We start from the raw sequence: 46,919 nt of genomic DNA, 5'->3' as shown, positions 1-46,919 counted from the left end.
TCGATGAAGTAGTCGATGACTACACAAACAAAATAGATAGTTCTGACGATGTGAGTGAGCGTAAAAGATTGCGTAGCGAACGCAAAACACCAAAAGAAATGGTAAAGCAGATCTATGACTGGATTACGCGTAAGCAGAAGTATGAAAAGGATTTTGCGATTTTTGGCACGCGTAACAGCTATTCGAAGACAGACCAAGATGCGACATTTATGCGCATGAAAGACGACTATATGCAAAACGGGCAATTAAAAGCGGGCTATAACGTACAAGTAGCCACGGAAGGTCAATACACGTTGGCTTACGGTGTATTCGCCAACCCAACGGATACGAAAACACTCCTGCCATTCCTAGATCAAATAGAAGAACAGTACTTTGAATTACCGGAACATATCGTTGCGGATGCCGGCTATGGCAGTGAACAAAATTACGATGATATTTTAACGAAGCGCAAACGCACACCACTCATTACGTACAACCATTATTTGAACGAACAAAAGAAGAAGTATAAAAACAACCCGTTCCAAACAAGCAATTGGGCATACGATGAGGAAAAGGATAGCTATACTTGTCCAAATGAGAAGCAACTGACATTCCGACACAACGCTACACGTACCGATAAAACAGGATTCCAACGCCAATTCAAAATGTATGAATGTGAAGACTGTACAGGTTGTCCACTGCGAGCGTTATGTACAAAGGCGCAAGAAGATACGAACCGTAAGCTCATGGTCAATGAGAAATGGGAGCAACAAAAAGAATATGTACGAACACAGCTTTCAGAAGAAAAAACAGGTGCCATTTACCGTCAACGTAAAATAGACGTGGAACCAGTTTTTGGATTCTTGAAGGCTAATTTAGGTTTTACACGATTTTCTGTTCGTGGAAAATCTAAGGTCGAACACGAAATCGGCCTTGCATTAATGGCCGTGAATATCCGAAAATATACGGCAAGAGTATAAGCTCTTGTTCGTATAATCTTAAAATAAAATGAAAAAAGTGAAATCGCGCGTGCGATTTCACTTTTTTCATTGATTGAGACTACTTCTGTCCCAGCCTCTTTATATTAGTCTTTCTTAGTTGTATACAAATCTGATGCTTCATCGAAATAAAAACGACGTTTACCTTTACTAAATAGGACCAATAAAGCATGAATGAGAAGTACAATCGTTAAAACAAAATAGATAACCCAAGCACCCAGTGACAAAAATACAGTTGCTTTATAATAATCGGAGTCCATTGTAAGTGCTGAATTATTCAAGATTCTTGCTAAACCTGTTATAAAGTACATAGCGTAAATTGCACCAAAGCGTTTAAACAATCGTTTGTTTGTTTCCGCTTTAGAAAATTTACTTTCATAGCGAAACCGCATTACCTTCGTCCCAAAAGTATTTCCCTTCCAAAACAGTGGTACGACAAAAAATACTACAAATAACACAACTGTATTTACAATAAAGACACTAACCTCGTTGGCATAGGACATACTAATAATTATAGTACTGATCACTTTATTAATGAATAAATCAATAATAAATGCCAATAACACAGACATCGTCTTTACATCATCATGAGCTAATAGTCCATTTGCTTTTTCATTAACCTTCTGCTTAGACGGAAATAATGCTAACACAGCTGGAGCAATAAAGAATCCGAGTAGTCCTCCTGTTGTATTTAACAGTAGATCATCTACATCAAAAATTCGATAAGCACAATTATAAATCCCATAAATTCCTGTTACTTGAGTTACTTCGTAAAATAGCGTTAGGAGAAAGGTTATGACCAAAGCTCGTTTCCAAAACTTTTTCTTTGGGAAGAAATAACGCAGATAAACTCCAAATGGCAACAATAGCAGGAAGTTGAAAAGTGCTTGAAAAAATGAAGGCTGTTTAAATAGCTGCATATAAGTACTAGGTCGTGACAAGACAATACCACTATTGTCAAAGGTATTCACAACAAATTGAAATGGTATTAGAGAAAAATGCTGTGTATCGGGTTTTTGTATGGAACAAGTATCACGTACTTCTGGCAGTGGCAGTAATACTAGAAACAGAGCTGCTAGAAAATAAAAAATAAATGAAAATGTAATTACTGTAATAGAAAGGGGCAAATAATTATATTTTCTATACGTATAAACAAGCCAAGGAACAAATAATAACCACGCTAGTATAACAAAAACAATCGCTGCCACATAAATCGGCTGTGTATAGGTTGACAATTTCTCTCCCTCTTTTCTAGAAAAAATTTATGCCATTCATCATAACATGTGTTTTTCTATGAAATATAATCCTCTACCGACTTTTAAGGTTTTTGTAAGGTTGCTATCAATGTAATGTAAGGTTCGGAAATTATACTATCCTTTAAGCAATGTCATATAAAACTTAAAAGGAGAATTATAATGAATCAGTCTATCTCACAAAAAGAAAGAATTATTTCATTAGACATTATTCGCGGACTTGCCCTTCTTGGTATACTGCTAATTAATGTCGGAGCATATAAAATTATTATCGAAGGACAAGCTCAACCAGATTATAGTGGGATTAATGGGGTTATCAGCACATTAATAGCAATTATTGTGGAAAAGAAATTCTTTTCTATCTTTTCTTTTCTATTTGGGGCAGGTCTATATATTTTCGCTTCAAGAGCGGAAACACGTGGAGACAATCCTAAAAAAAGAATGGTAAGACGATTACTTACTCTCTTGCTTCTTGGAATCATACACTTTTTTATATTTTGGGGAACAATTCTACCTGTATACGCTATTGTTGGGGTGTTTTTAATTCCTTTTTATCGTACAAAAGTTGGGACAATTAAAAAATGGCTTATTGGTATGACTACCATCCATCTAGTTTCCTTAATACTAAAAAATTTCATGCCTTTTCCCAAACCATTCCTTCCTGTCTTGAATTTCTTTTCTAATGATTTAGTACTAATCTTCATTATGTTTTTGGCTGGTTTTTTAACTGCAAAAACAGGTTGGCTTACACAAATACAGGAATTATCTAAAAAGATTAGATGGATACAGACGGGGACATTTCTTTTGTTTATCTCTTTCTCTTTGTGGATTTGGAATGCTTCTCAAGGTGGAGACAATGATGTGGATATACTTATTGCATTGGGGACAATACCAACGACCTTGTTTTACTTATCAACATTATTTTTACTATTAGAAAATAAATATGTCTTGAAATTATTGAACCCAATTTCATCTGTCGGACAAATGGCTTTTACTAATTATATAGCTCAAAGCATTATAGGAACACTTATCATTTCACTTATTGGTCTTGATGTCGTTTCACCAAAGGATATTATCTATATTACAATCCTGATCTATGTTATTCAAATCATATATAGTGTAATTTGGTTCAAATTCTTTCCTATGGGGCCATTGGAAAAAGTGTGGCGCTTTATGGTATATGGAAAGAAAAAAGAGATAAAACAATAGGTAGTTTACTAACAAGGTTTAACAGTTACTTTTTAGTTGCTTGAAAGGCTCATTTGTATATAAAAATATAAATGAGTCTTTACATATTCTTTGCGTTTCTTATTGAAGATTTCAAAACAGAATTGAACGTAACAAAAGGAAGAAATTACAGTATAAATGAGGAAATTCTTGTTCAATTTATTGCTGCGGCTTACATTTGGTTAATGAATTGACCCACTAGAAAGTAAGTAAATAATTGTCACTCAATATTAAAGCATAAAGATGTATAATATCACAGTTATTCTCTAAATTGATTTCCAGATGTCTTAAACATTTTAAGTATATCCTTGCCAATATGCTAAAGATATACTTGAAGTTGCAAAAATGTATTTAGACGATAGTTATTATATGTCGAGTCAGCGGGAGTCTAACTGCTGTATCCATTAAAAAAAGATTATTTGTATAAGCGTTTAAATAACTTGCCTGGCTAAGTTTATCGTATGAATTGTTTATTCTAAAATTTACTATCGACCAAATTTTAAATCTCATTATTAATATCTCTACACTTAATAAGATAATTGAAAATAAACGAATCCTTTCTAAAAGCCATTTGTACAGCCATACCTGGAAATATTTCACAGTTCCATAGAGAAGTAAAATCAAAAACTAATGCAAAAAAGTATGGAAATAAATACGGGTTCTCGTTACCATTTGGATTGCTAGTTCAATATTCTTTTCATATTTTAAAGCTGTTAAATTCTTTATTAAATTTACCGAGTTGTAGCTACACTTTATTTGTCCTAACCCTAAATAATAGAATTTATGTTTTTTATTTTTCAAAATTTCACTGTAATGATTATCATTATTACTCTCTATTGTCCCGTATTCAAAATATTACCAACCAATTTAATCATATATTATTCACTTAAGAAATTTAAGGAAACCATTATGGTTCACAATGGTTTCCTTATCTTGTGTTTTAGTAAAAAGTTGCTTCAAAAACATTCGTTTTCCTTTTAACACCCTTTATTCAACTAGTCGCGTAGAAGAGACCCCTCTAGTTAATACTCCTTTCACAATCTAAATTCAAGGATCTTTTCAACAAAATTTCCTATAAGGATGGAGGGCAATCTCTACTCTAAAATTACGTTAAGCTTTTTAAATAAAGATGGTTATGGATAACCTACTTATATTAAAGCAAAACATTCCATTAATATTGTCTCAATTTACTTTCCATCTTCCGAACTATCTTCAATTCGTTCTTGAATCTCTTTCTTTTCTTCGTTCCACCATAATGCTTCTTCTGGTTCTTCTAAAATCTCTTTTATTTCAGCTTTCTCTTCAACCGCCGGCGGTGAACCTCGAAGTGCTTTTCCTGAAGTATCTATTAGAAAGATGGTTACCACAACAATACCGACAATAGATGCAAGTATCACATAGTAGGCAGGTACCATTTCATTTCCCGTTTTGCTAATTAACCAAGATACAAGTAAAGGTGTCGTACCACCGAACAACGATGCGGAAATATTAAATGTAATCGCTAATGCCCCATTCCGAACATTCGTAAAAAATAGAGAAGGTAATAGTGCTGGCATGGTCCCCTGGAAAGAAGCAGAAAATATTCCAAGAATCATCAATCCGAAAAATACAAGAAGGGTATTTCCACTACCGATTAAATTAAAGGCAGGTATACTCAAAAGAATCAACCCGATTAAACCGCCTTGAATTACCTTCTTTGCTCCAATACGATCACTAAAATAGCCCATTAATAGAACAATCGGAATCATAATAACCATTACAATAACAATTAACAAAAGTCCTTCTGATTCTCCATAACCAAGAACAGCAGTTAAATGAGATGGCATATAAGATAAAACAATATAGTTTACAACAATATAAAAGAAAACAACAAACATACCAATAAGTATTGCTCTCCAATGGTACTGTATTATATGTTTTACAGATTCCTCATTATCATCTTCAGTTTTACTTTCCTGCATTGCCTCAAATGCAGGTGTTTCTTCTAAATTATTTCGCAAATAAAAGCCAATTAAACCGATAGGGGCCGATAAGAAAAAAGGAATACGCCAACCCCATTCTAACATTGTTTCCTCCCCTAAAATATAGGTAAGTGCAGTAACAAGACCAGCTCCGGCGATATAGCCAACTAAAGTACCAACCTCAAGACCACTAGACATAAAACCTCTTTTTTTATCAGGTGTGGATTCAGCAATAAACGTCATAGCACCCGAATATTCTCCACCCGCTGAAAAACCTTGAACTAGACGAGCAATAAGTAAAAGCACGGTGGCAGTATAGCCTATAGACGCATGGGCTGGAATCAAGCCAATACTTAATGTGGCCAGAGCCATCATGATCAAGGTAATAGCTAAGACTTTTTTTCGACCTAAACGGTCTCCAAGCATCCCAAAGAAAATTCCCCCAAGAGGTCGAGCAATAAAGGCAACTGCGAATGTTGCAAAAGCAAATACTAATTGCATGGGTCCACTTACTTCAGGAAAAAATACTTGCCCAATTGTAACAGCTAGATACGAGTAAATTCCAAAATCAAACCATTCCATTCCATTACCAACAGCAGTTGCAAAAACAGCTTTGCGTGCGATATTCGTATCAACAATAGTAATTTCTTCTTCTTTCAACTTTAGTTTAGATTTTCTTTTCAATTTTGGTCTATTATGATTTTTATTATCATCCAATCGAGAAGCCTCCTTGTTGATTAATTGATACTATTCTTAAGCTACCCAAGATGTAATTTATTTATTAATTTATCTCTTCTTAATAATTTTCACCAAATTAAGTCAATTTATATCCTAAGTCCTTCTCTTATCCTCATCACCAGTCCTCCGCCATTTCCTTTGTTGTAGTTAAGTTGTTTGGAAAGAATATATAAGTAGAAGATTTTTTAAGACATACGTGAAAATTTCCGGATTCTTAAAGGCTAATTTGTGTTTCACTCAATTTTCCGTACGAGGAAAATCAAAAGTTGACAACGAAATGTGTATCGCTCTAATGGCTGTAAATCTAAGTAAATTCACAATCAAAAACTAATAAATGCAAGGCTAACCGCTTAATATAGAAAAAAGAGAAATTGAGTGGACTCAATTTCTCTTTTTTCTATATCTGAAACTATTTATTTCCCAGACTCTTCCTAATTTATTCATGATACGGCTTACAGTAAAGCTTCCGATTTTACAACTAACTCTGCTGCTTCCCTTTCAAAGCTAAAAATGAATCGTTCATTTTTTCTCCATTAAATACACTTCTACCTTCAAATTGTTTGATATTCCTTTTGTTTGTATTGCACTGGAGTAAGCTCTTTTGGAATTAGGGCTGTATAAGTTTCTCCATCCAATCTTTCTGCTAACTCTTTCTTAGCATTTTCGAGTAACTCCGGTTTTTGGAGGGCTGTAATAGCCGTACATGCAATTGCTTTTCCAGCTAATAACATGGCATCATGGGCATATTCTGTTTTACCCTGTGCCACAGCCTGCCAAGTATGAAACGGGGTTCCAAATGCCCATGTAGAAGTTACACATTGCGCGGTAGGAACATTCCAGCTAACATCTGCTACATCCGTTGAACCTCCCATAAATGTTTCTTTCTCTGATAAAGGAACAACAAAATCAGCAATTGGTCGTTCCGCTAATTGTACAGCCATCTTTTTACCACTCTGCAATGCAGCAGTATGCTTTTCCTCCTCAGTCAATGTTTCATAAATAGCTTGTGTAAATTCTATATCGTTTTCACTCACATCGGGAAAACCTAATTGCTGCATATGTTCGTGCATCACTTTCTCAAGCGTCAAGTTAGGAATCAAATTATGGCAGGAACCTTGAATTTCAAAATCTAATTTTGTTTGCGTCATAAGTGCTGCACCACGAGCACAATCTGCTACTCGATTATACAAATCCCTTACTTGATCCGGTTTAGGTGCTCGGATTAAATAGGTCACTTCAGCATCTGCTTGAACTACGTTTGGAGCCATTCCACCTGTATTTGTTACTGCATAATGAACGCGTGCCTCATCCACAATGTGCTCTCTCATATAATTCACTCCAACATTCATTAGCTCGACAGCATCTAAAGCACTTCTACCCAAATGGGGAGCTGCAGCAGCGTGTGCACTTCTTCCTTTAAATTTGAAGTGTGCGTGGATGACGGCATTCGCAGTGGAGTGCATGACAGCATTCATTGTCGAAGGATGCCATGAGAATGCAACATCAACGTCTTTAAAATAGCCATCTCTTGCCATAAATGCTTTCCCGTATCCACTTTCTTCTGCGGGACAGCCAAAATATTGTACAGTTCCAGCAAGCTTATGTTCCTTCATATACTCCTTAACTGCAATTGCCGCTGCTAAGGAGCCTACCCCTAGCAAATTATGTCCGCAGCCATGGCCATTTCCATTTTTAACAATGGGTTCAAACTTTACGCTATGTGCTTGTTGGCTTAGTCCCGCCAATGCGTCATATTCACCGAGTATAGCAATAATCGGATGACCAGATCCATAGGATGCGATGAAGCCTGTTTCAAGACCAGCTACTCCCCTACTCACGGTAAATGCTTCTTTTTCTAATGCTTCGCAAAGCAGATCAGCTGAACGGAATTCCTCAAATCTGGTTTCTGCAAACTCCCATATTTGATCACTTAGCTGTGTAAATAAAGTACGCTTCTTGTCTATTAAATTTGAAATTTCTTCTGATAGATTAGTCACTTATTACATCTCCTAACTTACAAGATTTTCGAAAGAAGGAACCTCTTTCTTTGGGCGAATTAAAAATAATGATCCTGCACACAATAATGCAAACATAATAAGCATAATAAAAGCTACTGTATAAGAACCGTCAAAAGCTTCTACTAAAAATCCTATTAACATCGGAGTAAGGACACCAGCGAATTGCGCACCAGTATTAATGAACCCATTTGCAGTTCCTACAACCTCTTCTGATAACATTTTTAAAGGTGCAGAAATAATTAAAATTATATTAAACGACATGAATACGGTAACAAGACTTTGATAGATAGCAAACATCATTATGTTTGGCGCATATGCCATTAAATATAGAAAAACAGCAATTAATACTGCAAATAAGGCTGCAATCACCTTATCTTTCCCTTTAGGTAATTTATCTAAAACATAGCCGCTTGCAAGCATTGCAATAATCCCTGCAACCGCTGGAATAGCTGAAATATACCCAACAGAAGTTAAGTCAAGATGCCGCACCTCAACTAAATAAGTAGGCATCCATGCCATTAGTCCCCATTGGACTGCATAAATGGCGAAGTAGGCAATAAACAGATTCCATATAATTGGAGTTTTTAAAACGTCTTTCAAAGATACTTTACCTTTGGAAGGGTTTTCATTGCTTGTTACAGCTGAACCTTTCCCCTCTTTTAAGAAAAAGAAGTACAACAAGGTAAATATAATACCAATGGCACCAGCAATATAAAAAATCGTTCTCCAACCGATTTCTTGCATGGACTGTGTACCAATTATTGGTGTTATTACCCCCATAATAGTTCCTGAAGTAAGCATAAATGACATGGCACGACTTCGTTCGTTTTGTGGAAACCAACTAGCTATACCTTTTGAAGCTGCTGGAAAAAAGCTGCCTTCTCCAAGTCCAAAAAGAAATCGAATAAGGATTAAGGACATAAAGGACCATGCCATTCCCGACAAAATCGTGAAAACGGACCAAGCAAAAACAGCCATAATAATGATCTTCCGGAAACCAAAACGATCGGCCAGCCACCCACCTGGAATTTGCATTAAGGCATAGCCTGCAAAAAAGCTACTTAAAACAATCCCTGTCTGGGAAGTGCTCAATTGGAGATCCTTTGAAATATCTAAAATCGCATAGTTCATAAAAAAGCGATCAAAGTTTCCAATTGACCATCCTAAAAAAAGTAAGATGATAATGACATACTTCCAGTTCTTTAATAACTTGGACTCCATTTCGTCCCTCCTTACGAAATTTATTGAATACTATTTGAGTATAAAAAATTCGTACTATTCAAACAATGTGTAATCCTATATAATAATCACATAAATTATGTTGAATTTTACATAGTACTAATGGAGGTTGTAAAAAAGTGGACACCTTGTTGAAAATTAAACAATTTTTAATCGATGACTGTTGCCTTTCACATTTTCAATTGTGGGAAGGTATAAAAGGATTGGATTTTTCTCTTGTTCTATCTCATCATTTTGACAAAGATACTCCTACACCAAGGAAATTTTTCAATCATAAAATACATAGCTATGAAAATTATACGGATATTTACTATCATTATCCCAATCATACATCTTTTGTCATCAGACTTAGCGAGTCTTCGGTATTAAAGAAGGAAAGCAGGCGAAAACTTGAAATGATAATTGATTTACATTACTTGCAAGTAATGCTAGATAGAGAAAAATATATTAGGAATAAAGTGATGGAAAGCATACGTGATATATCCATACTGGAAGATTTAGATGACTTATTAAAAAAAATATTAGAAAATGCTTTGTCTGTTATTACTGTAGCGGATATGGGAGTACTTTGGATGTATGAACCAAACCTAGATGCCCTATTTCCTAAAGCATGGACAGGTGGTCCTAGTGAAGAAATCAAAAAAATGAGGATGAAGGTGGGAGAAGGAATCATTGGTAAAACCTTTAAGGATAACAAGTCCTTTATACTTACAAACATAGAGGACGTCCTTTCGGAATCATCTAATATTTCACCAGATAACCTTTTTTATCTGTATAATTCTGTCCAATTTAAAGATTTACAGACCATTATTTCAGTTCCTATAAGGGTTGAGAATCGTACTTTGTGTGTTCTAATTGTCTATCAGAGTGGTCCTTCTCCTCTTCTAACTAAAGATGATCAACAATTGTTGGAAAGTTTTTCTGATCAAGTTTCTATTGCATTAAGAAACTCGAGGCTTTATCAAACTCTAAAAAAACATAATGATCTTTTACTTCAACGAGATATAATACACAATAACCTAATAAAAATGTCTCTTCAAAGTAAAGGTTTAAAGAAAATCGCACATGAAATAGGAAATATGATAAACCGCCCGTTAATGATAATAGACTTAACCGATAATCAAATCTATTCAAATCCGACAACGTGGAAATCGGAAACTCCTATTGAGTTGATAAAAATAAAAACAAAATTACAATCAGAACCTTCTTTTACCAAAATGGAATCTTTAAACGACAAATCATTATATATCTATCCTATTATTGCTATTGATGTTCCCATTGGAATAATGATAGTAGAAATGGAGCAAGATGATCTTTTTCCATTAAATAAGATGATTATTGAACAGGCAAGCTCAGTGATTGCGTTAGAGATTATTAGAAGACAATCACTAGTAGATTCATATTATCAAAAAACCAATGATTTATTTAATGATTTTATTCAGTGCCGAGAATATAATCTGATACGCAGTAAGGCCAATGAGCTTGGTATTGCGCCTCATTCTTATTACATGTCCATAATTATTCATTTACATCCACATTCAGATTTTCACTTTTTGAATATGCAAATGCACAATCTAATTACACAAATAACAAAATATTTAGGAATATACGTATCAATCGTTTTTGGTTATGGAAATAAAGTGACGATAGTTAGCCAATTCAATAATATTGCTGATGAAGACTATGTAAAAAACAAACTAAAACTTATTCATACCAACTGGTTTCAAGTGCATGATGAATTGCTTAACATAGGAGTCGGTTCTTGCTATCCAAGTATGGATAATATAGCAAAAGGTTACTCCGAAGCGGAGAAAGCACTCTCTTTTCTTATTTCAAGGCAACTTAAAACCATTATAAATTATCGAGATATTGGGATTAATCGTTTATTTATTCAACAACCGATCGATGACTTGAACTCCTTTATTAATGAAGTTTTTAATCCCCTTCAAACTGATAGGGATAATACTTTGGATTTGGAACAAACCTTGGTTACCTATATAGAAAACAATCGTCAAGCTACACAAACAGCCAAACTTTTGCATATCCATGTTAATACTTTATATCAAAGGTTAAAAAGGATCGAAGAAAAGCTTCAAATTTCCTTTTCAAATACAGAAGACATTTTGAAACTTCAGCTTGCATGTTATTTAAGATTTTCAATATCACGCTAACTTAATGTTTTAAAATAGAGCCTTTCTATTAATTATGTGTAATGATAAATTTCTCAACAGGATTTTACTTCGAGTAAGTGAGCGAACAATTGTTAACTTACTCGCTTTTTCCAATAAGAGCTTTTCATAAAGATTTTCTATTCCAATGCTAAGAACAAAAGCGATAAAGCGCACTTACTCACATCACACCCTGAGTCTCTCTCTTTACTCGATCTCTATTTTTTGTATATTGTTCTACCACAAAAAGGACATCTCGACTTTTTCTCCTTTAAGCAAGTCAACTTGATTTAGTTTCACCAGCTCTTTGTCTTTTTCCATTGATGGTCTTGGAATGGATAATCAGACTACAAATTGTATTTTCAATAAATTTCCCTCATGGAATTCCTCCCATTTCAAAGTAGGAAATGGTCTTGGACTTCCACTTGTAAAATGTATAGTGAAACTTTGCGGTGACGATGCAATCGTGCATTGTAAGATAGGTAAAGGTAGTAATTTTATCGTTATACTTCCGATTGTAAACTAATCTTCGAATAAACTATGTGCATCATTAGATATTTATGCAGTTTCAGGAATTCATAAGCATTTCAGACTTAGTATAAAATTCTATTTTTCAAGAGGGACTGATTAAGATCAGTATTAAAGTTTTATTGGTTGTGTTTATTATGAATGGAAAAGCAGTGGAATTTATCCATCTGCTTTTTGTTTTATTATTTTTGACCTTATTACTTTAACAATATGTAATTGTTTAGGTCTAATAACAAACACTCTGACTAAATTAGATTGTTGTTCCGTTCTAGTTTTCTTTTAGGAGTATTTTAGCACTGCACCATACAAAAAAAGATAGCTACCAAAGGCAACTCTCTTAAGATTAGAATAAGGATTGTGAGTAGAATATCTATCATGCTTGTACCTATCCACTTACCAAATACCATTCTTTAATTTCTAAATGAAAAGAATTTGGTTCCTTTGTATCTATGCCTTTTGAGAACCAGTCACTGCTTCACTTTCTTTTTGCTTTTTGAAAACAGTAGCCAATATAACAATCATGCTCGTTATTCCGATTACCTGGATAGAAATCATATTCCATGACAATTCGGTATTAAAGAAGAAAATTTTTCGTAAACCTACAATCATAAACCGCATTGGCAGCCAAGGATATACCCAATCTTGGTATATTCATGTTAAATTCAATCGCTGTATCTTGATAAAAAACACCTGTTTGTTTCATAAAGTGTAATACATTAAGTTTGAATTGAACAGAATAAACCTGTTTCGTTTGTTTTCTACGTATGCCAGTTTCGCCAAATTCTTTTAAAGGGCATACCCATCTTATGATTAGGGATTCGCTTGATATATCATGTTTCTTAGCTAATGCACGGTAAGAAAGGTCTCCATTTATAAATTAAAACACAATTTTTAAGTTCAATTGGTTGTTATATTTCGCCATAAAAAAACACCTCAAAAGTTAGATTTCTCACTCTAACTTTTGGGGTGCAGCACCTAATTCAGAATCAATGCGCCTATTTATTTCATCAATTTTCTCGAAACTTTATTAGATTCAAATGGTTCAAAACCAATTTATTCTTCATTTACTTCTTCTTTTTGCTCGATTTCATTCGTTTTTATGTTAATCCTTCTTATAACTATGCCCTCATTAGTTCGGCAGCTATCAGATAAATTCTAATGTATCAAAGAAGGTTTACATTAGTTTTAACTCTAGTCTCATAGTATACCGATAAATTCATCTTTAGGATTATTTCTCTAATTCTTCTTTCAAAGCATTAATACCATGGATTAATTCATTAAGATTTGCCTCGTTATTCATTTCATTTCGAGCGTAAAGAAGTGCTGGTCTTACCGATTCTACAGAACGCCCAAAGCGGTGCATCCATTCATATCGGGGTACCATCCAAGTATGAAAATGATGAGTGGTATCTTCGTTGTAAAAATAATAAATATGTTCGATACCTAAAACTTCTCGTTGTGCTTTTCTAATCTTTGTTAGTATTTGTATATACTCGATTTTTTCTTCATCCGTCATTTCATCCAAACACTTGAAATGACGCTTCGATGCCAATATGACTAACCCTTTAATAGGATAGGCAACATCTTGGTGCGCGTGGAAGTGTTCTGTTTCCACTATTACACCACCATCAGGCTCAATATGTCCTCCTGTTAAGGCACAACTTAAACAAGCTACTTCTATCGTTTTTCCATTTGCTAAAGTGATCTTTCTCATCTTTGTCCTCCCTATCTTCTTAATTAGTACGCTCAAAAAAACAGCGAAGCATATGTATATGCCTTCGCTGTTTTATATTTGTATTAAACTTCTTCACAATGTTCTTCAAATAATCCTTGAAGATGCGTGATAACGGACGTTGGAGCGTGTCCTTCGATTTCATGACGACCGATTTCAGCGACTGTTTGACCATCTTTTAATAATACAAAAGAAGGAGAAGATGGTAAATGGTCATCTCCAAAAATATTACGTGCTTGTTGTGTTGCTAATTTATCTTGTCCAGCAAATACTGTTACAAGATGATCTGGACGTTTATCGTAATGCACTGCGTTAGCTGCTGCTGGACGAGCGATTCCGCCTGCACACCCACAAACAGAGTTTACCATTACTAGTGTAGTACCTGGACGAGATAAAGCGGCATCTACTTCTTCTGGAGTAGTTAATTGTTCGTAACCGCTTGTCTCCATTTCTCCTCTAGCTTGCATTACCATATCATTCATCAATAAATTAAAATCCATATTCATTGTTCAACACTCCTTTTCAAACTAGATTCATTTTAGCAGATTACTATTTAGAATTCGAGGAAAATAACTCATCAACTGCCTGTGAAACAGTGATTTGTTCACCTCTTACTAATTGCTCTAAATCCTTCATCGATTGTTTCTTTTCACTAGAAGAGAAAAAGTCATCATATAAGCGGTCAATGATCATCGTTTTATACCAATCAACCGTCTGCCCTTTTCTCCTCTGTACCCAAACGCCATTTTCTTGCATACTTTTTTGGAAAGTCACGATTGTGTTCCACACGACATCGAGTCCTTTTTTGTATAGCGATGAGACTGCCAAAGCTGGTGTTATCCAGTTAGGAGTAGAAGGTGCTAAAAAGTGAAGAATTTGTTTATATTCTGCCACTGTCTTTTTAGCAAGCTTTTCATTCGTCCCATCTGCTTTATTCACCACAATCGCATCGGCAAGTTCCATAATTCCTTTTTTCATTCCTTGTAATTCGTCCCCGGCCCCAGTTAGTGCTAAAAGCAAGAAGAAATCAACCATTCCCCTAACAATTGTTTCACTTTGTCCTACGCCGACAGTTTCCACTAAAATGACATCGTATCCAGCCGCTTCACATAAAAGCATCGTTTCACGAGATTTTTTGTGAACACCACCAAGCGTACCTGCAGAAGGAGATGGTCTAATAAATGCGTTTGAGTTCTTTGCTAGCTCTTCCATCCGCGTTTTATCCCCAAGAATACTGCCACCAGTTAAAGACGAACTAGGATCAATCGCAAGTACCGCTACTTTATAGCCTTGGTCACAGAGCATTTTTCCAAATGCTTCGATAAATGTACTTTTCCCAGCTCCTGGGACACCAGTAATTCCAATCCGAATACTGTTACCTGTGTGTGGCAGAAGTTGTTTTAATAACTGCTGCCCAATTGCTTGCTGATCACTTACAGTACTTTCAATAAAGGTAATCGCTTTTGCTAAGTGTAATCTAGAGCCGCTACGGATTTCACGAATATAATCGTCTTCATCAATAACAAGCGTTTTCTTTTTCGTAAATTTTTTTACAATAGCTTTCCCCATACCATCATGCTGCGATTTAATCCCACTCATGACATGCATCGAAGTTTCCTTATTTTTTCTCGATTCAGCCATTAGCCTTCTACTTCCTCATAACCCAATCGTTTATAAACTTCTTCGATGACTTTTTGAGCTGCAACGGGGATAACTGTACCTGGTCCGAAAATAGCCGAAGCTCCATTTTCACGTAAAAACGCATAATCTTGCGCAGGAATTACTCCACCAACCACAATTAAAATATCTTCTCGACCTAGTTTTTCTAACTCTTCCCGTAAGGCAGGAACGAGCGTCATATGACCTGCCGCTAATGAACTTACCCCGACTACATGGACATCATTTTCTACTGCTTGTTGTGCCGTTTCAGCAGGTGTTTGGAATAAGGGGCTAATATCGACATCGAATCCTAAATCTGCAAATGCGGTTGCAATGACTTTGGCACCTCTGTCATGTCCATCTTGTCCCATTTTGGCGATAAGAATACGAGGGCGTCTTCCTTCATTGTCACGAAAATCTTCCGCCATTTGTTTGACTGCTTCTATTTCTTCTGCATCAGAAAAGTTTGCACTGTATACTCCGCTCACCGAACGAATCACCGCCTTATGTCTTCCAGCAACATATTCAATGGCATCGGAAATTTCTCCGATCGTTGCACGTTTTCTAGCAGCATCTACCGCAGCAGCTAGTAGGTTTACTTCTCCTGTTTTGGCTGCGTCAGTTAATGCCAGAAGTGCTTCTTGTACTGCTTCTTCATCACGATTTGCTTTTACTTCTGCTAATCGTTCCATTTGTTTTTGGCGGACTACTGTATTATCGATATTCAAAATATCAATAGCATCTTCTTGTTCTAAACGATATTTATTGACCCCGATAATGATTTCTTTGGAAGAGTCAATTTGTGCTTGTTTTTTCGCAGCTGCTTCTTCAATTTTCATCTTCGGCAGTCCAGTTTCGATTGCTTTAGCCATGCCGCCAAGCTCTTCGATTTCTTCGATTAGTGCCCAAGCTTTTTCCATCAGTTCGTTTGTCAGTGTTTCCACATAATACGAACCGCCCCATGGATCAATTACTTTTGTCATATTTGTTTCTTCTTGCAAAAATAGCTGCGTATTTCGTGCAATTCGAGCAGAAAAGTCCGTTGGAAGTGCGATTGCTTCATCTAGGGCATTCGTATGAAGTGATTGTGTATGACCCATTGCAGCGGCGTTTGCTTCTACTAAAGTTCTCGTTACGTTATTAAATGGATCTTGCTCCGTTAAACTCCAACCGGATGTTTGCGAATGCGTACGTAGCGCCAATGTTTTTGGATTTTTTGGGTCAAAACTAGCCATCATTTGTGCCCAAATTCTACGCGCAGCGCGCATTTTTGCTACTTCCATAAAATAGTTCATACCGATTGCCCAGAAGAATGATAGTCTCGGTGCAAATGAATCTATTTCAATGCCTGCTTTCAAACCTGTTCGTACATATTCCAGACCGTCCGCTAATGTATAGGCAAGCTCAATATCCGCTGTAGCTCCCGCTTCTTGCATATGATAACCAGAAATTGAAATGGAGTTGAACTTCGGCATATACTTTGCAGTGTATGCAAAAATATCGGCAATTATTTTCATCGACATATCCGGTGTGTAAATATACGTATTTCGAACCATATATTCTTTTAAAATATCATTTTGAATGGTTCCTGCAAGCTGCTCTGGAGTTACGCCTTGCTCTTCTGCAGTCACAATATAAAAGGCTAAAATCGGTAAAACAGCACCATTCATCGTCATGGAAACAGACATTTGGTCAAGTGGAATACCACTAAAAAGAATTTTCATATCTTCTACCGAATCGATGGCAACTCCCGCTTTTCCAACGTCCCCTGTCACTCGTTCGTGATCGGAATCGTAACCTCGATGAGTAGGTAAGTCGAATGCTACCGATAAACCTTTTTGTCCCATTGCTAAGTTTCTTCTATAGAAAGCATTACTTTCTTCCGCAGTGGAAAATCCTGCATATTGGCGTACTGTCCATGGTTTTGCTACATACATCGTTGGATATGGTCCACGTGTATTTGGTGCGATTCCTGGTAAATCGTTTAAATGTTGCACCTTGCTTCGGTCAGATTCTTCATATACTTTTTTTAGCTCGATTCCTTCATTTGTTAAAAAGGAATCTGCTTGTTGTTGACTATTCGTTGATTTTTCTATTAGATTTTCAATAGAAACAGCTGAATAATTAGGCGTTGACATTGGAATCCTCCTTTTGCGCAAGTGCTAACAATTGTTGTCCCTTTTCAAGTAGTGATTGTCCAGCATAAATACGTCCAGACAGTCCTGCTTCTAACCAGTCTTCATACTCCTCGAATTTGCCTGCTACATCCATTGGAACTGTCAATCGCTCATTCAATAATGCAGGAACTAAACCTGCTGTTTGCTCATCATTTCCTACAAAAATGACATAGTCAATTCCTTGTTCATTAATCCATTTTAGTAAATCGAACGGTTTCAAGTTTTCTGGTGCAATAACTGGAGAAATCCCTAATGCGATTAAATAACCACTAACGAAATCCATACGGGCTTTATATTCTTTTAATAAACCATATGGAATAATAGCTGTATTCAAAGGACTTTGTTGAAATGCTTGTCGTAGCTGTTCGAATGGCTCGGCAAGACGTTTATAATCAACTTGGTTAATAACCTTAGGTAATACATCAGTTGGATTTGCATAAACATTCGTTCCGATAAGCGATTTTTTACGAGTAGAAAGTGCTGCAAGTTGCTGCTCCCACTTTTCATTTGTACGTGCTAAAAGCTTTGCTTCTCTCTCTTCTATCGTTTCTTCTTTCATGAGTTCTAAAAAATATGTCCAGGCTTTTTCTACTAGTTCCTTCGTTAAACTCTCCACATAGTAAGATCCACCAGCCGCATCGATCACTCGCTGAATATGGGTTTCTTCTTTTAACACGAGCTGCATATTACGCGCAATCCGCTTCGATGTTGGACTAACTCCTGTTAAATAATCATGTGGGTAAGTCGTCACGCTATCTGCTCCACCAAGTACTGCAGCAAGCGCACTATTTCCTGCGCGAAGAATATTAACATGTGCATCTAAAACGGAAAATGAACGCAAAGAAGTTTCTGCGTGCACAGGAATTGCTTCTATATGCGGATGTCCAAACCCTTCACCAAAAGCTTGCCAAAGGACACGGAAAGCGCGGATTTTCGCTATTTCCATAAAGAAATTCGTATCTACCGAGAACTGAACAAATGCTTTTGAAACAAGTTCCCCTAAGCTTGTTTCACGAGCAATTGTATCTGCTTGTACAAGAATGCTCGCCAGTTCACTAACAGCGTCTCCTCCTGCTTGATGACTGCTCGATCCATTTAAAAAGTACGTTCTTGCATGTAATATAGCAGCATTTTTTGCTCCCTTCACTAAACCTTTTAGTTCCGTAAAGCGGTCTAAAAAAGATGGATTGTTCGTTACGTCTATAATAGACTTATGTTCTGCTAATAGTACTTTCCATTCTTCTATTTGCTCTTCATTCCATATATGTTCTTTTTCCACTTTAAAGTGAATGACATTATTCCCTTTACCAAGTGATTCTTTTATATCTTTTAAAACTTCCTCGCTTGTAGCACCTTCCGCAAGTTGAGCAATGGACCATTCCGAAGAATTTTTGGCTTGTCGCACAATGCCCGTTTGTGAAGTAGGTATATATGCTGCATCAGTTAATGAATAAAGCGGTTTCAAAATGATTTCCTCTAATGTTTTTGTAGAAAGAGAGTCTAGTGTCTTCCCTTTGAGTGATTTAAGTGCTACTTGTTCCCAATCATCCAATGTTGCTTTATTAAATGTTGTTTGTTTCATTTTATCTATTGTCATATGAACGCTCTCGCTTCCCCCCTATGTAAATAAAACTAACTTAATTATATATTAACGGACTATGATTACATTAGAAAGGGAAACTTCCTAATAAGTCTGAAGAAACGAAAAATCCCCTTACTTCATCGAAAGAGGATTTGTCATTTTTTATTCAATTGCTCCCGTACCCTTGAGTTCTACTTTTACGCTCACGTCAATCGGTAAATTAGGATATACTTTCTCCCATTCAGAAACCGTGTTTTTATTATAGAGCACCATCGTTCGATATCTTAATCCAAAACCAATCGGATCAAAATTTTCTTCTTGAACTTTAGTAAGAAAATCTTTAATCTTTTTTTCCACTGTCTCTGCTGCTATTTGATCATACTCGTTTAATTTTGTTAAAGATAGGTTTTTGTTGGATTGACCAATTATACCAACCATTTTTACTTTCATCTTGATAGAAGTAGGCTTGCCATCGTCCATCATAACTTTAAAGTGGACATCAGTTCTTTCCATATTAATGACTATGGTTAGATCCCCTTTTTCAGCCTTATAGCTGAATCCGCTCATTCCATTTATTATCGTATTATAATACTTGGATTGCTCTGAAGATAATTCGAACGGTTTTGATTCTTCTTTCACAACTAACGATTTGTTAACGATTAACTCTTTCTTGTCTTCTGATGCCTCTACAAGCGGTAATACTGCATCCACTCCATCGGATAACATATCCCTTCTAAATTCATAAAGGAAAGTAGAGGTAATAAAAGGACTATCCGCCCCACTGCTACCAAAAAAGTTCACAAGCGTAGATGATACTGCGGACTCTGCAGCCGGCTCTATCCTTAATATAGACTCTGCAGAAGATTTAGCTGCTGCAACCCAAGCTATTAACTGAATATCGCTACGTCTTATAAAGTAGTCCATAAAATCCTTCACATTATCATGTAATAGATCCTCGTTAATAACGATAATTTTGGCATGTCCGAATTCTAGTATTTTATCTGTATGAGTTTCTAAAATGCGAATTGCTTCAGCAAGCGTTTCCCCTTCATGAACTAAATATTCATAATTAGGTCCGGTGGAAGATTTTATAGAAGCGACTGGTAATGATAATTTTAATGTTACTTTGTATCCCCCTTCTTCCTTTTCCGATGGATCTACACCGATACCCGTTACGAAAACTCGCTTATCAATATCTTTAAAGCCACAACCAGCTAAAAGAAATACACAAGAAAAGGAAATAGCGATCAAAATAATTACTTTATAACTTTTGAATCGGCGCTTCATAATTTTGCTCTCCTTTTCACAATTACTAAGGAAATGATTAATATTGCAAAAAAAATCGGCAGTGACCCATAAAAGTAATTGGAGAGTTCAAACAATTGATACTGTGTTAATTTTCTCGTTAAAATTAAAGAGATTATGCCAAATATAATTACGAAAATATAAGGAGCCAACAATTTTCCTTTCCATTTCAAGCGCTTAAATTCGAATATGCTCCCCAACATTTTTAAGGCAACATGCCAATGGAGTAATAAACTTACAAATGCGATTCCTAGAAAAGATAGAATAAAAATAAAAATAACCCGTTCTATTAAACCGTATTTCATACGAATAGAGTCGCTCGTCGATATCCATGGAAAAGTAAGTTCAGCAATCTGCTCCACCCCGTTATACCCAATTGGCACAAAAAAAGTAGTAAACAAAACTCCGGCTCCAGAAAGCCCAATAATTAGAACTTGTTTCCACCCCATTTTATGCTTTTTCGTAAAAAGTTCATTAAAAATGACCAAATCAGCAACCCCTGTAAAAATAAAAAGAGATGCGCCAAATGCCCAATAAGATGGGACGTGATTCACATGCATCATAGAAATCTTAATAAAATCCCAGTCTAGTTTCGGATTCACATAAAATTTTATTAATAAAAAGATTATTAGAGGAACAAATAGCACTAGTACAATTTCTGCCATGTATAACATACTCCTGGATTTCATCAATATTCCAAATGAAATAACAGCGAGAAAGGCAAATGTTGTAATTACAATAGATGTTTCTGGCGAAAAAAAAGTAATAAATAAAAAAACATAGGTAATAAGCGTAATCAGTCCTGCAATGAACCAATATAAAAACAGGTAAAAAAGCACTGGGTAAGCAAACCATTTTGGTGTGTGTGTCTTCAACATGTCGGGCAAATTTTTAGCCGGAAAAGCATTGAATAATTTAACAAGAATATACACTAGTGTTGTTCCAATAATAACAGCCGCAAACATAGAAGGAATTGCCCCAGTTTTACTTTCAAATAAAAGTATTTTAGGCACGGAGGCAATGATATTGGAAATCATCGTAAGAAACATTAAATAATAAACAAAACGACTCATTCACTTTTCACTCCCTTTTCACTCCTTCTACTTTTCCAATACATTTTCAAATAAGGTTCTCCAAAACTTTCTTTATTGATCAAGAACATGAGTATTCCTAAAAAGCCAAGTATAAATCCGACTGTTCCAAAAAATGTCGTAAAAGCGAGGAGAAGATATCTACAAAATCGGATCGAAAAACTCATCTCATTGATAGGAATGACAAAACTAGAGATAGCTACTGCCGACACGATGATGATCATAATATTAGAGGTCAGTGCTGCCTCTGTTGCAGCTGTTCCCAATATTAAACCACCAACAGTAGTGGCCGTAGCACTGATTGCTTTAGGCAGCCTAATACTCGCTTCCGTTAAAAGCTCCATAAATACGAGCATGAACAATACTTCAATAAACGATGGATAAGGCACTCCAATCCTACTACCAGCGACCGTTAAAGCCAACTCCGTTCGAAAAATGTCCGGATTATAAGAAGTGATGGCAACATATAAAGCCGGTAATATTAAACAAGTAACAAGCCCAAAATATCGAAGTACGAGCGTGAACGAGGTAATCCAAAATAAATGATAGTTATCTTCCATAGATACCATAAAATCAAAAAAGACGACTGGCGCGATTAATGCATGGGGGCTTCCATCAATCATCAATATAACTTTACCAGCATCTAAGTTATAGCAAATACGGTCAGGTCGCTCGGTTAACATTAATGTAGGAAATAGCGTAAGTCTCCTCCCATTCAAGTAAAGTTGAAGCTCTCCTGCTGATTGAATAAGTGTTGAATCTAATTCTTTCAGTCTCTTTCGAATCGCCTTTAAAATGGCTGGCTTGACAGTTTGGTCATCATAAATAATAGCTATATCATTATGTGTTTTATCATTTAATTGTAAGATTTCAATCATAAGTGATGGCTCATTGTAACGATGTCGTATAATATTCAAATTGGTAAGAATATCCTCGCTTAAAGCTAGTTGGGGTCCATATACAGTCGGCTCCATAATCGTCTCTTGGACGGAACTGCTGTTTACTTTCTTCACATCTATAAGAAAAAATTCATGTTGAACCGCTATTAATACATTTCCTCTTGTAAGTTCGAGTAAAATTTCTTCCTCTGATTTGATTTCTATAATATCAGGCGATGATTGAATATAAGCCCCGTAATGTTGGGCAGATTTCATCTCGAAAAATGGCTTAATAATAACGTTTTGTAACTTATCCCCATCTACGACCGTTTTTAAATAGAGGAGAAACGCCTTTTCCTCTTCTAGTTGTAAAGGAATTAGCATAACATCAAAAGAAGGATTCATCTGTTCCTTAAGTTTATCCATCAACATAGGAGCAATTGGTTTCTCTTTTAAATCCGACATACATAAACCTCCAGTAAAGAGAATCTTCAATATGCATAGCTTAACCGAATGGATACCATTCAATTCTACTGGCTAGAAATTTTATTTTTTTATATAGGAGAATGATAACAGTTGAGTACTTTAGTTCTTGGGGGACTTCTATTTTTAAGTGTCAATTTAGGGGCAGGAATCGCTTGGCTTGTCGCTAAACTATTTGGTAAATCTAATGAAGGTTTAGCATTATTATGTGGAGGATTCTTAGTAGGTCTACTTGTATTAGATATTATTCCATCAGCAATCCAAACATATAAATCAACTGGCATCTCTATAGGTATTTTGATTGGATTTTTGTTTCTAATTTTTGTGAACAAATTTCTATTTTCATCTGAACAACATAGCTCCTCTGTCTATTTGCTAATAATTGCCCTTTTCATCCATACGATTCCTTTAAGTTTAACTATCGGAAACTTACTAGGGAATTCTTCTTTTGTTCTCACCATTTCAACTTCTACCATTTTGCACCATATTCCCGAAGGATTTGCGCTTACTTCTATATTTCTGGCACAAGGACAGAAAATAATAGGCTTATTTCTTTCTTTCATTGCTTTATCCGTATGCTTTTGTCTATTTATTTGGATTGGTCATCATATTTCCCTCGGTATCAGGGCACAAAGTATATTATTAGGCATTTCTATTGGACTGATCGCTCTTACAAGTCTAAAAGAATTCATTTTGCATAATATCCGCAAAGTATCACTTATGGAATCTGCAATATTTGTACTGACAGGTTATCTTTTCAGCGTTGTGTTTCATGTGATGTTCTGACTAATGGCTAAGAGCGAACAAATCGTATATGTAAGCAATCAAAGCGATTACGAGAGCAACCAATTTACTATACAAAGCAACTAAATCAACAAACGGCAGAAGAAATGGATGAAATTTCTTCTGCCGTTTTGTTATGGATGTAATGCGTGATATTTCTTTCAGTATGTGCAACTGCTCAGCTCATACGCGCTACATTTTTAATCTTTTTACGCAGTATGCTACTCCTTTCTATTGATAAAAAATCCAGTGTATACTAGGGAAATTCCGATCATCAATAAAATCCCTATATATACAGACATCATCGTAGGTATTAAAAATGCCCCCAATATAATAGTGGATCGCGCAATTAACTCAGCACCGCTAAAGGAAAAATTAGAGAACGCAGAATATGAGCCTCGTTTATCCGCTGGAATCATATTCGCCTGCTCCGCATTTCGCACTGGAGAATAAATGAGTTCACCTATGGTTGCAACAAAATTAAACAAAATCAATATGTACCATGTGTTAGCAGAAGTGATTGTAATATACCCAATGCTGTAGATGATCAAGCCGCTTAATAAAACTTTTTTCTTGCTGAAGCGATCAGTAAATCTATTTATCAAAAATGTAAAGCATACAACGAGTAGCATATTCTCGATATTAAGAACACTTAACATACGAACACCCGCAACCTGAAAATCCCCTAAATGGATGGTTTTAAATGTTTCTGCCAAACGAACACCAATATAACTATTCAGTGTAAACTCTGCTGCAAAGATAAACATAGACCCTATCACTACTTTGACAAATGGTCGATCCTGAAATGCCACTTTGTAATTTTGAATTAAATCAAGGAAAACATTATTATGTCGCTTCTCAAAACGTTGTGTATGTTCATCAACCAACCAAATTTTATAAGCGATTGGTAAACAAACCGAAGTAAATGAAAGGACCGCAAATAGCTCAATTTGATGATTAATGTACAACAAGCCACCCAGTGCAGCACCGATAGCCATCGATAAATTCACGAGCCAATAATCGACCGCGTACACTTCTTTCCGATTTTCTGGTGTAGTGGAATCGATAATAATCGCATGCATTGCTGGTCTTCCAAGGCTACTTGTAACAATATAAGCTACATAAGCTACGGCAAAAAGCCAAATAATATTCTCTTTTGGGAATAAACTGATTGTCATCATGAAAAACATCATGGCACTTAAAAATGAAGTAAGAACCAATACTCTTTTCCGTGGAAAGCGATCAGAAATATACCCCCCAATTAGATTAACAAAAAAACTAATAAAGACGGTACATATTAAAAAGGTACCTGCCCAAACTTTGCTCATTTCCTGTGCAAAAAATAACGCCATGAATGGCATTACAGCCGAGGAAACTGCACGATTAAAAAAGGATGTAATTAAACGAACTTTAATATTTTGCGGATAGTTTTTCAAAGACATATTGCAGGCCTCCTCTGTCTTATGTATATTAAACTAGACTTAGAGAATGAAAAATGGACACTTTTATAATAAATGTCCACTTTTGTAAAAGGAGACCATCATGGATAAATATTTATTGACCTTATGGAGATTTCTCCCTTCAGGAAACGTTAAACAAAACGAAATAGCCGACTTACTTCAATTAAGCCCAAAGCAAACTGCACGATATATTCAAAAATGGTCTACGGAAGGCTGGCTATTATTTTTTTCTGGTCGTGGCAGAGGGAATGTATCCACCCTTACGTGGTTAGAACAAGTGGAAGCCGTTTTAGAAGAGAAGCTTATGAAGATAATTGATGAAAAACCTATAGAAATTAGCAGCAAATATTTACTTTGGGATTGGTCAGCAGATAGTAAATTACGATTGATGCAAAAGTTTCGCTCCAAATTTGGCTATGTCCATAATACAAATGACACACTGATTGTACCGAGAAAAAATCCATTTTTAACGATGCATCCTTTAGAAGCTGCAGATGCACATAGCGCTAATATTGTAGCAACAATCTTTAACCGTTTAGTTTCGGTTGATAAAAATGGAATTATTTCGCCTGAGCTTGCGCATAGTTGGGACATTCAAACGAATAGGATTCGAATTTACTTGAAGAAAGATATTAAGTTTCATGATGGATCTATTTTGACAGCAAATGATGTTATCCATTGTTTCGAGAATCTCCGCAACCATTCTTATTACCAAGACTTGTGGAAGCCAGTAAAAGAATTCGTTGTTGTAGCCCCTTTAATAATAGATGTTTTCTTTTCGAGCGCTTGCAGTTACTTTTTACAATTGCTCGGCTCGATCAATGCAAGTATATATAAAGAGACGAATAATCATTTACACGGAACCGGCAGTTTTTATGTCCAAGAGAATAATGAGCAAAAAACAATTCTAATAGCTTTTAAAGACTATTACGGAGAAAGAGCATTGCTAGACATAGTAGAATTTGTCCAAGTACCAAAAGATTTTGATGTTGTATATCGTTCATCAGCTTTGGAAAAAGATAATCAGACGTTTCCTGTGGAAAGTGATTCAGGTTTTGGTGTCGTGCTGATGAATACATTTAGAAACTCAGCTATTCGAAAAAAGGAAGTACGTGATTATATACACTATGTAATTTTAAAATATCGTCATGAAATCAGCCAGGCAGATGCACGATACTCAGCCAATCATCAAGGTTGCCTAATCGGGCACAGTAAAACTTATACGATACCCGAACTGAAAAGACCCCATTTCTCAGAGCCACTTATTTTAAGAATGATAAATTATACTGAAAATACTACTTTGTGGCTAAAGAATATTTTAGAAAAAGAAGGAATTCCGATTGAGATAAAATGGGTTTCTTTTAAAGATACAATTATGAAGAACAGTAATAATGAAGAAGTAGATCTTTTTATACATGGGGAAATATTCGAGATGAACCAAAACTTTTCCTATTTCTCCTTTCTACAAAATGGTTATTCTTCTTTGGCTAAAATTATAAAAAGGGACCAAAGTATAAATGATCAATTGGATATGTATGCCCAAACACCTTTTCGGGATTGGACCTCATTAAACTTAAAGATAGAAAAAACACTTATTGAAAATTCAATTATGATTCCCCTATATTATTCAAAACGCCAAATTCCCTTCTCCGCAGATTTGATGAATATTAAGGTGAAACACTTTGGATATGTAGACTTTTCAAAGCTTTGGGTACGACCAGAATTGGAATAAACGTGAAGCAAGCTACAAGCTTTACTATCTAAAAAAATCGTCTTAATATGAGACGATTTTTTAGTATTACAAATCTTAGCCAGTTTTACTAAATATGTGATTAACGAAGTTTGAAGAATTATTGAAGTAAGACAACTTGGTCAGTAATCCTTCAAATTTCTTAGAAATTCTTCGAAAAATAATCTTGGTAATGATTGATTATCGTATTGTAATTGGCTTTTGGCAACTGCTACTATTTTCAACTTAGGAACAACAAAAATATATTGTCCATAAATTCCATTCGCATAAAAATAATCAATCGGGTTTTGTATGTCACTGCTTTTACAAGTCCATAATTGATAACCATATCCGTAAATACCAAATTCTCCAGATCCAACATCTTGTTGTGGAGATTGGGATTTTGTATTCCAACTTGATGAAATTACTTGTTTAGAAGCATACCTTCCATCTTGTAAAAGTAACAAGCCAATTTTCAACATATCTTCAATGGTCAACGACATGCTGAATCCACCACCATGAATCCCCTGTGGATCTTTTACCCATAAATATTTTTTTATTCCTAAAGGAGAGAAAAGATTTTCATCTGCAAATACAGCCGTAGGAACACCTGAAATTTTATGGATTATAGCACTTAGTAGATGCGAATCTCCAGAATTGTACTGAAAGATTTCTCCAGGTTTTTGTATTATTGGCTGCTCTAAAATACATTTCACCCAATTTTTCGCACCTTGAAAGTTTCCTACTTGCAGCCCTGAAGTCATAGTTAGTAAATGTTCAATTGTTATTTCCTTTTTTCTTGAATCATTTGCTTTTACTAATTCCGGAAAATAGTTGTAAATTGGAGTCTGTACATCTTGAATCATGCCTTTATCAACTAGGATACCAATTAATATGGAGATAATGCTCTTCGTAACAGAATAGACTTTAGTAGGCTTTTCTTTAACTTTTTTGTTTTTCAAGTATTCATAAACACATTCATCCTCCTTATGAATGATGAACCCTTCTATTTTCACTTTTTTAATTTTCTTTTCTAGTTTTTTTAATGTTTCCTCATTCATCTTTTCACGTCCAATACAACTAACTTTTATTTCTTTACTCTATTAGTTTTCATTTTCAGAATTAATGCAATTATATTGGGAAATTCACATAAAAACTAGGAAAACAAAGTAAATAATATCAAATATGTATCAGCATGAACTTCCCTATTTCTTATCATTTTTCAAATACTGAAAAGAGGAAGTTTCTGCTTTTCTTAGGCGTATCCAACAAAGAAACTTACTGAAATTTTTCATGAAAAAATCTTCAATATTTAAATTCTTCCACTCTATCTAACCATTCATTAATATGAGCATTAAACAATTTTGATTGTTCAATTTGCAAATTATGTCCAGCTCTGTCTAAAACAGCAAATGTTGCTCTTGTGAAATTATCTAAAACTTCAAAAGCATTTTTATACCCAACAACTGAATCTTGTTTTCCAAGAAGGAATATACTAGGTTTATCGAAGACTACTTCATCTAAACCATAAGAAAACCCGTATCTTTTCTGAACTTTTGCTAAAAACTCGTAATTGGCTATTTTAGAACCCGCCAATACTTCATTAGAATAACGATTCCAGTTATATTCATCTAGAACGACTTGATTTGAGCTGAAATCATTTATCTACTCTTTTGTTAATTTAGTTAGAAGTTCACTATCAGAATATATAATGGAATGGGCGGGAAGCGTTCTATCTTCTTTTTGGGGAATTATCATGGGACAAATAAAAGCGGCACCTAAGACTTGTTCTTTTTGATTGTTAATGATTCCTTGCGCTAGGTAACCACCATATGATTCTCCTGCAATTAGATAAGTTTGATTTGGTATTAATGTTTCAATGAAATTTATTACTGCCTCTAACATGGCTTCTGAATCATTTATTTGATCATAGTCCGTCGTTTTCCCCATTCCCGGCAGGTCAATATATATGCGTCGCCATCCCTCACGTTCTTTAAAAATAGGTTCCATACAAGCACTCATCATTCTATGATCTAGTGAAAATCCATGTATCATGATAATTGGTTTCCCTATTCCTATGTCCTCATAATAAATATTAGCGGTATTGACTTTACAAAATGGCATTTAAATTCCTCCTATATTTTATGGCTATAAACCTTTTTCTTTACTTTAAAAGAATATACGTTCTTATTCAATCTATTTAGTTTACAGCGAAATCAAACCCCTTATTTGCGTTTTGATAGAAAATAGCTTATACAAGTGTGCTTTTCATTTAATATTTTGAAATGGTTGATAGATTACTATATACTGGTATTCATAATACAATGACCGACAACGGGAGTGACGAATAAATGGATATCACAATTACCAGAGCCCTACGCGAATTAAAAACACTCGACGCACGCATTATAAAAAAGATTAATGAAACGACTTTCGCCACATCCAAAAAGCCTAAAGAAAATATTACTGGCTTTAAAACAGTCAATGATTTCGAGAATAAAGCGAAAGAAAATATTCAATCTATACAAGATTTGATGAATCGTAGAAAACAAATTAAAACTGCAATCGTTGAATCAAATGCGAAAACAATTGTAGAGGTTGCCGGAGTAAAGATGACGGTCGCTGATGCAATCGAGCGCAAAAATTTTATAGAAGTCGAAAAAACACTTCTCCGAAAAATGAACAGTGACTATGGTCAAGCTCAAATAAGAGTAGAACAACAAAACGAACTTGCCCAAGATAGACTAGATACACAACTAAATAATATGATTTCCAAAGATGGCAAAACAGACTTAACTGCAGTGGAAGGTTACAAAAAACTGTTTTGGGAATCGGAGGAAACCAAGTTAATTGACCCTGTCAATGTAAATGTAATTGCTTCAAAAATGGCAAAAGATATTGAGACTTTTGAAGACGATGTTGATGTAGCATTAAGCGAGATCAATGCCCGAACATTTATTTCTATTGGCTAACTATTTTACAACTTGCTGTTTTAGCGAAAAAGAAGAAAGTTTCCCCGCGCAGGGTCCGGGTCAAACCCTGCATCCAACTAATCTTAACGAATGGTAAAAAGCTTAAAGCTTAACCTTCAAAGTTAAAAAGTTAGCATTTAACGCTCTTAATTTTGAACGCTCAATATTCAAACTTAAACAGTCTTTCAAATCTCGGGTTATTAGGTGCAAAGGATTTGAAACTTCCTTTCTTCCCCTCCGAGCAGCTATGACAGCACAAAAAGAGTGATCCTTTTGGATCACTCTTTTTGTTTATATATTCTATTTCACTTATATTTTTATTGCCATCACCGTTTTTAGATAACTGAAAAGTAGTTTATGTCAATTGCACATATTTCTTAATTAATTTCTCCATAACTTCACTCCTCCTATATGTCATACCAAATATCACAACACAACAGAAAATATAATTTTGCAACCGTGCATAGAATATAAGACTTGTCCCAGTGAGAAAGGAGATTTACATTGGCAGAAAATTCAAAGGACCCATTTTATCAACAATGGTGGTTCATTATATTAATCATCATTTTAGCAATCGGGATTATTGAAAATGTATTTGATGATAGCGACCACGCTAGAGTGGAAAGAGCAAATGCGATTACATCTGCTTTTCAGGAAGAAGCAGTAAACGAAGAAACAGTAGAAATTAAGCCTGCACCTGATGAAATTGCAGCAAATTTAATCAAAAAAAGATTCGGATCTACAAAGGAAGAAAAAGAAAATAAGCAAGTATCAGCAGAATATGAAAGTGGTGTAGTAGAAGTTATTATAAAGGCAACAAAAGTCTCCACAGCTAAAACACTTAAACGCGCTTCATTGAATACAGCTTTTGATTATATGAAATCAATGAAAGATCACCCGAATGTAACTCAAGCGACATTTATCGTCCAAGCCCCCCTCACCGACCCATTCGGCAATGTGGAAACGGAGGACGTGATGATTATACTAATGAGTAGAGAGACATTAGATAAGATTAACTTTCAACATTTCAAAAAGAGTAATTTTAACACTGTAGCCGATAGTTACTGGGAACACCCTACTTTAACGGGTAAATAAATTTATTTGCATATAGTAAAAATAAAAATAAGACCATCAATTTGTTTTTCATTTGATGGTCGTTTATTTTTGGCGTAAAGGTATTTACGGTTAGGTTATATTGACTGATGTCTCCCCTAAATTTTGCATACCAATTCCATATATAATTCAATAGATGTTTGAATCTCTAATTTGTTTATGTTTTATTTATAAGGTATTCTGAATTTTCATGCTATAATAAATATAAAATATGTGAAGCATTTCTTTTGAACTAGCGTTATAGGTTAATGCTGTATAAAGTTGATTTTTAGCGAAATTCACTTTTAATTAGATGGGAGATAAACCACTTGATTATTAGAAAACTTTTTTCCGGATTATTGGCTGGTTTAATGGTCCTGTTAATTTATTTTCTTTTAGAACAGTCTGGCTTTGTCATTTTAATAGGATCGTATTTATTACCCATACTTTTGATTTATGGAGTACCAGCATCTGTAGTCTCTGATTTCATAACAAAAAAACTAAGTGGATTGCTTAGAGGAATCTTGTCATTAATCATTCATTTATTATTTGCAATTTCCTTTGTCTTAATCCCAAACTTATTCTTAGAATCGGAAAGAGCTATATTATTTTCTGACCTTAGTAGTTTAAATAGCTTAGTTTTTGTAACTGCTTTATTGTCTTCAAGTCTACTATGGTGTATAGATGAGTTGCTTAGGTCTAAAATAGCTAGAGTTATGTGTGAAAAAATTGGAGATTTGAAAATTTATTGAAGTATTATTTTATCGTTCAACGAGTTCTTTAGTTTAACTGGGTTGTTGTTATAAGCAAAATGCACCTCATATAAAGGTGCATTTTGTTACTTATATAAATTCACGTTTTATGATAGGAAACGGAACTAGTTATGCATATGCGAACATCCTGTTCACGTAGGAATAGCAATTGTAAATGTCGTTCCCTCTCCTACTTTACTTTCGACATCGATATTGCCGTTTAACTTAACGATCGTTCCGTATACCATCAGCATACCAAGGCCAGTCCCTTCCTTCGTAAAGGAATAGTAGGGTTTTCCAAGGTGATGGAGCTCCTCCTTTATCATGCCGATTCCGTCATCCGTTATTCGAATGATGATATTCTTTCCTTCTTCACTTACGATAATAGAAAGAATACCTCCCTTTTCTTTCATAGAATTGATACCATAATTCAGCAGAAAGAGTAAACACTGCTTCATTTGATTTTGATCATACTCTTTTTTTAAAGAATTAGAAAAATAGAGTTGTACTTCGACATTATGAATATTAGCAAGTGGTAGCAATATATCTTTTACATTCTGGATTTCTTGCTTTAAATCCGAATAAATCATATGTTCTGATTGAGGCTTTGAAAAGGCCAAATAATCATTCAACACTTTTTCCGCTTGCCTTACTTCTTTTAAAGAGTAATCGATATACATCTGATCTTTGTCCGTGTTCGTTTTAGATACTGCTAATAATTGTAGAAACCCCTTCGTGGCTGTTAAGGGATTTCGTAATTCATGGGAAACACTTGCTGAAAGCTCTCCCATAACATGAAGCTGTTCCGCCCAAAGAATATATTCTCTCTTTTTTTTATTGGAAATCATTTTTTCTATCAAAATTAGATTTATCGCCATGACACTCGCTTGGATTGTCAATGCATAAAAAGCAAGCGTCCAAAATTCAGGCGTTAATTTCCCTAAAAAAAGATACAATGATAATAAGTAAATTATAACTACCATCACGGCACTATAAACACCCGTTATAACCCGCTTTTTTGAATGGTACTCATTAAAACGTCTGGACATGAGCGGCAGCAATATAAATATAGCCGTTGCTAAAAGGAATGACGGAAGCGTACCTTCCCCACCTATGATAAATCGCTGTACGTTTAATATGACAAAAAGCGGAAAAACACCTTTATATCCCCCGTATAACGCTACTATTGTAAATGGGATATATCGTAAATCATATATGACTCCAACTTCTATTATAAATGGATAATTCATGCATAGAATCATCGAGAGTGCGAAAAAAAACAAGAAAAATAATTTCTCATATCGCCTTTCGGTAATATCAAAAAAGACATTAATAAGCAAAATAGGCAAAACAATAAATAAAATATTGACTAAAAAACTTTCGATCATTTATTATCCTCCTAACCCCTCACAATGGAAATGCCGGAACTGGAAGATTCTTTTGCTTGTTACCTCGATGATACTAACTCTCGATGTAATCAATTACAAGTGATCTACATGATTTGTTCCCTTAATAATGAAAAAATTATATCATATATAATATTTTTAATAATGAGTGTTTTATCCCTATTTAACACTTCGTTCACTACCAATAATTCACATCACCCCCGCTTCATCAAGCGTATTGCTTGGATCGATAAACGAACGAGTAATACCGCACACAAAAATAACCCAACATATGCTGCAGAATTCAAATACACACCATATGGTTCTTCGATAAATTGACCGATAGCGAGAAGCGCAACGGAAATAGACCCAAAAGTAATACCTGCAAGTAACAGCACAAAACGAGAAAATAATTGCGTTACAAACAATGCATTATGCTTATCAGAAAATACATCGTGATGCAAAATAATTTTTCCGCTTTCTACACGTTGAATTAGTTTATCGACTCGTCTAGGAATTTTACGTAGTGCGGGTAACATTAGGGCAAACTCTTCTTCCAATCGTTCTTTTGTTGCAATTGGCTCTTTGAACGGTTTTTTTAGCATATTTGTAATATAATGCTTCGAAAATTCTTTTGCTTCTGTGAACAAATCAAAATCCGCTTTGATTAAATGTAATGTCCCATCAAGCGTAATAAGCGAGCGCAGAGCAAGCCCAACCGATGGATAAAAAGATAAACCAAATTCTCGAACAACTGCAAAGAAAGAATGAATGAGTTCCTCTGTAGGTATACGTTTAACATATGAAATTCGAAGCAAAATTTGAGCCATCGCTTGTTCCATTTTTAAACGGTCAATATGGTCATGCCCTTCTACAAGTAAAGTCATTGCATCATATAAAATATTCGCATCGTTTTGTTGAATTCCCATAAGGAATAATTTAATTCCTTCTTGTTGCGGCTCTGCTAATCGCCCTACAGCACCAAAGTCTAACAAAATGGGACTTCCATCTCGTTCATCGATAAAGATATTCCCTGGATGCGGATCCGCATGGAAAATTCCTGAAAATAACATTTGCTCAAAAAAAGAAAACAATACAGTGCGAGCGAAATCTTCTCTGTCTACATGTAAAGCTTCAAATATTTTCTCCCTACTAGCAATACTTTGTCCGCACACAAATTGCGAAACAATTAATTGGTTATTACTATACTCTGTATAAACATAAGGAATTTTTATTTTATAGGAGCTTTTTTTCAGTGTAGTTGCTATTTGCATCGTATTGCGCATTTCAATATCAAAATTTACTTCTTCTCGTAAGCTTGCTGCAAAGCCAGTAGCCAGTTCTCGAAACCCTAAACTTTCTGCCCATTTCGATCGATCCGAAACCCATTGTGCAAACTGGACTAATATCGTTAAATCATCGCGCATCATCTCTTTTACATCTGGACGCAATAATTTAACGGCCACTTCTTCATTATTAATTTTTAATACTGCTTTATGTACTTGCCCTATCGATGCAGCAGCAATTGGTGTCATATCAAATGTAGAAAACACATCTTCCATTTTGTACGGCAACGCTTTTTCTAAAATACGTATTACTTGCTCTTCTGAAAGAGGTTTAACATTTTGCTGAAGTTTTCCTAACTCTTGGACAAAAGTTGTTGGAAACAAATCATTTCGGGTAGACAATACTTGACCGAATTTGATAAAAATACCACCCGATTCTTCTAATGTATCTCGAAAAGCAATCGCTAATTCATGGTCATTCTCACGATGACGTGCATATTTTAGCGTACGCGAAATCCCGTTTTTCATCGCAATTTGCATCACTTGTGCTAATCTTTTTTGGCTTCTCCAGTGATTCCTTAATCGTAAAAAAGAAGAACTATGTCTCGTTAACCGTTCTCCTTTTTCTCCAATTGCAAGTGGGTCAAATAACTCGAAAAACAGATACAGCAACATCGAAATCAGTAGCATACTTCCAATCCAAATGAGCGTCCTAATATCCATTAAAACATACACATCATCCAAATACGCAGTGTAACGTAAATAGGAATACCAATATACAAATGAAGTAAAAGCAACACTCATGAGAACCGACATAATGCGTTTCATAAAGTTTATTTGTGAACCCATCAATCGCCCACTAACATAATAAATAAACAATGCAATGAGGAATACTTGAACAATCATTTTTACATATACCATAGCTCTCACATCCTTCCCATTTCATTTACCCATATTCTCTATTGGTGAATCTAGTGTTTAAATATATTATAGCCAAATATCAAAAATACCTATCACATCTCAATGAGTAAACAGGTATTGCTATATAATTATTCCTTCATAGCTCTTGACTTTATCCTTTGACTAATGGACGAATGATTCCGTTTTTATGTTATTTACTACTTAATTTAAAATCTTTGTCATTAAAGTAAACACCATTGGATGTCCGTAAAAATCGCCCTTATTTTCTTTAATTACTTTAAATCCAACTCTTTCATAAAAAGTGAGATTTGGATTCCCTTTATATACAGTTAATGATATAGAGGATGGGTCTTCGAATCGAGAAAGTCCAGCATGCAAAAGTTGTTTTCCGACATTTTTCCCCTGATGATCAGGATGAACATACAAGGATTCTAGAAACACTTCTTTACCTAAGTTATCACCTGAGAAAAAAGCATAACCAATAATTTCTTTTTTATTTTCTGCAACTAATGTAAGAGAGGATTTAAATCTATTTTCCATCGCCTCTAAAGAATATGCTCCCCTTACAACCTTTACTTGAATATCTTCGGGAATAAACGTACTATATGTATCCTTCCAAGTTTGAACCGCAATAGCTCTTACACTTTCTATGTCTGCCATGATCATCTCTCTAATTAGCATACTTCCTCCTCCTTCTATAAACTTCAAGTATACTTATATTATCATATATCAAAAAATTCTGTTATTTATATTTAAGTTGACACTCTCACTGGTTGCCCTACCACAAAGTACCTGTATCTATTCACTTTAATCTATAGTAATCTATGATAGTTCTATACTACTTTTAAACTAAAGGTGAATGAGATTAAATGAAAAAAACACTTCATAGTATGATAATATTCATTTTATTATTAAGTTTTATCCCAATAAAGGGCGAAGCAGCAGGCAATTCACTTATAGTGGGGACTGTTCAAATAAATAATGTTAAAGTGTTAACTTTACCTAAACAAGATTCAACCGTAATCACAACTTTAAAAAAAGGAGAAGAATTTCCTATCCTGTCCATTGTATCCGGAGATTTATCTCCTTCTAAGATTCATCCTGTCATTGCTGGAGATACTTTATGGAAAATTTCCCAAAAGTACGGTGTGGCCATTCAAGATTTGATAAAGCTAAACCAATTAAGTTCGTCAACCATTCTTGTTGGACAAAAATTATATGTTCCCGATTATTACATACAAATTCAGTTGCTAGGCGGGAAAACAGGATGGGTGCAGCAATCAGCTTTCCAACTAAATAATCAAGAACCAATTGTTATGGGGTGGAAGTATAACGGTGGAACAAAAAATTATGCTGAGCAGCTAAACCATTCCAATCTAAACGTCGTTTCGCCCCGTTGGTATACTTTAAGTAAATCTGGCAATTTCGTTTCCATCTCAGCTGATACTAAATATTTGAAGGATGCGCATACTAAAGGCAAAAAAGTGTGGCCTTTATTTGGGAATAAATTCGATCCAGTTTTGACAGATTTAGTATTAAATAATTCTAAAAACCGTCAGAAATTAGTCGCAACTCTTAAGAATTCTTTAATAGAAACGAAAAGTGATGGGATTAATGTGGACTTTGAAAATATCGATCCGAAAAATAAACAAGATTTTGTTCTCTTCATATCTGAACTTAAAACAGCTCTACAGCCACATAATATTAAAGTCTCTGTAGACGTTACACGCGAAAACTCTGATCCGTTTTGGTCAGGTAGCTTAGACCGTAAAAAGCTAGGGGAAGTTGCTGACTATATTGTAATGATGGGCTACGAAGAACATTGGGGAACTAGTCCAATCGCAGGTTCCGTTGCTTCTCTTCCTTGGACTATAGAAGGTGTAGAATTATTAATGAATGATGTACCATCTCATAAAATTATTCTAGGAGTACCATTTTATACACGAGAATGGATAACCAATTTAACAACGAAAAAAGTAATAGGAATCGACCGTACTATGGCAGAGGTCGAGAAAATAATTTCCTCCAAAAAACTAAAAAAGATGTGGGATACTAATACGCAACAAAACTATGTAGAGTACACGTCAAACGGAGAGGAACACCAAATATGGTTGGAAGATAAACAATCCATCCAGCTTCGCATCAACTTAGTTAAACAATATCAATTAGGCGGTGCAGCAGCTTGGTATGTTGGTTCTGAAACACCTGATATTTGGGATGTATACCATTTAAATAAGTAAAATTTGTTGTCCCTGTGCACCAAACAATTCTGACTCGTTTGGTGCACAGGGACATTTTAAGATAAAGAATACCCTATTTTTCGTGAAATAGATAATGCGGTTTTTCTAATAAGTTGTTCCGTTTCTTTAATATTTTCAAGTGCAATCGATGTTTTTACTCCCGCTACAGAAATTGCAGCTACTGTTTCTCCTCTGTGATTAACTATTGGACAAATTATACTATAGGCTCCTTCTGTTGGATCATCTACTCCGATACATATTCCTGCATTTTTTACCTCACTGATTTTCTTTAAAAATAGTTCCGGATCAATAATAGACTGTGGAGAATATTTTTTCAAAGGATGCTTTTCCATAATTGAAAGTATTTCTTTCGTATCCATTCTTGATAAAAATATTTTACCAAAGTTACCGTAAGTTAGTGGAAAAGTCATTCCAGATTGGGAAAACAATCGATATAAATTTGTGCCATCTATATTTTCCAAAATAACAATCTTATCTTCTTCTTGAATGGCCAATTGAATCGTTTCACCGGTTTCATCTCTTAGCTGCTCCATTAACGGATAAGCAATTTTTCTTAATTCATTTGTTTCTTTTAGTCCTTTGCCTAATTCAAGAATCATGAGCCCTAACGAATATTTCATTGTATTTAAATCTTGTTTAATCAATCCTCGATTTTCAAATGTCTGTAGTATTCTGTGTAATGTACTTTTAGAAACATCTAACTCTTGTCCTAATTCCCTAATACTCTTACTATTTTCACTGTCTAATGCTAACAAAACATCTATTGCACTATCTAAAGTTGTTAATCGTTGTGTTTTATTGTTACTAGTATCCATCAATTTAAGTCCTCCAGTTTGCTAAATTATTGCGATTTCTTCGTTTATTTTATAACTTTCCAAGGAACTTCGGATTAACCATGCTCCCTTAGTTATTCTGGATTTTAATATATTATCCAGTTCCTAACTTGGTCCCCCAAAAAGACGTCCAACACCATGAATTCGATCTAATAATAAAATAAGCAGAACTGAAATTAATATTACAACACTAGATGCGCTTGCAACTAATGGATCAAAGGAATCCTGCATATGAGAGAAAATCTCTATAGGTAGTGTTCGCATGTCTGATGAAATCATAAATAAAGAAACTGTTACATTATCAAATGAAGTTAAAAAAGCAAACAACCCACCTGAGAAAATCGCTGGTCTAATTAGGGGGACCGTTACTTTCCAAAAAACCTGGAAAGGATTAGCACCAAGAATCATTGCAGCTCGCTCCAAGGTATAATCGAATCCGCTTAAGCCTGTTAAGACATACCGCATCACGAAAGGGACACTGATAATTACATGAGCGATTAGTAATCCAATTGGAGTTCCCGCCAACATCATTGGAGTAAAAAATATAAGCAAAGCAACTCCGAGAACTAATTGAGGAACGGTTAATGGGGACATCAAAAAGGAAACTAAATATGATTTCCCTGGTAAATCATATTTAGCCAAAGCCAATCCACTTATTGTTCCGAGAACAACGGAAATTATCGCAGTTAAAATCGCAAACTGAACACTATAAGAAAAAGAACTGATAAATTCTGGTCTATCTAACAACTTCATATACCATTGAAACGAAAATCCTTTCGGTGGAAAACTTGGATAATCTGCACTTGTAAATGATGCTGGAATCGTAACAACGATTGGAATTATGATAAAGAAAATAGTTAAACCGGAAATCAACAGTCTTAAATTAGCTAAAGTTTTCAATTAACGGAACACCTCCTTGAACTTCCCTATCTCGAAGATTCTTGTCGTTAAGCTAACAATAATCATTGTAACACCTAGCAGAACATAGGAAATAGCTGAACCGTATGTCCATCTTAATAAGTTAAGAATTTGATCGTAAGCTACCACCGGAAGCATGGGAACATTGGCTCCGCCCATTAGTACAGGGGTTACGTATGAGCTCATAGATAAACTAAATACAAGTACACTACCAGATACTATCCCAGGTAAGCTTAATGGCAAAGTTATTAATAAAAAGGAACGAAGGGGGCTTGCTCCTAATATGGAACTTGCTTTGACGAGCGAAGGATCAATATTGTATAAACTAGTTGCTATTGCTAATATCATATATGGAAGATAAGCATTAGATAAACCAATAATTACCCCTAGCTCTGAAAATAATATTTTAATTGGTGAATCTACCAAACCTACTGCCATTAGCAAATTGTTCACTACTCCGTTAGGGGATAATAATAAATACCAACCAAAGTTTCGAACAACAATACTAACTAAGAGCGGAGAAGCAATTAATAATATTAAATATCCTCTCATACGTTGGGAACACTTTAATAAAGTAAGAGCTACCGGATAACCAAGTAAAAGAGTTACCAGTACTGTATAAATGCTTATTTTGATAGTTAGCCATAAAGATTTAAGAAAATAAGAATCGGAAAAAAACTGCACATAGTTTTGGAGACTAAAAACTGCATTCTCAGTATCAAGTCCATCCGTTTCTATTAAACTTAGGTACAATATATATAGCATCGGTACTAAGAAAAAACCACAGATTATTAATAATAGAGGAAATAAAAGAAGATACGCTGGGACATAGCGTTTCCATCTAGAGCGCTTCTTTTTAGGTAAAACTTTCATCGGTATTTTCGTTTTAATTTCATCTAAATGTGGTTGAGTTTCAAATCGTTTGATTTCCATGCAATTCTCACCTCATGTCCTATTATCCAATCTGATTTAATCGTAGGGCAAAATAGCTGTATTACTTTACCATTCCAATCAACTTCAATCTCCCAACAGTTCCCAAGAAAGTTCACTTGACTAATTCTGGCATTTAAACTATTTACTACTTGTTCATCCTTATGAGAAGCTATAAAAATCTTCTCTGGTCGGATATAAATCACTACATTATCTCCAATTTGACAAGTACTTTCTTTCTTCATTACGTTCTCTGCATTCACATATATCAATGACCCATCTTCTAACTCTACACTTATAGTGTGAACGTCCATTGAAATAATTTGCCCATTAAAACGATTAGACTTCCCAATAAATTGAAAGACAAACTCTGTTTGTGGTTTCTCATAAATTTCCGTTGGTGTCCCTATTTGTTCAATTTTCCCTTCGTTCATGACTACGATTCGATCTGACATAGAAAGTGCTTCTTCCTGATCATGTGTTACAAAAATAGTAGTTATCCCGACTTCTTTTTGTAGTCGTTTAATTTCTGCCCTAAGCTCCAGTTTCAGTTTGGCATCTAAGTTACTCAAGGGCTCATCTAATAGCAATAATTGTGGCTTTGCTACTAAAGCTCGAGCAATTGCTACACGTTGTCTCTGTCCACCTGATAACTCCCTTGGATAACGATCTTCTAAACCTGTTAATCTTACTAACTCCAACATCTTCTTAATGTCATTATTTTTTTCTTTTTTATCCATTTTCCTTATATTAAGACCAAATTCTAAATTCTCATAAATAGTTAAATGAGGAAATAGCGAGTATGTTTGAAACACCATACCTAAATCACGCTTATAAGGTGGGATACTATTCATTTTCCTACCTTTAATATAAACTTCTCCTTCATCCACCTCGATAAATCCTGCAATTACATTTAAAGTTGTTGTTTTTCCACATCCAGAAGGTCCGAGCAAGGTGATCAATTCACCTTGCTCGATATCTAAATCAATGCCCTTAAGAATTTGATTAGAACCATAAGATTTACTAACCCCGCGTATTTCTACATCTTTTGTCAAAGTCTTTTGCATTTAGTTCCCCACTTTCTTCCCTAGATCTGGAGTCACTTCTTTCATAAATCTATCTGCCCACATACCTCGAATTTCAGCAAGCTTCGGAACGTCTTGTCGATATAAATTATCACTCTCCTTTACGCCGATAATCGATTCATACTTATCAGAAGTTTCTACTCCTTCTATTACTGGATAAAATCCCCCCTCTGAAAAGTGCTCTTGCATCTCAGGGCTGATCAATAGGTCGACGAACTCCTCTGCCGCTTTTTTATTGCTTGAATTTTTTACAATAGTTGCGCTATTAGCTAATAATGGCGAACCCTCTTTTGGTACGACCATTTGTAAAGGGATTCCGGAATCAGCAACTTGAGCAATATTATAACTCCCCATAACAGTCACAATAGCAGCTTCTTGTTGTAGGGCAGGTATCATTTGGGTTGAATTTTTGTAGAAAGTGGTAGAATATGCAGCCATCTCTTTCGCTTTTGTTAGTCCTGGCTCCATATTATCCAAGCTTCCCCCATTGGCAAATGCTAGATTATAGAGAATCGTATAAGTAAAATCACTTGAAATATCTGAGAAGGCTGTTCTTCCCTTGTATTCAGGTCGTATCAAGTCATTCCATGAAGCTATTGGTGCTATACCTTCTTTTTCGAATATATCTTTGTTATACGCTGGCGCAATTGTGTACCCAAAAATCGGTACACTTACGTCATCTACAGCGACAAATCGTTCATCTATTTTAGCTAAATTGGGAATTTGTTTTGTACTTAATAATTCGATTAACTCTTTACTTTCAGCTCTTTGAACATCTGTTGGGGATAACATGGCGATATCAATTTGAGGCGCATTTTTCTGAAGTTCAACTTTTGACAAAATTTCACTAGAAAGACCAGCTATAAAATTCACCTTAATTCCTGTCTTTTCTGTAAATTTTGGGGCAACTTCATCTCGAATCATTTTCTCTATCAAGCCGCCAGCACCCGCAATTGTAATTTCCTTTATAGTACCTGATGATGTTGATTTAACTTCTTGTTTAGGACTTGCCACACAACCTGTAAGCGCTATCATTCCGACAATCAAAATAATTATCAACTTTTTCATAAACTATCCCCCTAAAATAATATATTTGCTAACTCCCAAATAATTAGAATTTCAGTTTTTATAAAGTCATTTCGTTAACTTAAACTAGACGAGGTTATGCATACGGTACGTTAGTTAAATAGGAGATTAGAAAAGCTTGTTCTTTTTCTAAAACACAGATAAAGTATTTTATATCAAGTAGTTATTTCTATCAAATCGTTTTGTCCTAATTTTAATATTGAAAGATCATTTTCTATTTCGCAACCAACACCATATCTTTTTTCAACTCTTCCCTCTTTCACAACAGTATCCACATTACGCAGAGCGCTGATATTAACAAAAGGATCGTTTTTTACCCCAATAAAATCTGCAATTTTACCCGGTTCTATAGTGCCGAGTTCACTTTCCACGCCACATGCTTTCGCAGCATTGGATGTTGCGGATAATAAAGCTTCAAATGTTGTTAATCCGGCGTGAACCATTAGCTCCAATTCATAAACCACAGCACCATGCGGTTTGTTCGGTCCGCCACAATCTGTACCTGCTGCAATAGGGATGCCATATTCCTTTACATAATTAATGACATTGTAACTTCCCGAAAGTACCGCTTTTGATTTTCTTATATGATAGTCTGGATACCCCTTCTCGCTACCGAAATTAGCTGATAAATAAAACGGTGCCATCGTTGGAACAACAAATACTTGTTTCTCAGCCATTAACTTTGCCACTTCAGTATTCATTAAGTTTCCATGCTCAATTGTATCTACTCCTGCTTCCAAAGCATTCATAATTCCCTCAAGTCCCTCAGCATGTGCTGCAACCTTTCGTCCAGCCCTATGTGCTTCCTCCACCACGACTGAAATTTCTTCAACCGTCATCTGGGGTTGACCAGGTAATTCAGTTTTACCATAAATTCCTCCCGATGCCATGACCTTGATTAAATCGACACCCATCTTAAGCATTGTACGTACACCTTTACGGGCCTCGTGAGGACCATCGACTTCTACTCCAAATTGATGTACATGTCCTCCTGTCATAATAATCGGATTTCCTGCCGCAATTACTCTTGAACCTCTAATGATTTTTTCAGCAACCGCATCACGAACCGCAAGCACTGCTTTGTAATCGCCACCGACATCCCGTACAGTCGTAATTCCATGAAGAAGGGTTAATCTTGCATGTTCCGCCGCACGTACTGCCGTTTTTTCATTTGATTCATTCATCATAACGAAATTTGGATCGGTGCAACCGTTCCAAACTAAATGAACATGACAATCAAAAAGACCTGGAATTACATAGAGATCTCCTAAGTCTTCTAAAATATAATCGCTTGGAATATCGTTTATCCCAATTATACTTTGAATCCTATTATTTTCTACGAGAATCGCCACATTTTGCTTGTAACCATTGTTAATACCGTCGAACAATTTTCTTGTTAGATATGCAATTTTCATTATGTTCACCCCTCATGATTTCTTTAGTATGAAGCTATCAAATAAAAGATAAAAAAGACTATTTTCATTACAATTTTGTCTATACAAATCAAATCCATAATTCGATTTCTCTATAAAATAAAGTCAGTAATTATTCTATTCACGATAAAGAAAAGTTTTCATAAAGACGGGCTTCAGTATCCTCAGGCAAGACGATGATTTCACGAAGGCGTTGCCACCCAAGGTGGCATTCTTAGCCTTCGCATATTTTTTCACTCTTAAAGAATTCTCAACTCATGTTATTCCCGATAAACTCATCTTCTTCCGCTATCAACATAAAAAATGTTCGCTTTTCATAACTAAAATTCTATTTACTAAATTATTCAATACTATTAATAAATTTATTATTAAACATATTGTTTAGTAGACTTTGCTGCAAACTCTCTATATTTCGCCATCAGTTCAAACGCTACTTCTAAACTATCTTCGGCTTTAAATGATTTATGATCAAAATTTAGCATGCCTTTTAATATTTGATGTGAATAATCAGCGTATACGACAGTTCCGTCATCTTCTATGCGCTCAATCCCATCTATTTTATTGCTATCTTCATTGATTTTAATTGCCTCTTCTACTGTTATACCTTCAGGTAATGCTAATTCCGCTCCATTTTTACTAAGTAAAATTGGATATCCACCAGGTAAACCATTTGGTGCAGGAGAATGTGTAAAAATAGGTAATGGATTTAATAATGCATACATGTTTTTGATGGTAGAGTTTGCCGATACGGTTGTAAACTCTGTATCAGGTGGGTATAGCTTAATAGCATCCCATAATAATTCATCAGTATTAAATTGTTTTGTTACATCTTTATCATTAACAAGAATTTTAATGTAATATGGGCCTTTTTTATAGCCAGCTTCACGAGGATATACCCACCACACATGATGAGCCACAAGATACACTTTTACGATATCCACGGGTACATTTAGTTCTCTAGAAATTGCAATTCGCACAGCTGGTTCAATAAGTTCAACATTTCCAATACCAATTGTAGGGGCAAGTCCTGCTTTCGCCAATACTGGATTTGTTATGCATGATAAGGAGGTATTAATCACATTAGTTTGAACACCTGATTTCTTTATGGCTAACATTAGTTTATAAGAAAGCCCTAGTTGACAAGGAAGCCAGGCACCTAAACTTGCTGAACTTAACTTCGCATATAAATCTTCAGGCAATTGTCTAATTACATGCCATGTTTGTAGAACAGCACAGTTAATCACTACATCTGGCTTTTCTTCACTTATTAGTAATGCAGTACCGTCAACATCTGTTAAATCTACTTTTTTAAAAGTAACTTTTGGATACAGTTTGAAAATAGCTGCACCAATTACAGCGTTATTTACTCTTTTTTGTGAAACTTCTTCATTTACATCACAAACAATAAGTTCTGGGCATTTAGGATCTCTTACTAGAAATTCTAAAATATGAGTACCTACTTCCCCTAATCCAAATAGCATTACTTTGCTCATTTTAATTCCTCCTCATGCTTTACTTTACAGGGACACTGTCCCAATAACGTAATTATATCACCACACGGCGAAGTGTCAATAATAATCTGAATATTTTATTTATTATTTTTGAAAATAAACTCATAATTCGGCGAAAGAATAAAATGAAGCTAGTTAACACCTTCCTCAATAAATGAAAAACCTTGAAAATTTTACGACTCGTAAAATTTTCAAGGTTTTGATTTTAGGAATAGAAAAAGACTTATTCTCCTAAACATTAGTGTGTTTCTGTTTAAAAAATATAACTTAAATTAATTAATTTAGAACCAAATTATCTTGTTATGTTCCACAAAAGGTTTGATACTTACCGTCAGACTGAGCAGGCAAAGTAGCGTAGGCAATTTGTTCCTGTGAATGCGCAAAGGGATTTGAAAGAACTTCAAGCAGCTGCTCCATTACTGAAAAATCTCCTTGCTCAGCAGCCCCTAAAGCTTCTTCTACACGATGATTCCGAGGTATTACCGCTGGATTATTGTCTTTCATCAATTGCTGAACGGAAGTTTTGGATTCCTCTTGTCTACTTAATCTTGCTTGCCATTCTTCGAACCACTCGGCAAATTCGTTCGAACCGAACAGCTTTGTATCTCCTTGCTTATCAAAAGTTAGTGCTAAGAAAGTATTGGTATAGTCCACACGATATTTATGCATCATACCGAGTAGCTTTTCAATAAGTGCCTCATCATCCGGCTCTTCATTGAATAGCCCCAGTTTTCCTCGCATACCAGATAACCAATTAGCGTAATACAATTCAGGAAAAGCTTGAAGTGCTTTTTCAGCCAGTTTGTATCCTTCCTCCAAATTCTCATGAAGTAATGGCAATAAAGATTCAGCAAGGCGCGCTAAATTCCAACCGCCAATATTGGGCTGGTTGCCATATGCATAGCGCGATTGCGTATCAATGGAACTAAATACCGTTTTTAGATTATACACATCCATAAAGGCACAAGGTCCATAATCAATCGTCTCTCCACTAATACTCATGTTATCCGTATTCATCACCCCGTGAATAAACCCAACAAGTTGCCATTTTGCAATCAGCCCTGCTTGTCGCTTGATCACTTCCTGAAGGAGAGTAAGATAGCGATTCGAGTTCGCATCCGCTTCTGGGAAATGGCGCTCCAATGTATAATCAGCTAGCGCACGCAGATCCTCTTTCGTTCCCCATCTAGCGGCATACTGAAAAGTACCAACACGTATATGACTTGCAGCTACGCGCGTTAGAATTGCACCAGGCAAAGCTGTTTCCCGGATTACTGGTTCTCCAGTCGACACTACCGCCAAGCTGCGGGTAGTAGGAATACCAAGTCCATACATTGCTTCGCTTATGATGTACTCTCTTAACATCGGACCGAGAGCAGCTCGTCCATCTCCCCCGCGCGAGTATAGCGTTCTTCCTGCTCCTTTTAGCTGAATATCAAATCGCTCATTAGTAGGCGTAATCTGCT

The 46,919-nt window shown here is 35.3% G+C and carries 35 protein-coding genes and 2 pseudogenes (1 of these 37 running past the window's edge); 10 read left to right on the top strand and 27 right to left on the bottom strand.

Annotated features, from left to right (window positions below):
* The coding region (locus ACIQ38_RS09355) for a transposase (protein ID WP_402821340.1) at nucleotides 1-959 on the top strand (959 nt) is incomplete at its 5' end.
* 104 nt (nucleotides 960-1,063) lie between these two features.
* On the opposite strand, the gene ACIQ38_RS09350 is transcribed toward ACIQ38_RS09355, so the two are convergent.
* Nucleotides 1,064-2,212 (bottom strand): VanZ family protein, encoded by a 1,149-nt coding sequence (locus tag ACIQ38_RS09350; RefSeq protein ID WP_402821337.1) that lies wholly within the window; start codon nucleotides 2,210-2,212, stop codon nucleotides 1,064-1,066.
* A gap of 180 nt (nucleotides 2,213-2,392) precedes the next feature.
* Here ACIQ38_RS09350 and ACIQ38_RS09345 point away from each other — a divergent pair, with 180 nt between their 5' ends.
* Complete coding sequence (locus ACIQ38_RS09345; protein ID WP_402821334.1) at nucleotides 2,393-3,439, top strand: DUF418 domain-containing protein; 1,047 nt, start codon at nucleotides 2,393-2,395, stop codon at nucleotides 3,437-3,439.
* A gap of 1,205 nt (nucleotides 3,440-4,644) precedes the next feature.
* On the opposite strand, the gene ACIQ38_RS09340 is transcribed toward ACIQ38_RS09345, so the two are convergent.
* The 3 genes from ACIQ38_RS09340 to ACIQ38_RS09330 form a co-directional block, all read right to left on the bottom strand.
* On the bottom strand, nucleotides 4,645-6,135 hold the full coding sequence (locus ACIQ38_RS09340) for an MFS transporter (protein WP_402821332.1): 1,491 nt from the start codon (nucleotides 6,133-6,135) through the stop codon (nucleotides 4,645-4,647).
* A gap of 572 nt (nucleotides 6,136-6,707) precedes the next feature.
* Nucleotides 6,708-8,153 carry a M20 family metallopeptidase gene (locus ACIQ38_RS09335; RefSeq protein ID WP_402821329.1) on the bottom strand — a complete coding sequence of 482 codons (1,446 nt, stop codon included), beginning with the start codon at nucleotides 8,151-8,153 and terminating at the stop codon, nucleotides 6,708-6,710.
* Nucleotides 8,154-8,165: 12 nt separating this feature from the next.
* The gene (locus ACIQ38_RS09330) at nucleotides 8,166-9,395 is read right to left on the bottom strand and encodes an MFS transporter (RefSeq protein ID WP_402821326.1); all 1,230 of its coding nucleotides are present in this window, start codon (nucleotides 9,393-9,395) and stop codon (nucleotides 8,166-8,168) included.
* 149 nt (nucleotides 9,396-9,544) lie between these two features.
* On the opposite strand from ACIQ38_RS09330, the gene ACIQ38_RS09325 reads away from it, so the two are divergent.
* A complete protein-coding gene (locus ACIQ38_RS09325) occupies nucleotides 9,545-11,584 on the top strand; it encodes a helix-turn-helix domain-containing protein (RefSeq protein WP_402821323.1) in 2,040 nt (679 codons plus the stop codon).
* A 304-nt stretch (nucleotides 11,585-11,888) separates the two neighbouring features.
* Nucleotides 11,889-12,107 carry an ATP-binding protein gene (locus tag ACIQ38_RS09320; protein ID WP_402821320.1) on the top strand — a complete coding sequence of 73 codons (219 nt, stop codon included), beginning with the start codon at nucleotides 11,889-11,891 and terminating at the stop codon, nucleotides 12,105-12,107.
* 449 nt (nucleotides 12,108-12,556) lie between these two features.
* Here ACIQ38_RS09320 and ACIQ38_RS09315 read toward each other — a convergent pair.
* The 9 genes and pseudogenes from ACIQ38_RS09315 to ACIQ38_RS09275 all read right to left on the bottom strand — a co-directional run.
* Nucleotides 12,557-12,757, bottom strand: a pseudogene (locus ACIQ38_RS09315) (hypothetical protein); the annotation flags it as partial.
* Between the two features lie 580 nt (nucleotides 12,758-13,337).
* A complete protein-coding gene (locus ACIQ38_RS09310) occupies nucleotides 13,338-13,823 on the bottom strand; it encodes an HIT family protein (protein ID WP_402821317.1) in 486 nt (161 codons plus the stop codon).
* An 83-nt stretch (nucleotides 13,824-13,906) separates the two neighbouring features.
* Nucleotides 13,907-14,347 carry a BrxA/BrxB family bacilliredoxin gene (locus ACIQ38_RS09305; RefSeq protein WP_402821314.1) on the bottom strand — a complete coding sequence of 147 codons (441 nt, stop codon included), beginning with the start codon at nucleotides 14,345-14,347 and terminating at the stop codon, nucleotides 13,907-13,909.
* Between the two features lie 43 nt (nucleotides 14,348-14,390).
* Nucleotides 14,391-15,482, bottom strand: a complete 1,092-nt coding sequence (gene meaB, locus ACIQ38_RS09300; RefSeq protein WP_402821311.1) for a methylmalonyl Co-A mutase-associated GTPase MeaB — start codon at nucleotides 15,480-15,482, stop codon at nucleotides 14,391-14,393.
* Nucleotides 15,482-17,638 carry a methylmalonyl-CoA mutase gene (scpA, locus tag ACIQ38_RS09295; RefSeq protein WP_402821308.1) on the bottom strand — a complete coding sequence of 719 codons (2,157 nt, stop codon included), beginning with the start codon at nucleotides 17,636-17,638 and terminating at the stop codon, nucleotides 15,482-15,484. The genes meaB and scpA overlap by 1 nt, the downstream gene beginning before the upstream one ends.
* The gene (locus ACIQ38_RS09290; protein ID WP_402821305.1) at nucleotides 17,625-19,274 is read right to left on the bottom strand and encodes a methylmalonyl-CoA mutase family protein; all 1,650 of its coding nucleotides are present in this window, start codon (nucleotides 19,272-19,274) and stop codon (nucleotides 17,625-17,627) included. The genes scpA and ACIQ38_RS09290 overlap by 14 nt, the downstream gene beginning before the upstream one ends.
* 147 nt (nucleotides 19,275-19,421) lie before the next feature.
* The gene (locus tag ACIQ38_RS09285) at nucleotides 19,422-20,546 is read right to left on the bottom strand and encodes a Ger(x)C family spore germination protein (RefSeq protein ID WP_402821302.1); all 1,125 of its coding nucleotides are present in this window, start codon (nucleotides 20,544-20,546) and stop codon (nucleotides 19,422-19,424) included.
* Nucleotides 20,543-21,637 carry a GerAB/ArcD/ProY family transporter gene (locus ACIQ38_RS09280; protein WP_402821299.1) on the bottom strand — a complete coding sequence of 365 codons (1,095 nt, stop codon included), beginning with the start codon at nucleotides 21,635-21,637 and terminating at the stop codon, nucleotides 20,543-20,545. The genes ACIQ38_RS09285 and ACIQ38_RS09280 overlap by 4 nt, the downstream gene beginning before the upstream one ends.
* Nucleotides 21,634-22,998 carry a spore germination protein gene (locus ACIQ38_RS09275; RefSeq protein WP_402821296.1) on the bottom strand — a complete coding sequence of 455 codons (1,365 nt, stop codon included), beginning with the start codon at nucleotides 22,996-22,998 and terminating at the stop codon, nucleotides 21,634-21,636. Before ACIQ38_RS09275 ends, ACIQ38_RS09280 begins: the two co-directional genes overlap by 4 nt.
* 111 nt (nucleotides 22,999-23,109) lie before the next feature.
* Here ACIQ38_RS09275 and ACIQ38_RS09270 point away from each other — a divergent pair, with 111 nt between their 5' ends.
* Nucleotides 23,110-23,802: a ZIP family metal transporter gene (locus ACIQ38_RS09270; RefSeq protein ID WP_402821294.1), complete on the top strand. Its 693-nt coding sequence runs from the start codon at nucleotides 23,110-23,112 to the stop codon at nucleotides 23,800-23,802.
* A gap of 218 nt (nucleotides 23,803-24,020) precedes the next feature.
* Here ACIQ38_RS09270 and ACIQ38_RS09265 read toward each other — a convergent pair whose 3' ends face one another.
* On the bottom strand, nucleotides 24,021-25,241 hold the full coding sequence (locus ACIQ38_RS09265) for an MDR family MFS transporter (RefSeq protein ID WP_402821291.1): 1,221 nt from the start codon (nucleotides 25,239-25,241) through the stop codon (nucleotides 24,021-24,023).
* Between the two features lie 100 nt (nucleotides 25,242-25,341).
* Here ACIQ38_RS09265 and ACIQ38_RS09260 point away from each other — a divergent pair, with 100 nt between their 5' ends.
* A complete protein-coding gene (locus tag ACIQ38_RS09260) occupies nucleotides 25,342-26,991 on the top strand; it encodes an ABC transporter substrate-binding protein (protein WP_402821288.1) in 1,650 nt (549 codons plus the stop codon).
* Between the two features lie 140 nt (nucleotides 26,992-27,131).
* Here ACIQ38_RS09260 and ACIQ38_RS09255 read toward each other — a convergent pair whose 3' ends face one another.
* Together ACIQ38_RS09255 and ACIQ38_RS09250 are read right to left on the bottom strand one after the other, a co-directional pair.
* Complete coding sequence (locus ACIQ38_RS09255; protein ID WP_402821285.1) at nucleotides 27,132-28,049, bottom strand: serine hydrolase domain-containing protein; 918 nt, start codon at nucleotides 28,047-28,049, stop codon at nucleotides 27,132-27,134.
* Between the two features lie 244 nt (nucleotides 28,050-28,293).
* Nucleotides 28,294-29,112: pseudogene (locus ACIQ38_RS09250) on the bottom strand (alpha/beta fold hydrolase).
* Nucleotides 29,113-29,339: 227 nt separating this feature from the next.
* On the opposite strand from ACIQ38_RS09250, the gene ACIQ38_RS09245 reads away from it, so the two are divergent.
* From ACIQ38_RS09245 to ACIQ38_RS09235, 3 genes are all read left to right on the top strand, one after another.
* Complete coding sequence (locus ACIQ38_RS09245; protein ID WP_402821282.1) at nucleotides 29,340-29,960, top strand: hypothetical protein; 621 nt, start codon at nucleotides 29,340-29,342, stop codon at nucleotides 29,958-29,960.
* Nucleotides 29,961-30,464: 504 nt separating this feature from the next.
* A complete protein-coding gene (locus tag ACIQ38_RS09240; RefSeq protein ID WP_402821279.1) occupies nucleotides 30,465-31,055 on the top strand; it encodes a hypothetical protein in 591 nt (196 codons plus the stop codon).
* 326 nt (nucleotides 31,056-31,381) lie between these two features.
* Nucleotides 31,382-31,804: a hypothetical protein gene (locus tag ACIQ38_RS09235; RefSeq protein WP_402821276.1), complete on the top strand. Its 423-nt coding sequence runs from the start codon at nucleotides 31,382-31,384 to the stop codon at nucleotides 31,802-31,804.
* A gap of 152 nt (nucleotides 31,805-31,956) precedes the next feature.
* Here ACIQ38_RS09235 and ACIQ38_RS09230 read toward each other — a convergent pair whose 3' ends face one another.
* From ACIQ38_RS09230 to ACIQ38_RS09220, 3 genes are all read right to left on the bottom strand, one after another.
* Nucleotides 31,957-33,192 (bottom strand): ATP-binding protein, encoded by a 1,236-nt coding sequence (locus ACIQ38_RS09230; RefSeq protein WP_402821273.1) that lies wholly within the window; start codon nucleotides 33,190-33,192, stop codon nucleotides 31,957-31,959.
* A gap of 212 nt (nucleotides 33,193-33,404) precedes the next feature.
* On the bottom strand, nucleotides 33,405-35,396 hold the full coding sequence (locus tag ACIQ38_RS09225) for an ABC1 kinase family protein (protein ID WP_402821270.1): 1,992 nt from the start codon (nucleotides 35,394-35,396) through the stop codon (nucleotides 33,405-33,407).
* Between the two features lie 201 nt (nucleotides 35,397-35,597).
* Nucleotides 35,598-36,077 carry a GNAT family N-acetyltransferase gene (locus ACIQ38_RS09220; RefSeq protein ID WP_402821267.1) on the bottom strand — a complete coding sequence of 160 codons (480 nt, stop codon included), beginning with the start codon at nucleotides 36,075-36,077 and terminating at the stop codon, nucleotides 35,598-35,600.
* Nucleotides 36,078-36,265: 188 nt separating this feature from the next.
* On the opposite strand from ACIQ38_RS09220, the gene ACIQ38_RS09215 reads away from it, so the two are divergent.
* Nucleotides 36,266-37,636 (top strand): glycosyl hydrolase family 18 protein, encoded by a 1,371-nt coding sequence (locus ACIQ38_RS09215; RefSeq protein WP_402821264.1) that lies wholly within the window; start codon nucleotides 36,266-36,268, stop codon nucleotides 37,634-37,636.
* A gap of 56 nt (nucleotides 37,637-37,692) precedes the next feature.
* Here ACIQ38_RS09215 and ACIQ38_RS09210 read toward each other — a convergent pair whose 3' ends face one another.
* The 8 genes from ACIQ38_RS09210 to ACIQ38_RS09175 all read right to left on the bottom strand — a co-directional run.
* A complete protein-coding gene (locus ACIQ38_RS09210) occupies nucleotides 37,693-38,472 on the bottom strand; it encodes an IclR family transcriptional regulator (protein WP_402821261.1) in 780 nt (259 codons plus the stop codon).
* Nucleotides 38,473-38,595: 123 nt separating this feature from the next.
* The gene (locus ACIQ38_RS09205) at nucleotides 38,596-39,390 is read right to left on the bottom strand and encodes an ABC transporter permease (protein ID WP_402821258.1); all 795 of its coding nucleotides are present in this window, start codon (nucleotides 39,388-39,390) and stop codon (nucleotides 38,596-38,598) included.
* Nucleotides 39,391-40,341 carry an ABC transporter permease gene (locus tag ACIQ38_RS09200; RefSeq protein ID WP_402821255.1) on the bottom strand — a complete coding sequence of 317 codons (951 nt, stop codon included), beginning with the start codon at nucleotides 40,339-40,341 and terminating at the stop codon, nucleotides 39,391-39,393. It lies immediately after the preceding gene.
* Complete coding sequence (locus ACIQ38_RS09195) at nucleotides 40,305-41,405, bottom strand: ABC transporter ATP-binding protein (RefSeq protein ID WP_402821252.1); 1,101 nt, start codon at nucleotides 41,403-41,405, stop codon at nucleotides 40,305-40,307. The genes ACIQ38_RS09200 and ACIQ38_RS09195 overlap by 37 nt, the downstream gene beginning before the upstream one ends.
* On the bottom strand, nucleotides 41,406-42,491 hold the full coding sequence (locus tag ACIQ38_RS09190; RefSeq protein WP_402821249.1) for an ABC transporter substrate-binding protein: 1,086 nt from the start codon (nucleotides 42,489-42,491) through the stop codon (nucleotides 41,406-41,408).
* A 173-nt stretch (nucleotides 42,492-42,664) separates the two neighbouring features.
* Nucleotides 42,665-43,924, bottom strand: a complete 1,260-nt coding sequence (locus tag ACIQ38_RS09185; protein WP_402821246.1) for a metal-dependent hydrolase family protein — start codon at nucleotides 43,922-43,924, stop codon at nucleotides 42,665-42,667.
* A gap of 386 nt (nucleotides 43,925-44,310) precedes the next feature.
* The gene (locus tag ACIQ38_RS09180) at nucleotides 44,311-45,435 is read right to left on the bottom strand and encodes a saccharopine dehydrogenase NADP-binding domain-containing protein (protein ID WP_402821243.1); all 1,125 of its coding nucleotides are present in this window, start codon (nucleotides 45,433-45,435) and stop codon (nucleotides 44,311-44,313) included.
* A gap of 318 nt (nucleotides 45,436-45,753) precedes the next feature.
* On the bottom strand, nucleotides 45,754-46,919 hold the 3' portion of the coding sequence (locus ACIQ38_RS09175; protein WP_402821240.1) for a protein adenylyltransferase SelO. Its footprint extends 295 nt past the window's final position; the window shows 1,166 of its 1,461 coding nt (coding positions 296-1,461); the start codon falls outside the window, past its right edge; it ends in the stop codon at nucleotides 45,754-45,756.

Source organism: Psychrobacillus sp. NPDC096389, from assembly GCF_044762855.1.
Taxonomy (GTDB): Bacteria; Bacillota; Bacilli; order Bacillales_A; family Planococcaceae; genus Psychrobacillus.
Note: the sequence above shows the minus strand (reverse complement) of the source record. Positions and strands in the feature narration are given on the sequence as shown.

Excerpts from the sequence above, each read along its gene's own strand:
- ACIQ38_RS09285 (WP_402821302.1), bottom strand. The coding sequence starts at position 20,546 with ATGAAGCGCCGATTCAAAAGTTATAAAGTAATTATTTTGATCGCTATT.
- ACIQ38_RS09305 (WP_402821314.1), bottom strand. The coding sequence starts at position 14,347 with ATGAATATGGATTTTAATTTATTGATGAATGATATGGTAATGCAAGCT.
- ACIQ38_RS09280 (WP_402821299.1), bottom strand. The coding sequence starts at position 21,637 with ATGAGTCGTTTTGTTTATTATTTAATGTTTCTTACGATGATTTCCAAT.
- ACIQ38_RS09225 (WP_402821270.1), bottom strand. The coding sequence starts at position 35,396 with ATGGTATATGTAAAAATGATTGTTCAAGTATTCCTCATTGCATTGTTT.
- ACIQ38_RS09210 (WP_402821261.1), bottom strand. The coding sequence starts at position 38,472 with ATGGATACTAGTAACAATAAAACACAACGATTAACAACTTTAGATAGT.
- ACIQ38_RS09345 (WP_402821334.1), top strand. The coding sequence starts at position 2,393 with ATGAATCAGTCTATCTCACAAAAAGAAAGAATTATTTCATTAGACATT.
- ACIQ38_RS09200 (WP_402821255.1), bottom strand. The coding sequence starts at position 40,341 with ATGGAAATCAAACGATTTGAAACTCAACCACATTTAGATGAAATTAAA.
- ACIQ38_RS09180 (WP_402821243.1), bottom strand. The coding sequence starts at position 45,435 with ATGAGCAAAGTAATGCTATTTGGATTAGGGGAAGTAGGTACTCATATT.
- ACIQ38_RS09310 (WP_402821317.1), bottom strand. The coding sequence starts at position 13,823 with ATGAGAAAGATCACTTTAGCAAATGGAAAAACGATAGAAGTAGCTTGT.
- ACIQ38_RS09260 (WP_402821288.1), top strand. The coding sequence starts at position 25,342 with ATGGATAAATATTTATTGACCTTATGGAGATTTCTCCCTTCAGGAAAC.
- ACIQ38_RS09220 (WP_402821267.1), bottom strand. The coding sequence starts at position 36,077 with ATGCTAATTAGAGAGATGATCATGGCAGACATAGAAAGTGTAAGAGCT.
- ACIQ38_RS09330 (WP_402821326.1), bottom strand. The coding sequence starts at position 9,395 with ATGGAGTCCAAGTTATTAAAGAACTGGAAGTATGTCATTATCATCTTA.
- ACIQ38_RS09190 (WP_402821249.1), bottom strand. The coding sequence starts at position 42,491 with ATGAAAAAGTTGATAATTATTTTGATTGTCGGAATGATAGCGCTTACA.
- scpA (WP_402821308.1), bottom strand. The coding sequence starts at position 17,638 with ATGTCAACGCCTAATTATTCAGCTGTTTCTATTGAAAATCTAATAGAA.
- ACIQ38_RS09245 (WP_402821282.1), top strand. The coding sequence starts at position 29,340 with ATGGATATCACAATTACCAGAGCCCTACGCGAATTAAAAACACTCGAC.
- ACIQ38_RS09230 (WP_402821273.1), bottom strand. The coding sequence starts at position 33,192 with ATGATCGAAAGTTTTTTAGTCAATATTTTATTTATTGTTTTGCCTATT.
- ACIQ38_RS09255 (WP_402821285.1), bottom strand. The coding sequence starts at position 28,049 with ATGAATGAGGAAACATTAAAAAAACTAGAAAAGAAAATTAAAAAAGTG.
- ACIQ38_RS09290 (WP_402821305.1), bottom strand. The coding sequence starts at position 19,274 with ATGACAATAGATAAAATGAAACAAACAACATTTAATAAAGCAACATTG.
- ACIQ38_RS09185 (WP_402821246.1), bottom strand. The coding sequence starts at position 43,924 with ATGAAAATTGCATATCTAACAAGAAAATTGTTCGACGGTATTAACAAT.
- ACIQ38_RS09215 (WP_402821264.1), top strand. The coding sequence starts at position 36,266 with ATGAAAAAAACACTTCATAGTATGATAATATTCATTTTATTATTAAGT.
- meaB (WP_402821311.1), bottom strand. The coding sequence starts at position 15,482 with ATGGCTGAATCGAGAAAAAATAAGGAAACTTCGATGCATGTCATGAGT.
- ACIQ38_RS09265 (WP_402821291.1), bottom strand. The coding sequence starts at position 25,241 with ATGTCTTTGAAAAACTATCCGCAAAATATTAAAGTTCGTTTAATTACA.
- ACIQ38_RS09275 (WP_402821296.1), bottom strand. The coding sequence starts at position 22,998 with ATGTCGGATTTAAAAGAGAAACCAATTGCTCCTATGTTGATGGATAAA.
- ACIQ38_RS09195 (WP_402821252.1), bottom strand. The coding sequence starts at position 41,405 with ATGCAAAAGACTTTGACAAAAGATGTAGAAATACGCGGGGTTAGTAAA.